59 protein-coding genes (2 of these 59 running past the window's edge) are annotated in these 55,593 nt (G+C 64.2%); 35 read left to right on the top strand and 24 right to left on the bottom strand.

Annotated features, from left to right (window positions below; genetic code table 11):
• The 8 genes from A3AS_RS0117060 to A3AS_RS0117025 all read right to left on the bottom strand — a co-directional run.
• Positions 1-552: the 5' portion of a CpaF family protein gene (locus tag A3AS_RS0117060; protein WP_018318788.1), read on the bottom strand. 918 nt of this gene lie to the left of the window's left edge; only the first 552 of its 1,470 coding nucleotides appear in the window; its start codon is at positions 550-552; its stop codon lies off the left edge, out of view.
• 21 nt (positions 553-573) lie between these two features.
• Entirely contained in the window at positions 574-1,842 is a 1,269-nt protein-coding gene (locus tag A3AS_RS0117055) for an AAA family ATPase (protein ID WP_018318787.1), read from the bottom strand.
• The gene (locus tag A3AS_RS0117050; RefSeq protein WP_018318786.1) at positions 1,839-2,573 is read right to left on the bottom strand and encodes a CpaD family pilus assembly protein; all 735 of its coding nucleotides are present in this window, start codon (positions 2,571-2,573) and stop codon (positions 1,839-1,841) included. The genes A3AS_RS0117055 and A3AS_RS0117050 overlap by 4 nt, the downstream gene beginning before the upstream one ends.
• 20 nt (positions 2,574-2,593) lie before the next feature.
• Positions 2,594-4,069 carry a type II and III secretion system protein family protein gene (locus A3AS_RS0117045; protein WP_026202071.1) on the bottom strand — a complete coding sequence of 492 codons (1,476 nt, stop codon included), beginning with the start codon at positions 4,067-4,069 and terminating at the stop codon, positions 2,594-2,596.
• An 11-nt stretch (positions 4,070-4,080) separates the two neighbouring features.
• On the bottom strand, positions 4,081-4,878 hold the full coding sequence (cpaB, locus tag A3AS_RS0117040; RefSeq protein WP_026202070.1) for a Flp pilus assembly protein CpaB: 798 nt from the start codon (positions 4,876-4,878) through the stop codon (positions 4,081-4,083).
• Between the two features lie 128 nt (positions 4,879-5,006).
• Positions 5,007-5,531: a prepilin peptidase gene (locus tag A3AS_RS0117035; protein WP_018318783.1), complete on the bottom strand. Its 525-nt coding sequence runs from the start codon at positions 5,529-5,531 to the stop codon at positions 5,007-5,009.
• 123 nt (positions 5,532-5,654) lie between these two features.
• Complete coding sequence (locus tag A3AS_RS48335; protein WP_179737890.1) at positions 5,655-5,795, bottom strand: hypothetical protein; 141 nt, start codon at positions 5,793-5,795, stop codon at positions 5,655-5,657.
• A 76-nt stretch (positions 5,796-5,871) separates the two neighbouring features.
• Positions 5,872-6,036 (bottom strand): Flp family type IVb pilin, encoded by a 165-nt coding sequence (locus tag A3AS_RS0117025; RefSeq protein ID WP_007599783.1) that lies wholly within the window; start codon positions 6,034-6,036, stop codon positions 5,872-5,874.
• 269 nt (positions 6,037-6,305) lie between these two features.
• Here A3AS_RS0117025 and A3AS_RS0117020 point away from each other — a divergent pair, with 269 nt between their 5' ends.
• The 4 genes from A3AS_RS0117020 to A3AS_RS0117005 all read left to right on the top strand — a co-directional run bounded on the left by A3AS_RS0117020 (position 6,306) and on the right by A3AS_RS0117005 (position 9,232).
• On the top strand, positions 6,306-7,133 hold the full coding sequence (locus A3AS_RS0117020) for a sterol desaturase family protein (RefSeq protein WP_018318780.1): 828 nt from the start codon (positions 6,306-6,308) through the stop codon (positions 7,131-7,133).
• Positions 7,134-7,283: 150 nt separating this feature from the next.
• Positions 7,284-7,784 (top strand): pilus assembly protein N-terminal domain-containing protein, encoded by a 501-nt coding sequence (locus tag A3AS_RS0117015; protein ID WP_018318779.1) that lies wholly within the window; start codon positions 7,284-7,286, stop codon positions 7,782-7,784.
• 228 nt (positions 7,785-8,012) lie between these two features.
• Positions 8,013-8,594: a TadE/TadG family type IV pilus assembly protein gene (locus A3AS_RS0117010; RefSeq protein WP_018318778.1), complete on the top strand. Its 582-nt coding sequence runs from the start codon at positions 8,013-8,015 to the stop codon at positions 8,592-8,594.
• Positions 8,595-8,617: 23 nt separating this feature from the next.
• Positions 8,618-9,232 (top strand): TadE/TadG family type IV pilus assembly protein, encoded by a 615-nt coding sequence (locus tag A3AS_RS0117005; protein ID WP_026202069.1) that lies wholly within the window; start codon positions 8,618-8,620, stop codon positions 9,230-9,232.
• 100 nt (positions 9,233-9,332) lie between these two features.
• On the opposite strand, the gene A3AS_RS0117000 is transcribed toward A3AS_RS0117005, so the two are convergent.
• From A3AS_RS0117000 to A3AS_RS0116990, 3 genes are all read right to left on the bottom strand, one after another.
• Complete coding sequence (locus A3AS_RS0117000) at positions 9,333-9,545, bottom strand: cold-shock protein (protein ID WP_018318776.1); 213 nt, start codon at positions 9,543-9,545, stop codon at positions 9,333-9,335.
• 259 nt (positions 9,546-9,804) lie between these two features.
• On the bottom strand, positions 9,805-10,092 hold the full coding sequence (gene infA, locus A3AS_RS0116995) for a translation initiation factor IF-1 (RefSeq protein WP_008131890.1): 288 nt from the start codon (positions 10,090-10,092) through the stop codon (positions 9,805-9,807).
• A 23-nt stretch (positions 10,093-10,115) separates the two neighbouring features.
• Positions 10,116-11,690, bottom strand: coding sequence for a DEAD/DEAH box helicase (locus A3AS_RS0116990; RefSeq protein WP_049814904.1), 1,575 nt, complete (start codon positions 11,688-11,690; stop codon positions 10,116-10,118).
• Between the two features lie 505 nt (positions 11,691-12,195).
• Here A3AS_RS0116990 and urtA point away from each other — a divergent pair.
• The 16 genes from urtA (at position 12,196) to A3AS_RS0116910 (ending at position 26,746) form a co-directional block, all read left to right on the top strand.
• Positions 12,196-13,518, top strand: a complete 1,323-nt coding sequence (gene urtA / locus A3AS_RS0116985; protein ID WP_026202068.1) for an urea ABC transporter substrate-binding protein — start codon at positions 12,196-12,198, stop codon at positions 13,516-13,518.
• An 83-nt stretch (positions 13,519-13,601) separates the two neighbouring features.
• The gene (gene urtB, locus A3AS_RS0116980) at positions 13,602-15,209 is read left to right on the top strand and encodes an urea ABC transporter permease subunit UrtB (protein ID WP_018318773.1); all 1,608 of its coding nucleotides are present in this window, start codon (positions 13,602-13,604) and stop codon (positions 15,207-15,209) included.
• Positions 15,206-16,366, top strand: coding sequence for an urea ABC transporter permease subunit UrtC (urtC, locus tag A3AS_RS0116975; protein ID WP_018318772.1), 1,161 nt, complete (start codon positions 15,206-15,208; stop codon positions 16,364-16,366). Before urtB ends, urtC begins: the two co-directional genes overlap by 4 nt.
• 6 nt (positions 16,367-16,372) lie before the next feature.
• Positions 16,373-17,134, top strand: coding sequence for an urea ABC transporter ATP-binding protein UrtD (urtD, locus tag A3AS_RS0116970; protein ID WP_018318771.1), 762 nt, complete (start codon positions 16,373-16,375; stop codon positions 17,132-17,134).
• A 3-nt stretch (positions 17,135-17,137) separates the two neighbouring features.
• Positions 17,138-17,833 (top strand): urea ABC transporter ATP-binding subunit UrtE, encoded by a 696-nt coding sequence (gene urtE / locus A3AS_RS0116965; RefSeq protein WP_018318770.1) that lies wholly within the window; start codon positions 17,138-17,140, stop codon positions 17,831-17,833.
• Between the two features lie 32 nt (positions 17,834-17,865).
• A complete protein-coding gene (locus A3AS_RS0116960; RefSeq protein ID WP_018318769.1) occupies positions 17,866-18,696 on the top strand; it encodes an urease accessory protein UreD in 831 nt (276 codons plus the stop codon).
• Positions 18,697-18,733: 37 nt separating this feature from the next.
• Positions 18,734-19,036, top strand: a complete 303-nt coding sequence (locus A3AS_RS0116955; RefSeq protein WP_007605424.1) for an urease subunit gamma — start codon at positions 18,734-18,736, stop codon at positions 19,034-19,036.
• A 111-nt stretch (positions 19,037-19,147) separates the two neighbouring features.
• Entirely contained in the window at positions 19,148-19,453 is a 306-nt protein-coding gene (locus A3AS_RS0116950) for an urease subunit beta (protein ID WP_026202067.1), read from the top strand.
• Positions 19,454-19,510: 57 nt separating this feature from the next.
• Positions 19,511-20,050 (top strand): HD domain-containing protein, encoded by a 540-nt coding sequence (locus A3AS_RS0116945; RefSeq protein WP_018318767.1) that lies wholly within the window; start codon positions 19,511-19,513, stop codon positions 20,048-20,050.
• Complete coding sequence (locus tag A3AS_RS0116940) at positions 20,047-20,568, top strand: hypothetical protein (RefSeq protein WP_157644282.1); 522 nt, start codon at positions 20,047-20,049, stop codon at positions 20,566-20,568. Before A3AS_RS0116945 ends, A3AS_RS0116940 begins: the two co-directional genes overlap by 4 nt.
• A gap of 45 nt (positions 20,569-20,613) precedes the next feature.
• Positions 20,614-22,329 carry an urease subunit alpha gene (ureC, locus tag A3AS_RS0116935; RefSeq protein ID WP_018318765.1) on the top strand — a complete coding sequence of 572 codons (1,716 nt, stop codon included), beginning with the start codon at positions 20,614-20,616 and terminating at the stop codon, positions 22,327-22,329.
• Between the two features lie 127 nt (positions 22,330-22,456).
• Positions 22,457-22,756, top strand: coding sequence for a putative quinol monooxygenase (locus A3AS_RS0116930; protein ID WP_018318764.1), 300 nt, complete (start codon positions 22,457-22,459; stop codon positions 22,754-22,756).
• A gap of 14 nt (positions 22,757-22,770) precedes the next feature.
• Entirely contained in the window at positions 22,771-23,421 is a 651-nt protein-coding gene (locus tag A3AS_RS0116925; protein ID WP_018318763.1) for an urease accessory protein UreE, read from the top strand.
• Complete coding sequence (locus tag A3AS_RS0116920; protein WP_018318762.1) at positions 23,402-24,130, top strand: urease accessory protein UreF; 729 nt, start codon at positions 23,402-23,404, stop codon at positions 24,128-24,130. The genes A3AS_RS0116925 and A3AS_RS0116920 overlap by 20 nt, the downstream gene beginning before the upstream one ends.
• 39 nt (positions 24,131-24,169) lie before the next feature.
• Complete coding sequence (ureG, locus tag A3AS_RS0116915; RefSeq protein WP_018318761.1) at positions 24,170-24,793, top strand: urease accessory protein UreG; 624 nt, start codon at positions 24,170-24,172, stop codon at positions 24,791-24,793.
• Positions 24,794-25,087: 294 nt separating this feature from the next.
• Entirely contained in the window at positions 25,088-26,746 is a 1,659-nt protein-coding gene (locus A3AS_RS0116910; protein WP_018318760.1) for an HWE histidine kinase domain-containing protein, read from the top strand.
• Positions 26,747-26,757: 11 nt separating this feature from the next.
• On the opposite strand, the gene A3AS_RS0116905 is transcribed toward A3AS_RS0116910, so the two are convergent.
• The 5 genes from A3AS_RS0116905 to A3AS_RS0116885 all read right to left on the bottom strand — a co-directional run bounded on the left by A3AS_RS0116905 (position 26,758) and on the right by A3AS_RS0116885 (position 30,973).
• Positions 26,758-27,366 (bottom strand): TetR/AcrR family transcriptional regulator, encoded by a 609-nt coding sequence (locus A3AS_RS0116905; protein WP_049814903.1) that lies wholly within the window; start codon positions 27,364-27,366, stop codon positions 26,758-26,760.
• 166 nt (positions 27,367-27,532) lie between these two features.
• Positions 27,533-28,675, bottom strand: coding sequence for an OpgC domain-containing protein (locus A3AS_RS0116900; protein ID WP_018318758.1), 1,143 nt, complete (start codon positions 28,673-28,675; stop codon positions 27,533-27,535).
• 185 nt (positions 28,676-28,860) lie between these two features.
• Positions 28,861-29,316 carry a hypothetical protein gene (locus tag A3AS_RS0116895; protein WP_018318757.1) on the bottom strand — a complete coding sequence of 152 codons (456 nt, stop codon included), beginning with the start codon at positions 29,314-29,316 and terminating at the stop codon, positions 28,861-28,863.
• A gap of 94 nt (positions 29,317-29,410) precedes the next feature.
• Entirely contained in the window at positions 29,411-29,782 is a 372-nt protein-coding gene (locus tag A3AS_RS0116890; RefSeq protein ID WP_026202065.1) for a YqjD family protein, read from the bottom strand.
• Positions 29,783-29,860: 78 nt separating this feature from the next.
• Positions 29,861-30,973: an AI-2E family transporter gene (locus tag A3AS_RS0116885; protein WP_018318756.1), complete on the bottom strand. Its 1,113-nt coding sequence runs from the start codon at positions 30,971-30,973 to the stop codon at positions 29,861-29,863.
• 209 nt (positions 30,974-31,182) lie between these two features.
• Here A3AS_RS0116885 and A3AS_RS0116880 point away from each other — a divergent pair, with 209 nt between their 5' ends.
• Together A3AS_RS0116880 and A3AS_RS0116875 are read left to right on the top strand one after the other, a co-directional pair.
• Positions 31,183-31,962 carry a L,D-transpeptidase gene (locus A3AS_RS0116880; RefSeq protein ID WP_018318755.1) on the top strand — a complete coding sequence of 260 codons (780 nt, stop codon included), beginning with the start codon at positions 31,183-31,185 and terminating at the stop codon, positions 31,960-31,962.
• Between the two features lie 17 nt (positions 31,963-31,979).
• A complete protein-coding gene (locus A3AS_RS0116875) occupies positions 31,980-32,627 on the top strand; it encodes a DUF2865 domain-containing protein (RefSeq protein ID WP_020508692.1) in 648 nt (215 codons plus the stop codon).
• A gap of 167 nt (positions 32,628-32,794) precedes the next feature.
• On the opposite strand, the gene A3AS_RS0116870 is transcribed toward A3AS_RS0116875, so the two are convergent.
• Positions 32,795-34,888, bottom strand: coding sequence for a methyl-accepting chemotaxis protein (locus A3AS_RS0116870; RefSeq protein ID WP_018318753.1), 2,094 nt, complete (start codon positions 34,886-34,888; stop codon positions 32,795-32,797).
• A gap of 270 nt (positions 34,889-35,158) precedes the next feature.
• Here A3AS_RS0116870 and A3AS_RS46620 point away from each other — a divergent pair, with 270 nt between their 5' ends.
• Positions 35,159-35,314, top strand: a complete 156-nt coding sequence (locus A3AS_RS46620; RefSeq protein WP_007599832.1) for a Thivi_2564 family membrane protein — start codon at positions 35,159-35,161, stop codon at positions 35,312-35,314.
• 94 nt (positions 35,315-35,408) lie between these two features.
• Here the strand turns inward: A3AS_RS46620 and A3AS_RS0116860 are convergent, their stop codons facing one another.
• From A3AS_RS0116860 to cysD, 4 genes are all read right to left on the bottom strand, one after another.
• Complete coding sequence (locus A3AS_RS0116860; protein WP_008546815.1) at positions 35,409-35,609, bottom strand: CsbD family protein; 201 nt, start codon at positions 35,607-35,609, stop codon at positions 35,409-35,411.
• A gap of 132 nt (positions 35,610-35,741) precedes the next feature.
• Complete coding sequence (locus A3AS_RS0116855) at positions 35,742-37,907, bottom strand: malate synthase G (RefSeq protein ID WP_018318751.1); 2,166 nt, start codon at positions 37,905-37,907, stop codon at positions 35,742-35,744.
• A gap of 293 nt (positions 37,908-38,200) precedes the next feature.
• Entirely contained in the window at positions 38,201-40,117 is a 1,917-nt protein-coding gene (gene cysC / locus A3AS_RS0116850; RefSeq protein WP_018318750.1) for an adenylyl-sulfate kinase, read from the bottom strand.
• Positions 40,118-40,137: 20 nt separating this feature from the next.
• Positions 40,138-40,932: a sulfate adenylyltransferase subunit CysD gene (cysD, locus tag A3AS_RS0116845; protein WP_026202064.1), complete on the bottom strand. Its 795-nt coding sequence runs from the start codon at positions 40,930-40,932 to the stop codon at positions 40,138-40,140.
• Between the two features lie 245 nt (positions 40,933-41,177).
• Here cysD and cysG point away from each other — a divergent pair, with 245 nt between their 5' ends.
• The 12 genes from cysG (at position 41,178) to A3AS_RS0116785 (ending at position 52,488) form a co-directional block, all read left to right on the top strand.
• Positions 41,178-42,602: a siroheme synthase CysG gene (cysG, locus tag A3AS_RS0116840; RefSeq protein ID WP_018318748.1), complete on the top strand. Its 1,425-nt coding sequence runs from the start codon at positions 41,178-41,180 to the stop codon at positions 42,600-42,602.
• Positions 42,599-42,916: a DUF2849 domain-containing protein gene (locus A3AS_RS0116835; RefSeq protein ID WP_018318747.1), complete on the top strand. Its 318-nt coding sequence runs from the start codon at positions 42,599-42,601 to the stop codon at positions 42,914-42,916. The genes cysG and A3AS_RS0116835 overlap by 4 nt, the downstream gene beginning before the upstream one ends.
• 11 nt (positions 42,917-42,927) lie before the next feature.
• Positions 42,928-44,583: a nitrite/sulfite reductase gene (locus A3AS_RS0116830; protein WP_018318746.1), complete on the top strand. Its 1,656-nt coding sequence runs from the start codon at positions 42,928-42,930 to the stop codon at positions 44,581-44,583.
• Positions 44,570-45,085 carry a DUF934 domain-containing protein gene (locus tag A3AS_RS0116825; RefSeq protein ID WP_018318745.1) on the top strand — a complete coding sequence of 172 codons (516 nt, stop codon included), beginning with the start codon at positions 44,570-44,572 and terminating at the stop codon, positions 45,083-45,085. The genes A3AS_RS0116830 and A3AS_RS0116825 overlap by 14 nt, the downstream gene beginning before the upstream one ends.
• Positions 45,082-45,813 carry a phosphoadenylyl-sulfate reductase gene (locus A3AS_RS0116820; RefSeq protein ID WP_018318744.1) on the top strand — a complete coding sequence of 244 codons (732 nt, stop codon included), beginning with the start codon at positions 45,082-45,084 and terminating at the stop codon, positions 45,811-45,813. The genes A3AS_RS0116825 and A3AS_RS0116820 overlap by 4 nt, the downstream gene beginning before the upstream one ends.
• A 120-nt stretch (positions 45,814-45,933) precedes the next feature.
• The gene (locus A3AS_RS0116815; RefSeq protein ID WP_049814905.1) at positions 45,934-46,935 is read left to right on the top strand and encodes a sulfate ABC transporter substrate-binding protein; all 1,002 of its coding nucleotides are present in this window, start codon (positions 45,934-45,936) and stop codon (positions 46,933-46,935) included.
• Between the two features lie 88 nt (positions 46,936-47,023).
• Positions 47,024-47,809, top strand: a complete 786-nt coding sequence (cysT, locus tag A3AS_RS0116810; RefSeq protein ID WP_049814902.1) for a sulfate ABC transporter permease subunit CysT — start codon at positions 47,024-47,026, stop codon at positions 47,807-47,809.
• A gap of 10 nt (positions 47,810-47,819) precedes the next feature.
• Positions 47,820-48,743, top strand: a complete 924-nt coding sequence (cysW, locus tag A3AS_RS0116805) for a sulfate ABC transporter permease subunit CysW (RefSeq protein WP_018318741.1) — start codon at positions 47,820-47,822, stop codon at positions 48,741-48,743.
• Entirely contained in the window at positions 48,733-49,767 is a 1,035-nt protein-coding gene (locus A3AS_RS0116800; protein ID WP_018318740.1) for a sulfate/molybdate ABC transporter ATP-binding protein, read from the top strand. Before cysW ends, A3AS_RS0116800 begins: the two co-directional genes overlap by 11 nt.
• 172 nt (positions 49,768-49,939) lie before the next feature.
• Positions 49,940-50,443: a CAP domain-containing protein gene (locus A3AS_RS0116795; RefSeq protein ID WP_018318739.1), complete on the top strand. Its 504-nt coding sequence runs from the start codon at positions 49,940-49,942 to the stop codon at positions 50,441-50,443.
• A 78-nt stretch (positions 50,444-50,521) separates the two neighbouring features.
• Entirely contained in the window at positions 50,522-51,697 is a 1,176-nt protein-coding gene (locus tag A3AS_RS0116790; protein ID WP_018318738.1) for a patatin-like phospholipase family protein, read from the top strand.
• A gap of 2 nt (positions 51,698-51,699) precedes the next feature.
• Entirely contained in the window at positions 51,700-52,488 is a 789-nt protein-coding gene (locus A3AS_RS0116785; RefSeq protein ID WP_018318737.1) for a 3-hydroxybutyrate dehydrogenase, read from the top strand.
• Positions 52,489-52,626: 138 nt separating this feature from the next.
• Here A3AS_RS0116785 and A3AS_RS0116780 read toward each other — a convergent pair whose 3' ends face one another.
• The 3 genes from A3AS_RS0116780 to A3AS_RS0116770 form a co-directional block, all read right to left on the bottom strand.
• Entirely contained in the window at positions 52,627-53,451 is an 825-nt protein-coding gene (locus A3AS_RS0116780) for a sulfite exporter TauE/SafE family protein (RefSeq protein ID WP_018318736.1), read from the bottom strand.
• A gap of 199 nt (positions 53,452-53,650) precedes the next feature.
• Positions 53,651-55,018, bottom strand: coding sequence for a flippase (locus tag A3AS_RS0116775; RefSeq protein ID WP_018318735.1), 1,368 nt, complete (start codon positions 55,016-55,018; stop codon positions 53,651-53,653).
• 127 nt (positions 55,019-55,145) lie between these two features.
• Positions 55,146-55,593, bottom strand: partial view of a protein-disulfide reductase DsbD domain-containing protein gene (locus tag A3AS_RS0116770; protein ID WP_018318734.1) — the 3' portion only. Its footprint extends 392 nt past the window's final position; the window shows 448 of its 840 coding nt (coding positions 393-840); its start codon lies off the right edge, out of view; the stop codon is at positions 55,146-55,148.

Raw genomic sequence — 55,593 nt, 5'->3', positions numbered from 1 at the left:
GCTGACGATGCGCTGGCAGATATTGAGGAGCTGCTGGTTGTCGCGGAAGCGAATTCCCGTGCGCTGGATCTTGCCGGCGACTTCGATGTAGACGGTGTTGGCGCCGTTGACCATGATGTCGGCGATGTCGTCGCGCGACAGCAGCGGCTCGAGCGGACCGTATCCGAGAACGTCGTTGCAGATGTCGTCGAGCAGTTCCTCCTGCTCGGCGATCGACATCACGATGTTCTTGATCGCGATGATCTCGTTGACGATGTCGCGGATTTCCTCGCGCGCGGACTCCGAATCGAGCTTGGCGAGCTGAGCGAGGTCGATCGCCTCGATCAGCGCACCGAAGATGGTTGCCTTGACCTCGTAATAATTGTCCGACCGCCGGCTCTCCATGGCCGGAGGCGGCGGCGCCTTGGCAGGCGCAAGCGGCGGCGAGGCGACAGCCGGCGGAGGCGGGGCGCGCGACACCGTTGGCGCCGGAGCCTGGGCAGGCTCGGGCGACACGGCGCCGGGCTTAGGCGCCCGAAGGTCGGTGTCTGTTCCGCTACGCTTACCGAACACTTAACAACTCCATGCGGCGGCTTATTTTCCCCGCAACTTGTCAATCAGGGGTGAAAGCAGGGACGACTTTTGTTTCTTGGTTTCGCTGCGGCCGGTCAGGCGCTGGGCGATCTGAAGAAACATCTCGATCGACTTGTGGTTGGCGGAGATCTCCGCGATCATCTGGCCGTTGTTGGCGGCCGAGCCGAAGATCTGCGGCTCGAACGGGATCGAGACGATCGGCTGACTCTCGATCGCCTTGGCGAACTCCGCGGCGGCGATTTCGGGGCGTTTCGGCACGCCGACCTGGTTCAGGCAGTAGAGCGGTGGCCGGTCGTTGGGGCGCGCGGCCTTCAACAGATCGAACAGGTTCTTGGTATTGCGCAAATTGGCGAGGTCGGGCGCGGCCACGATCAGGATGTCGTCCGCCCCGATCAGGGCGCGCTTGGTCCAGCCCGACCATTGGTGCGGAATGTCGAGCACGATGCAGGGCATGGTGGAGCGCAGGGTGTCGAACACGGCGTCGAAGGCGTCGGTGCCGAAATCATAGACCCGGTCGAGCGTCGCCGGCGCCGCCAGCAGGCTGAGATGGTCGGTGCATTTCGACAGCAGGCGGTCGATGAAGGCGGTGTCGACGCGATCGGGCGAGAACACGGCGTCGGCTATGCCCTGCGGCGGGTCCTGGTTGTAGTCCAGCCCGGCGGTGCCGAAGGCGAGGTCGAGATCGGCGACGACGGCGTCCATGGCGAGGTCGCGCGCGATCGCCCAGGCGACATTATGGGAGATGGTGGAAGCCCCGACGCCGCCCTTGGCGCCGACCACGGCGATGATGCGGCCGACCGCCTTGGCTTCCGGGGCGGAGAACAGGTTGCAGATCGAGCGCACGACGTCGATCGCGCCGACCGGCGCGAGCACGTAGTCGCTGACACCGCGGCGCACCAGCTCACGGTAGAGTGTGACGTCGTTGATCCGGCCGATCACGACCACGCGGGTGCCGGCGTCGCAGACGGTGGCGAGCTGGTCGAGCCCGCCCAGCAGGTCGTTGCGTCCGTCGCTTTCGAGCACGATGACGTTCGGCGTCGGGGCCGAGCGGTAGGCCTCGGTTGCAGCGGCCATGCCGCCCATCTGGATTTTCAGATGGGCCTTGCCGAGACGGCGGTCTTCGCCGGCCGACTGGACCGCGGCGGCGGTTTCCACGGTCTCGCAGAAGGCCTGGACCGAGACGCGCGGCGCGGGCGCAATATGCTCCTCGACCGGCGGAGGAGCTGCGTCCGGCTGCTCTTCGTGTGTCTGGCGAGCGTAGCTGATCATTTGCCGGTGTCGCTGAGTTTGGCCTTGTCGGCCTCGGGATAGGTGGTCGCCGTCGTGAGACCCTTGCGATATTTCTCGAGAGCGGTGATACGCCGCGCCGTGTAGGACGGAGTTTCAGGCCGCGGCTGCTCGAGGTCCGACGGATTGTCGACCATCGCTGCGAGGTTGCGCTGATAGGCGCAGCCGTAATTGTAATAGTCCTTATTCTCGAACCATCTCTTGTTCTTGATCGAAGGGCCGACGTCCTCCGGCCACAGGCCGCAGGGACCCGCGACCGCGGCGATCTTGGAATAAGTGAGCCGGATCGGCGGCAGGAAGCGCCTGTCTTCCGGCTGGTAGGGGCGAACGTTGACGCCGCGCGGCGGAATGCCTGCTCCCGCCAGCATCGCCTGGATTTCACGCATCGTGTCCGCGACCGGACGCGCATTGGGCGTGCCGGACGGCACGTCGATACGAATGGCGCCCGTGCCTTCGTGCAACCATGCCGATGCGACACCCATCACATCCGCGCGCTGGGCGGCGGTCAATCCGCCGCGGGCATGGCCGACGAAGACGACGATCGAACGATTTTGCTCTTCGATCGCGATCGGATGGCGCTGCTTGTAGTCGTCGGGAATGGAGGCCGTGACGACTTCGTCATGCTGGCACCCGCCGAGCGCGAGCGCCATGCCAATGAGCGCGCCACCGAGACGGATGGCGCGTTTGCGAAGCTGGGGTGGTCTTGTGATCATCGTGAAGTCCCCGTTCCGCCTCAGTCGGTGATGAAGCCGTAGGTGCCGCGGTAGTTCTTGGCCGGTTCGGTCCGGCCGGGCACGCCGTAAAGGCGGTTGATGTTGCCGAGCAGCTGGGCCTGTGGATCCGCAGGCGGGGCGAAGCCGTCATCCGGCCGCGACAGGTCCTTCGGCGCCACCGCGCGAACGACATAAGGCGTCACGATCACGACCAGCTCGGTCGCGTTGTTGACGAAGTCGCGGCTGCGGAACAGCGTGCCGAGGACCGGGAGCTGCATCAGTCCCGGCAATCCGCTGATGGCCTGCTTGGTCTGCTGCTGGATCAGGCCGGCCATCGCCATCGCGCCGCCGGAGGGAATTTCCAGCGAGGTCTCGGCACGGCGGGTCCTGATCGAGGGCACCGTCACCGAGTTCACCGACGTCGAGGTCACGGCCTGCGACAGCGTGATCGCATTCTCGTTCGACAGCTCCGAGACCTCGGTCATCACCCGCAGGCTGATCTTGCCTTCGCTCAGCACCACGGGGGTGAAGTTGAGCGAGATGCCGAACTTCTTGAAGCTGATCTGGGTGGTACAGACATGCGTGGTGGGATCGCAAGCATAGCCCGCTGGCACGGGGAATTCGCCGCCGGCGATGAACGTTGCCGATTCACCGGAGATCGCGGTCAGGTTCGGTTCGGCCAGCGTGCGGATCACGCCAGCGGTTTCCATCGCGCGCAGGGTGGCCTGCACCGACGGCGCCGCGCCGAACTTCGTGGTCAGATTGTTGCCGTCCACGAGGTTGTGGCCGAGAGCGGTGAACGGATTCGAGTTGGAGAAGCTCACCACCGACGTGCCGTAGTTGAGGTTCGCGGTCAGGTCGATGCCGAGCTGCTTGACGATGTTGCGCTGGACTTCCGCCACCGTCACCTTGAGCATGACCTGGTCACGGCCGCGGACCACGATCGAGTTCACGACCTTGTCGGCGCCGCCGGCCAGGCGCGCGGCGAGGTCATTGGCCTGCTGCGCTTCCATCGGGTTCGCCGCCGTGCCGGTCAGGACGATGCCGTCGCCGAGCCCGTCGATCTGGATGTCTGAATTCGGCAGGACCTGCTTCAGCGCCGCTCGCACACCGTTGAGGTCGCGCTTGACCGCGATGTCATAGGCCGCGATCTGCTGGCCTGCAGAATCGAAGAACACGATGTTGGTCTGGCCGAGCGCGGCGCCGATGATGTAGGCGCGCTGCGCCGAGCGGACCACCGCATTGGCGATCTTGGGGTCAGCGACCAGCACGTCCTTGATGTCGCGCGGAAGGTCGATCACCACGGACTTGCCGATGCCGAGCGAAAGGAAGCGGGCGTTCATCTGACCGTCGGCGGCGACCGCCGCGCCGGGGCGATAGTCGGCGGCGACCACGGGGGTCAGCACCGGGTTGAACGCCAGCGCGAAGGCAGCCGAAAACGACAGGGCGCGGACCATGGAGGTTCGCATCGTCGCTGAATCTGCCCTGCATTTCATGTCGCCTGTCCTCATCGTGCTTTCGCCGTCGAGCTCGGGATGCCGTAGCGAATGATCGAGACGCCGTCGCGCTTCTGGGCGGATTCGTCGAGCGTGATCTCGCTCATCTTGACGTCGGCAATGCTGCGCAGCGCCAGCGAGAGCGTTCCGGCCTGACGGGCCGAGGAAAGCGCCTGAGTCTGTGCGGAAGTGAGTTCCAGGGTCACGGTCTTGCCGACCACGGTGTTCTGGCCGTCCTTTTCCTTCGGAGCCTGGTCGATGGCGAGGACGCGCACGTTGACCAGGATGATCTCGGACGTGACGACGTCCTGGCCCCCGGCGGTCTGGTCCGGGTTCTTGAGGCGGCGTGTCAGCAGGACATCGACGCGGTCATTGGGCAGGATGAAGCCGCCTGCGCCGGTCTCCGGCGAGATTTCGGTCGAGATGGCCCGCATGCCGCTGGGCAGGATGGCCGCCATGAATCCGGAGCCCTCGGCCTTGACCAGCTTCTGGTCGCGGATCGGCTCACCCTGAATGAAGGGAGCGCGCGCGATCGAACCGGTCACCTGGGTCACGCCCTCGGGACGCTCGTTGCGGCGAATGAAGGTGGCGCTGGCGGTCGCGGCCGGCCAGGTCTGCCATTGCAGATCTTCCGGCTTTACGGTCTGGCCGAGGCCGATGTCGTTCTTGGCCACGAGGACGTCGACGGTCGGAAGCTGCGCGACCGGGGCCGGAGGCGGCGCAGAATTGTCCGAGCCGCTCGCCAGGTACGCGGCGACACCGCCGGCGCAGATGGCGACCGTCAGGACGACAATGCGTGCCCTATTCATACGCTTCACTTTCCAACAAAACGCCGCGACGCTGCCGCCGCCGTAATCGGCAGTTGACCAGCTATTCGTCAAAGCATGGTTAATGAGGCGTATCTAAATCGCCTTAACGCCGGGTTTACCCGGTGCGTTCAGCGCAGCGCGAGGTGAGCGAGATCAATCGCCTTCACCCATTCGGTCTCCGGATAGACCATCAGCGCACTCAGTGCGAGCGCGATGCCGTAGGGGATGCCGCTCTCCTTGGCATGCAGCCGGGCGAGCCAGGCCTGACCCGCCAGCCCGTAGGGCAGCGGCCATTGCCGGAACTGGAGCAGGAGCAGCGTCAGCGCTCCGCCGAACAGCGAGGCGTAGAGCAGGAAGTTCATCAGCGGTGCGAAGCCGAACCAGAGCGCGACGGAGGCCGCGACCTTGGCGTCGCCGCCGCCGACCCAGCCCATCGCAAAGCAGGTGAAGGCGATGACCAAAAGAAGCGCGCCGGCGCCGACATGACTGAGCATCTCGTAAGGTGCCATGCCACCGGCGAGGGCAAGCGCGAAGAAACCGGCGACCAGCGCCAGCGACACGCGGTTCGAGATCGTCATCGTGAAGAGATCGCTCGCGGCAGCGAACGCCATCAGGGCCGGGAAGAGCAGAAGGCGCGCAAGGTCGAGGATCATGGGCTGCGTCTTGAGGCCTGGGTTTGCCGCGGGAACTGGCGTCGGGCGATGCTAGCCGGCAGTGCTAAACAAACCGACAACGGCAGCAAGCAGCCCACGCGGCTGAAGTCGCGGAACGCGTCGTCACCAGAGGCTGGCAATGCGCGCGGCGAGCACGGCCGTGGCAAGCAGCAGCGCAAGGCAGACCCAATAGACCGGCGAGCCGGCCTGTGCCGCCGCTGTCTCATCCGCCGCGATCGCGGCATCGGTTCTGTACTTACGCAACGCCACTGGAACTCGCCGTCTTCGGAAAAACAAAGGCCCCGGAGATCCGGGGCTTTTGCCGTCGTTCGTCGGTTGCTTACTTCAGCGAGCTGCTGATCGAAGTGAACTTGGCGTTCAACGTGGTGCCGAGGTTGTTGACGACGGTGATGATGGCCAGCGCGATGCCGGCGGCGATCAGACCGTATTCGATGGCGGTGGCGCCGGATTCATCCTTCGCGAAACGTGCAATCAAGTTCTTCATGAACATAACTCCATCTGGGGTGGGGATCGCCTCGTTCGGCGCCGTTATTGACCCGATGACCATGAGAGCCGAGCTCTTTCGGTAGAGTTAATTCGATCAGGCAAACCCGCCTGCGGCGCGATGCTTTGGCCCAGAGTGAATTTCGTCTTAAGGCGGCGCCTGTAATTCGTTCCGGTTCCGGATGTACCGTCGGCGCGGCGCCGGCTTCACTCTCCCTTAAATTTAGCGGCGTAGGCGTAACAGAGCTGGAATTCGCAAGAGAGGCGACGATGTCGAGCCTGCCCATGCAAGTCGCCCTGATGCTCGGCGAGACCATCGTCAAGGTGATCCCCATCACCTTCGCGCTCGCGGCGGTCTTCACCGTGCTCGAACATTTCTGGGCCTGCAATGCCGGCGCGCCGTGGTGGCGCAAGCGCGAGATCGTCACCGACATCTGCTACTGGTTCTTCGTTCCGGTGTTCGCCCGCACCATGCGGATCGGACTTCTGATCGTCGGCGCGAGCCTCGTCTTCAACATCCACGACGCCGACGAGCTCATCGCCTTCTATGACAATGGCCACGGCCCGCTGTCGTTAATGCCGCTCTGGGTCCAGGCCGGGTTGTTCCTGGTCCTGTCCGACTTCATGCTGTATTGGCTGCACCGGTTGTTCCACGGCGGCGGGTTCTGGAAGTACCACGCCATCCATCACTCCTCGGAGGAGATCAGCTGGATTTCGGCGGCCCGCTTCCATCCCGTCAATCTCGTGCTCGGTTCGATCGGCGTCGACGTCGTGCTGTTGATGGCGGGCATCTCCCCGAACGCGATGGTCTGGCTCTCCCCGTTCACGACCTTCCATTCGGCCTTCGTGCACGCCAACCTGAATTGGAGCTTCGGGCCGTTCAAATATTTGCTGGCGACGCCGGTGTTCCACCGCTGGCACCACACCTCGCTCGAGGAGGGCGGCGACACCAATTTTGCCGGCACGTTCCCGATCTGGGATGTTCTGTTCGGCACCTTCCGTATGCCCGAGGGTGAACTGCCGCAGGATTACGGCAAGGACGAAGCGACGATGCCGAAGGAGATCGCGGGCCAGTTCGCCTATCCGTTCCGCCGCTAGCCTCCAAGGCGGTAAAACGCCAGTCTGTTCAAACAATAGTCGGCGAGTTTGCGGAACGTTCACGAATTAAGGGCAGGTTAGCCGGGTCGGGCACTGGCTTCGTTGTATCGAGTCGCTTCCGCTGGTTTGTGACGTCCCGGGGGTAAGAGTATGCGTAAAGAATTGCTGCGCCGTCGGGCGCGCGTCTGTCTTCTGGTTGCGGCCGCGGTGCTGGCATCGCCGGCCGCCGGCCTTGCCGACCCCACCGCCGACACCATCGCGGTCAATGTCGACCAGGCCAAGCTGGTGCGGCTGCCCGGCAAGGTGGCGACCATCGTGGTCGGCAATCCCCTGATCGCCGACGTCACGCTCCAGCCCGGCGGCATGATCGTCGTGACCGGCAAGGGCTATGGTGCCACCAATTTCATCGCACTAGACCGGGCCGGCGAGATTCTGGTCGATCGCCAGATCCAGGTCGAAGGTCCGAGCGACCGGCTCGTCACCGTCTATCGCGGGATCGAGCGCGAGTCCTACAGCTGCGTGCCGCTTTGCCAGCGTCGCGTGACGCTCGGCGACAGCGACACCTACTTCAACAACACGATGAGCCAGGCCGGCTCGCTGAGCGCCAGCGCCAGCGGTGGTGGTGGCGGCGGTCCGCCCAAGTCCAACTAGCAGGACCGATCGGCGGGTTTGCCCGGGCAGGAGCCCGCCAGACCGCTTTGCAGATGCGAAGCAGAGGTCTCGGCGCGCGCCGTGCTTTCCGCGAGCTTGGGATCGCGGCTGGTTAACACCTTCTTAATGGCGCGGTCCGCGGGCTGCGGATCGCCTGAAACACTTAAACAATCAGTTTCCGCTATTGAACGGGACAGTTGATCGCCCGTTGCTGGGGAATTTGACGCGATGCCATCGCCTGCACCTTCGAGATTCACACTCCGGAAAGCGCTGGGCCGGTTTTGCGGCAACCGCCGCGGTTCCGCGGCCGTCGAGTTCGCCCTGGTCGCACCGATGTTCTTCGCGCTGCTGTTCGCCATCATCGAAACGGCGCTCATGTTCCTCGCGAGCCAGGTGCTCGAGACCATCACGCAAAATTCCGCGCGCGCGATTCTGACCGGCCAGGCGCAAGCGCAGGGCGGTTCGGTGGCGGCCTGTCAGACCACGCCCGGCGTGGTCATGGCGTGCGACCAGACGACGTTCAAGGCCTATGTGTGCACGCAGATCCCGGCGCTGTTTGATTGCAGCAAGCTCTACGTCGACGTCGTGAGCACCAGCTCCTTCGGGTCGCTAAGCCTGACGAACTACGGCGATTCCTGCAATTTCAACCCGACCGGCATGCAGTACAGTGCCGGGACCTCCGGCCAGGTGGTCGTGGTGCGGCTGTTCTATCAATGGCCGCTCATCGTCACCGGCCTCGGTTACAATATCGGGTGCAGCAACAAACGGCTGATGGTGGCGACCACGGCCTTCAAGAACGAACCCTTCTGAGACAGATGGATCCGAGCGGACCGATGCAGGCGATTGCGAATATCTGGCGGAATGCATGTAGTTCCGTGCGCGACTTCGTCGCCGACAAGCGCGCGCTCGCGGCGACCGAATTCGCGGTCATCGTCCCGCTGATGCTGGTGATGTTCTTCGGCACCGTCGAATTCTCGTCGGCCGTGGCGATCGATCGCAAGGTTACATTGATCGCGCGGGCGCTGTCCGATTTGACGTCGCAGTCGACGACGCTCGCCGATGCCGACATGAAGGATACGTTCACTGCGAGCATCTCGGTCATCATGCCCTACGACGCCAGTCTGGTGAAGGGCACGGTCTCCCAGATCTATATCGATGCCAACAGCATTGCTACGGTCCAGTGGAGCAAGGCCGGCACCATTGCGAGCGGCGCGACGCAAGCGACGCTGGCGACCTCGGCTCGCAAGGCCGGCGACAAGGTCACCACCATGATTCCCTCGACGCTGTTGATTCCGTCGACCTACCTCATCCTCAGCGAGGCGAGCTACACTTACACGCCGTCCGTAGGCTACGTGTTGAAGTCGAGCCTACCCTTGAGCGATCTGTCCTACACGCGGCCGCGCCAGGTCACCTGCGTTCCCTACAACGGCGTGCCGTCGACGTGCTGATATCCGCGAGCAGGCGCTAAAATGAAAAAGGCCGTGCGTTGCGCACGGCCTTCTTGCTTTCTTTGGCTTGCGCGAGCCGATCGGCCCAACGCCCGGAGGCTCAGCCTTCGGAGCGGAGGTTGTCCGCTGCCGACTTGCCGGAACGACGGTCGGCCACGATCTCGTAGGAGATCTTCTGACCTTCACGCAGCGTGCCGAGGCCCGCACGCTCCACAGCGCTGATGTGGACGAACACGTCCTGGCCGCCATCGTCGGGCTGAATGAAGCCGAAGCCTTTGGTCGCGTTAAACCACTTCACGGTTCCCATGCTCACGGGGGTAGTCCCTTCTCAGATAACACAATGTGAGAGCCCGCTTGCGCAGGCCGGTTAGATCGAATTTTTGGAAGGGTCGTCAGCGTGTCTGAACCGGCTGTACCGGTGGATGCTAATGTCGTCCGGCCGAAAATCGATAAATTCATTTTATCGGAATTGGGGTCTCAAAACAATCCGGACATGCACGATTTTTTGATCCGCCGCGATGGCCGCGGCGGATCCACATAAAGGTCGGAATCTTACTTCCGCGCTCAGGCGCCTAGCGACGGCGGAACTGGCCGCCGCGCTGGCCCGGGCGAGGCGGTCCGCCCACGCCGCTGGGACGCTCGTCCTTGTGGCGGAAAATCAGCCGGCCCTTCTCGAGGTCATAGGGCGACATCTCCACCGTCACGCGGTCGCCTGCCAGCGTCTTGATGCGGTTCTTCTTCATCTTGCCGGCGGTATAGGCGACGATCTCGTGTCCGGCGTCGAGCTGCACGCGGTAGCGTGCGTCGGGGAGGATTTCGGTGACCAGTCCTTCGAACTGGATCAGCTCTTCCTTAGCCATGAATTTCTCCAGGTCGTGGACGGCTAGTGCGAATAGGGTTTGCGGTTCGGTTGGCCGTTCGGCCGACTCTCACGGCGCAAAAAGGCAACGCCTTGTATCCCATCAGGTGCCCCGGCGCTATGCGCGGAACGCTGTTCTGGACGACTGCCTGCAGAAGAATGCGTCTTCCCGCCAGAGTGTGGACGACGAGACCCCTTTGAGGCCTTCGGGCCATTGCCGGGCCGCCCGTCAGCATGTCGCGCTTCGCCGCCATGTCGGCCTTCACCGGGGCGTCCCTCGCCGTGCTTGCCGGCGCTATGGTGGCGTCCGTCGGTATGTCGTTCGTCGCTGCGACGCCCGTCACCATGGCGTGCCTCGCCATGCCTTGCGCCTTGCGGACGCTGGCCCGGGCGGCCTCCGCGGCCCTGTCGTTGCTGCGGCGCGGGAGGACCCGCATCGCGGCGGCCGGCGTCGGTGCGGAGATCTTCGCGCGGCAGTGCCACCTTGATCAGCCGTTCGATGTCGCGGAGATAGCTGAGTTCCTCGCCGCCTGCGACGAGCGAGATCGCGGTGCCGTCGGCGCCGGCGCGCGCGGTGCGGCCGATGCGGTGGACGTAGGTTTCAGGCACGTTGGGCAGGTCGAAATTGATGACGTGGCTGATGCCGTCGACGTCGATGCCGCGGGCGGCGATGTCGGTGGCGACCAGGGTGCGGATCTCGCCCGAGCGGAACTGGGCCAGCGTCCGTTCGCGATGGTTCTGCGACTTGTTGCCGTGGATGGCGCTGGCGGGGATGCCGGCCTTCTCGAGCGACTTCACCACCTTGTCCGCGCCGTGCTTGGTGCGGGTGAAGACCAGGGCGCGGTTGACCGGCTCGTCCTTCAGAAGCTTGGTCAGGAAGGCGGGCTTGGCGGAGAAATCGACCTGGACGATGCGTTGATTGATGCGCTCGGCGGTCGAGGAGACCGGGGTCACCGCGACGCGGGCGGGGTCCCGCAGCATCGCGTTCGCCAGCTCGGCGATGTCCTTGGGCATGGTGGCCGAGAAGAACAGCGTCTGCCGCTTGATCGGCAGCTTGGCGACGATTTTGCGGATGTCGTTGATGAAGCCCATGTCGAGCATGCGGTCGGCTTCATCGAGCACGAGGAATTCGACGCTCGAGAGCTTCAGCCCGTTGCTCTGCACGAGGTCGAGCAGGCGGCCGGGGGTGGCGACCAGCACTTCGACGCCCTGCATCAGCGAGCGGACCTGGCGGCCCATCGGAACGCCGCCGATGGCGAGCGTCGAGGACAGGCGGATGTGGCGGCCATAGGCGTTGAAGCTGTCGAGGATCTGGCCGGACAGCTCGCGGGTCGGCGACAACACCAGGACGCGGGTCGTCTTGGGCTGCGGCTTGATACGGTGCTCGAGCAGGCGGTGCAGGATCGGCAGCGCGAAGGACGCGGTCTTACCGGTACCGGTCTGGGCGATACCGACGACGTCGCGGCCGGTCAGCGCCGTGGGGATGGTCTGGGCCTGGATGGGGGTGGGGGTGACGTAGTTCTCTTCTTGAAGAGCGCGCGCGATGGGTTCGGCGAGGCCGAAGTCCTGAAACGAAGTCAAAGGAGGGGTTCTTTCCATGTCAAAAGCGCAACGCCCGGCGCATTCAGCGCGGCGCACGCAAAAGGGTGTCGAGAAGACACCTGCGTGTTTGGGGTGTCGGATGGCTTGGGAGATATGGGGCAAGCCAGAGGCCCGTAAGGGCTTAAGAACACGCGGCTCGCGACGACCGCTTGATTCGCAAGAGGTCTCGGCCGCTCATATGGAACATCGAGGGGGCGCTTTCAAGGCAGCTCGTCCAAAAAGGCCGGTTGCGGTGCAGAAATAGTTATGCCGGAAATTTAGCCAGAAAGAGCATTTTGCTCAGAAAATGACCAGCCTGCCGCTTTGGCATACATTTGGATTGCTCAAGTTTTGGGCTGGTTCGAGGTCGGGACACTTTGATTTCGGCAAATTGTGTCAGCAAAACCAACTGGTTGGTGGGTGCTCAGTCCATGGCATGGTTCTTGCGAATCCGTTAATCGCAGGCGGCCGTGGGGCCGTTTCGCAGCGTTTTTCACGTCTGCGTCAGGGAGATGAGACACTCATGTTTAGCAAATCCACTCACGATATAGCGGCGTCATTTAGCCGCCGCGGTGTGCTCGCCGCGACCGCCGGACTGGTGCTCGGTCTGGCTTCATTGACTGGCGCCAAGGCCGCGGATGACACCATCAAGGTCGGCGTGCTGCACTCCCTTTCCGGCACCATGGCCATCAGCGAAACCACGCTGAAGGACACCATCCTTTTCCTGATCGACGAGCAGAACAAGAAGGGCGGCGTTCTCGGCAAGAAGCTCGAGGCCGTCGTCGTCGACCCCGCGTCGAACTGGCCGCTGTTCGCCGAAAAGGCGCGCGAGCTGATCACCAAAGACAAGGTCTCGGTCGTGTTCGGCTGCTGGACCTCGGTGTCGCGCAAGTCGGTGCTGCCCGTCTTCAAGGAGCTGAACAACATCCTGTTCTACCCCGTGCAGTACGAGGGTGAGGAGAGCGAGCGCAACGTGTTCTACACGGGTGCGGCGCCGAACCAGCAGGCAATCCCCGCCGTCGACTACCTGATGAAGGACGAGAAGGTGAAGCGCTGGGTGCTCGCGGGCACCGACTACGTTTATCCGCGTACCACCAACAAGATCCTGGAAGCCTATCTGAAGTCGAAGGGTGTCGCCCAGGAAGACATCATGATCAACTACACGCCGTTCGGTCACTCCGACTGGCAGACGATCGTGGCCGACATCAAGAAGTTCGGCTCGGCCGGCAAGAAGACCGCCGTGGTCTCGACCATCAACGGCGACGCCAACGTTCCCTTCTACAAGGAGCTCGGCAACCAGGGCATCAAGGCGAAGGACATCCCGGTCGTCGCGTTCTCGGTGGGCGAAGAAGAGCTCGCCGGCATCGACACCAAGCCGCTGGTCGGCCATCTCGCGGCCTGGAACTACTTCCAGTCGATCAAGTCGCCGGAGAACGAGAAGTTCATCAAGGCGTGGCAGGCCTACACCAAGAATCCGAAGCGCGTGACCAACGATCCGATGGAAGCGCACGTGATCGGCTTCGACATGTGGGTCAAGGCGGTCGAGAAGGTGAAGTCGACCGATCCGGACAAGGTGATCGACGCTCTCCCGGGCATCGAAGCCAAGAACCTGACCGGCGGCGTGTCGAAGATGCTGCCGAACCACCACATCACCAAGCCGGTGTTCATCGGCGAGATCAAGGGCAACGGCCAGTTCGACGTGGTCTGGAAGACCCCGGGTCTCGTCGCTGGCGATGCCTGGTCGAAGGAGCTCGACGGCTCCAAGGACCTGGTCGGCGACTGGGTCGGCAAGAAGTGCGGCAACTTCAACACCAAGACCAACAAGTGTCTCGGTTCGGGCTCCTGATCCGGATCTGACACGCCATACACGCCCGGAGAAGGCGGCGATCCCGCCGCCTTCTCCACTCATTTCTGCCGGGGTCATTCACAGTGCCAGCCCATTTGTCCGCGCGCCTCTGCTCGCTTGCGCTCTCGTTGTTCCTGATCGCGTTCGCGTTGCCGGCCTTCGCCGGTCCGTTCGAGGATGCGGTCGCCAAGTTCGCCAACGATGATTATTCCGATACGGACGAGGCGATCGGCGTGGTCGCAAGTAGCGGCAATCCGCTGGCTTTCCCCATCATCAGTGCGCTTCAGGACGGCCGCCTGATGGCCGACCCTGACAGCAAGAAGGTTTACGTCACCGGTACCGACGGTAAGTCGATCGACGCCGCGACCGGCCAGGCGGTGGCGAGCGTTCCCGACAGCGCGAGCGCAGTCCGCCTCAACAACCGCCTGCGCCGCAGCGTCGACGCAGCTCTCGGCAGCCTGACGCTCCAGTCGCCGGACGTCGGAACACGGCTGCAGGCCGCGCAATCCGTCTTCAAGTCGCATGAGGAGACCGCGCTCGAGCCGGTCGATGCCGCGCTCGCCAAGGAAACCAACAGGTCCGTCAAGGCTGCGCTCGGCGACGCCCGCGCGGCCATCCTGCTGTTCAAGTCGGACGCCAGCGAGGTCGAGAAGCTGGAGGCGGTGGCCACCCTCAAGGGGCGCGGCGACCAGGAGGCGCTGGCCCTGCTCACAGGCATGGGCGACCAGCCGGCGTCGGTGACCAAGGCCGCTACGAGCGCGATCGGCTCGATCCAGAATTCGCTCGCGATCTGGTCCATGGTGCAGAATGCCTGGTATGGCCTCTCGCTCGGCTCGGTGCTGCTGCTCGCCGCGATCGGGCTCGCCATCACCTTCGGCGTGATGGGCGTGATCAACATGGCGCATGGCGAGATGGTGATGATCGGGGCCTACACCACCTTCGTGGTGCAGGAGGTGATCCGCACCCGCTATCCCGGCCTGTTCGATTATTCGCTGCTGATCGCGGTGCCGCTGGCCTTTGTCGTCGCCGGCGCGATCGGCGTGCTGATCGAGCGCAGCATCATCCGTTTCCTCTACGGGCGACCGCTGGAGACGCTGCTCGCGACCTGGGGCCTGTCGCTGGTGCTGCAGCAGGCGGTGCGCACCATGTTCGGTCCGACCAACCGCGAGGTCGGCAATCCCTCCTGGATGAGCGGCGCTTTCGAGCTCGGCCAGATCACCATCACCTATAACCGGCTCTGGATCCTCGTGTTCACGCTGGCCGTGTTCGCGATCCTGCTCGCGATGCTGCGCTACACCGCGCTCGGCCTCGAGATGCGCGCGGTGACGCAGAACCGCCGCATGGCGGCCTCGATGGGCATCGCCACCTCGCGCGTCGACGCGCTGACCTTCGGGCTCGGCTCGGGCATTGCCGGCATCGCCGGCGTGGCGCTGTCGCAGATCGACAATGTCAGCCCCAATCTCGGCCAGAGCTACATCATCGACAGCTTCATGGTCGTGGTGTTCGGCGGCGTCGGCAATCTCTGGGGCACGCTGGTCGGCGCCTTCACGCTCGGCATCGCCAACAAGTTCCTGGAGCCGGTCGCCGGCGCCGTGCTCGGCAAGATCGCCATCCTGGTTCTCATCATCCTGTTCATTCAAAAGCGCCCGCGCGGACTGTTCGCGCTCAAGGGCCGTGCGGTGGAAGCATGACCCCTCACATGCTGACGCGCTCGCTGGACCGCGGCGCGACGATCTTCCTTGCCGTCGTCGCAGCCTGCGGCATCCTGATCCCGCTCTCCAACCTGCTGCTGCCCGCGGGCTCATTCCTGCAGGTGCCGACCTATCTCGTCGCGCTCTGGGGCAAATATGTCTGCTACGCGATCCTGGCGCTCGCGATTGATCTGATCTGGGGCTATTGCGGTATCCTCTCGCTCGGCCACGGCGCGTTCTTTGCGCTCGGTGGCTACGCGATGGGGATGTACCTGATGCGGCAGATCGGCGCCCGCGGCGTCTACGGCAATCCGATCCTGCCCGACTTCATGGTGTTCCTGAACTGGCAGAAGCTGCCCTGGTACTGGTACGGCTTCGACATGTTCTGGTTCGCAGCGCTGATGGTGCTGGTCGTGCCCGGCCTGCTCGCCTTCTGCTTCGGCTGGCTTGCCTTCCGCTCCCGCGTCACCGGCGTGTATCTGTCGATCATCACGCAGGCGATGACCTATGCGCTGCTGCTCGCCTTCTTCCGCAACGACTTCGGCTTCGGCGGCAATAACGGCCTGACCGACTTCAAGGACATCCTGGGCTTCAACGTCCAGGCGGAAGGCACCCGCGCGGCGTTGTTCGCGCTGAGCTGTCTGGCGCTGATCGCAGGCTTCCTGATCTGCCGCGCCATCGTCTCCTCCAAGCTCGGCAAGGTGTTGATCGCGGTGCGTGATGCGGAATCGCGCACGCGCTTCCTCGGCTACCGCGTCGAATCCTACAAGCTGTTCGTGTTTACGGTCTCGGCCTGCATGGCCGGGGTCGCCGGCGCGCTCTACGTGCCGCAGGTCGGCATCATCAACCCAAGCGAATTCGCGCCCGGCAATTCGATCGAGGCGGTGATCTGGGTCGCGGTCGGCGGCCGCGGCACGCTGGTCGGTGCCGCACTTGGCGCCGTCGTCGTCAACTACGCCAAGACGTTTTTCACCTCGGGCATGCTCGCGCCGTACTGGCTGTTCATGCTGGGTGCGCTGTTCATCCTGGTGACGTTGCTGCTGCCGAAGGGCATCGTCGGCACCTTCAACGCGTGGTGGGACTCGTCGAAAGATAAACGCAACGCCGCGAGCGCCGCGGCCGAGGACGGCGTCACCGAACCCAAGATGGCGGAGTAGGCGCAAATGAACGTCATGGACAACCGCGCAACCTCCGCAATGCTCTATCTCGACGGCGTGCACGTCTCGTTCGACGGCTTCCACGCCATCAACAATCTGTCGCTGACGCTCGAGCCCGGCGAGATGCGCGCCATCATCGGTCCGAACGGCGCCGGCAAGACCACGATGATGGACATCATCACCGGCAAGACCAAGCCCGACGAGGGTACGGTTCTGTTCGACGGCGTCACGGATCTGACGCGGCTCGACGAGACCCGCATCGCCGAGCTCGGCATCGGTCGCAAATTCCAGAAACCGACCGTGTTCGAGAGCCAGACGGTGCAGGACAACCTCCTGCTCGCGCTCAATGTCGACCACAGCGTCAAGGGCACGCTGTTCTGGCGCGGCAGCAAGGCCGAGTCCGAGCGCATCGACAAGGTGCTGGAGACGATCCGTCTCACCGAGGCCCGTAACCGCCTGGCCGGCAGCCTCAGCCACGGTCAGAAGCAGTGGCTGGAGATCGGCATGCTGCTGGCGCAGGATCCAAAACTGCTCCTCGTCGACGAGCCCGTTGCAGGGATGACCGACGTCGAGACGCATCTGACAGCCGAGCTGCTGAAGGAGATCAACAAGACCCACACCGTGATGGTGGTCGAGCACGACATGACCTTCGTGCGCGAGCTCGGCGTCAAGGTCACCTGTCTGCACGAAGGCACCGTGCTCGCCGAAGGAACCATCGACCAGGTTTCATCCAACGAGCGGGTCATCGAAGTTTATCTGGGACGCTGAGCGATGCTTGAGGTCAAGGATATCAATCTGTTCTACGGCGCGGCGCAGGCGCTGCGCGGCGTCTCGATCTCGGCCGAGCCGGGCAAGGTGACCTGCGTGCTCGGGCGCAACGGCGTCGGCAAGACCTCGCTCTTGCGCGCGATGGTCGGGCAGTACCCGATCTCGTCGGGCGCGATCGTGCTCGACGGCAGCGACATCACCGGCCTCAAGCCCTATGAGCGGGCGCGCAAGGGCATCGGCTTCGTGCCGCAGGGCCGCGAGATCTTCCCGCTGCTGACGGTCGAGGAAAACCTCAAGACCGGCTTCGGTCCGCTCAAGCGCGAGGACAAGCACATTCCCGACGACGTGTTCTCGCTCTTCCCCGTGCTGCAATCCATGCTCGGCCGGCGCGGCGGCGATCTCTCTGGTGGCCAGCAGCAACAGCTCGCGATCGGTCGCGCGCTGGTGATGCGGCCGAAATTGCTGCTGCTCGACGAGCCGACCGAGGGCATCCAGCCCTCGATCATCAAGGACATCGGCCGCGCCATCTCCTATTTGCGCAACCTCGGCAACATCGCCATCGTGCTGGTCGAACAATACCTCGACTTTGCCTGCGAACTCGGCGACAGTTTTGCCGTGATGGATCGCGGCGCGGTGAAATTCACCTGCGATCGCGCCAATTTGGACGCGAGCGAGATCAGCCGCCAGATGGCGCTGTAAGCCGTTCTGCCGCGACCGGCTGGGGGAGGCGGATGCGCAGCGACGTTTCGGTCACGTCAGGAGTTTTCGAGGCAAACCGTGCCCGCGGCGCGGTGCGCTTCGACGTGCACGCACGTGACGGCGTGACGCGGCGCGGCGTCTTGCATGAATCCGGCTCGCTGCGCGTGCGCTTTCCCTCACCTGAAGGCGAGGGGCTCTCCGGCGTGTTCGTCAACACGGCCGGCGGCGTCGCCGGCGGGGACAGTTTTGAGATCGACATCGCGGCGGGCCAGGGCTCGCGGCTGACGCTAACGACCGCGGCCGCCGAAAAGGTCTATCGCGCGCCGGGAGCGGCAGCGCGGCTCAATATTTCCTTGAAGGCCGACGCGGGCGCGCATCTGTCCTGGCTGCCCCAGGAGACCATTCTGTTCGACCGCGCCCGGGTCCACCGCCGCTTCGACATCGAGCTTGATGAGGCGGCCTCGCTGCTGCTCTGCGAGATCGTCGTGTTCGGCCGCATTGCCATGGGCGAGCGGATGGAGCAGGGCGAGTTTGTCGACCGCTGGCGGCTGCGGCGTGGTGGCAGGCTGGTGTTCGCCGAGACCATCAGGCTCGACGGCAATATCGGCGCAAAACTTGGGCGATCAGCCGTCGCCAAAGGCGGTGCCGCGATCGGCACGGCGCTGATCGTGCCCGGTGACGAGGCTTTGGTCGAGCGCATTCGCGAGGCCTCGGACTCATTCTCCGGCGAGGTCGGAATCTCCGCGTGGAATGGCTTTGCAATGGCCCGGTTCTGTGCCCAAGATGCGGCGCGCTTGCGAGCCGACATGATGGCCGTGCTGGCGCGCACTGGAACGGCCCTGCCGCGACTCTGGCTGAACTGACCGGCTGAATTGACGTGTTGAACGGAAGAGATTCTTCATGAACCTGTCTCCCCGCGAAAAGGACAAGCTTCTGATCTCGATGGCGGCGATCGTGGCCCGCCGTCGGCTGGACCGCGGCGTCAAGCTCAACCATCCCGAGGCGATCGCCATCATCTCCGATTTCATCCTCGAAGGCGCACGCGACGGCCGCACCGTCGCCGAGCTGATGCAATCCGGCGCGCAGGTCCTCACCCGCGACCAGGTGATGCCGGGCATTCCCGAGATGATCCACGACATCCAGGTCGAGGCGACGTTTCCGGACGGCACCAAGCTCGTCACCGTGCACGAGCCGATCAGGTAATTCGAATTCGTCATTCCGGGGCGCCCGCAGGGCGAACCCGGAATCCAGAGATTGTTGATCAAGATCCCGGCCTTCTCGCTGCGCGAGCCCCGGAACGACGAGGAGGATAGAATGATCCCCGGCGAACTCTTCATCCAGGACGGCGAGATCGAGCTCAATGCCGGCCGCAAGACCGTGACGCTGACGGTCGCCAACACCGGCGACCGTCCGATCCAGGTCGGCTCGCACTACCATTTCTTCGAGACCAACCCCGCGCTGAAATTCGACCGCAAGAAGGCCCGCGGCATGCGCCTCGACATCGCCGCCGGCACTGCCGTCCGCTTCGAACCCGGCCAGACCCGTGACGTGCAGCTCGTCGCGATGGCGGGGAAGAAGACGATCTACGGCTTCCGCGGCGACGTCATGGGGAAGCTGTGATCTTAGCAGGAACGAGCGCGGCGCGGCACGGTTGAGGCGGAAACGGAGGTATTTCCCATGCTCTCACCCATCCGCCTCATCTCTGAAGCCGCCGAACTCGCCGCGCGCCGCCATAACGGCATGGCGCGCAAGGGGCGCGGCAATGAGCCCTACATCAATCATCTCGCCGAGGTCGCCAACCTGCTGGCGACCGCGACCGATGGCGCCGATGCCGAGCTGGTCGCGGCCGGCTGGCTGCATGATTCGATCGAGGATACCGACACCACGCGCGAGGAGCTGGCGCAGCGACTTTCCGAGGGCGTTGCCTCGCTGGTCGCGGAGTGTACAGATGACATGAGCCTGCCGAAGGCCGAGCGGCGGCAGAAGCAAATCGAGGACGCTCCGCACAAATCGCCGGGCGCCAAGCTGATCAAGATCGCCGACAAGATCAGCAACATCGGCGCGCGCATTCATACGGATCCGACCACCGAAGAGCGTGACGACCTCGCCGACTACAGCGATTGGGCCGAGCAGGTGGTGGCCGGCTGCCGCGGCGGCAATGCGTGGCTCGATACGAAATTCGATGATGCCGTGAAAGCAGCGAAGGCTTTGCTGTGAGCCAGCTTGCAACGGCAATGAAACGTTGTGCCCTCTCAGCCTGCATAGGCCTCGCGTTCGGTTCGCCGCAAGCAAACGCGGACGAAGCTCGCTGGCGTCTGTTCGACCAGGGAACGGATGCGCTTCTTGCGATCGCGAATACGGACGAACCCGGTGATGCCTTCGGTATGCCGCTGTTGTCTTGCCCACGGAAGAGCGGTTTCGTCAGTATCGAAGGTGAAGCCAAAGAAGAGATGCGCGCGGTCATGTCGGAGATGATCAAGACCGACCAGGCGCCGTGGATCAAGGTGGCGCCTGATGTCAATCCGGAGTCCGCGACGATCGATCTGTTCTATTCGTTCATCGACGGTTGGCGTTACAAGTTTGGCATCCAGGTCGACCACAAGATGTTCGAACGCTTCAAGCGCGAAGGAGTGATCGACTTCAAGCTGGGCAGGGCTGAAGTCCACGAGGAGTTCAAGGTTGGTCTCGACAATATCGGTAAGTTTCTCGATCTTTGCGCGGGAGCCAGCAAGTGACCGCGAGGTCGTGGCTGCACGCATGGGAATGATGGGGGTTCAAGCATGTCCGTCAAAATAAAGCGTTCCGTCTATGCCGACATGTTCGGCCCGACCACCGGCGACAGGGTGCGGCTGGCCGACACCGACCTCATCATCGAGGTCGAGAAGGATTTCACCATTTATGGCGAGGAGGTGAAGTTTGGCGGCGGCAAGGTGATCCGCGACGGCATGGGGCAGTCGCAGGTCACCAACAAGCAGGGCGCGGCCGACACCGTCATCACCAATGCGCTGATCGTCGATCACTGGGGCATCGTCAAGGCCGACGTCGCGATCAAGGACGGCATGATTTCGGCGATCGGCAAGGCCGGCAATCCCGACATCCAGCCGGGCGTCACCATCATCATCGGTCCCGGCACCGACGTGATCGCGGGTGAGGGCAAGATCCTCACCGCCGGCGGCTTCGACAGTCACATCCATTTCATCTGCCCGCAGCAGATCGAGCACGCGCTGATGTCAGGCGTCACCTCGATGCTGGGCGGTGGCACCGGCCCGTCGCACGGCACCTTCGCCACCACCTGCACGCCGGGTCCCTGGCACATGGGGCGGATGATCCAGTCGTTCGATGCCTTCCCGGTTAATCTCGGCATCTCCGGCAAGGGCAACGCCTCGCGGCCCGCCGCCCTGGTCGAGATGATCAAGGCCGGCGCCTGCGCGCTGAAGCTGCACGAGGACTGGGGCACGACGCCGGCCGCGATCGACAACTGCCTCTCGGTCGCCGATGCTCACGACATCCAGGTGATGATCCACACCGACACGCTGAACGAATCCGGCTTCGTCGAGGATACGATCAAGGCCTTCAAGGGCCGCACCATCCACGCCTTCCACACCGAGGGCGCGGGCGGTGGTCACGCCCCAGATATCATCAAGGTCGCAGGGCTCAAGAACGTGCTGCCGTCCTCGACCAACCCGACGCGGCCCTTCACGCGCAACACCATCGACGAGCATCTGGACATGCTGATGGTGTGCCACCACCTCGATCCCTCGATCGCGGAGGATCTGGCGTTCGCGGAAAGCCGTATCCGCAAGGAGACCATCGCGGCCGAAGACATTCTGCACGATCTCGGCGCGCTCTCGATGATGTCGTCGGACTCACAGGCGATGGGCCGGCTCGGCGAGGTCATCATCCGGACCTGGCAGACCGCGGACAAGATGAAGAAGCAGCGCGGGTCACTGCCGCAGGACAAGGGCAAGGACAACGACAATTTCCGCGTCAAACGCTACATCGCCAAATACACCATCAACCCCGCGATCGCGCATGGCGTGTCGAAACTGATCGGGTCGGTCGAGAAGGGCAAGCTTGCCGATCTCGTGCTGTGGTCGCCGGCCTTCTTCGGCGTCAAGCCGGATTGCATCGTCAAGGGCGGCACCATCGTCGCAGCTCCGATGGGCGATCCCAACGCCTCGATCCCGACGCCACAGCCGGTGCATTACCAGCCGATGTTCGGCGCCTTCGGCAAGGCGCGCACGGCATCGTCCGTGGTGTTCACCTCGAAGGCCGCGATCACCGGCGGTCTCGCGCGAAAGCTCGGCATCGAGAAGAAGCTCTATGCGGTCCAGAATACGCGCGGCAAGATCTCGAAGAAGAGCATGATCCACAACGACGCCACGCCCAATATCGAGGTCGATCCGGAGACCTATGAGGTCCGCGCCGACGGCGAATTGCTCACTTGCGCACCCGCCGAGGTGCTGCCGATGGCGCAGCGATATTTCATGTACTGAAATAGCGCCTCAACGCATGTCCCCGGCAAGCGTCCGGGGGCGGCTTTTACGGTTTTGCGTTCGATCCCGCCTGGTCTAATGTCCCGCCCGGTATCGTAACCCAGAAGAAAAGCCGGGAGGATTTCTCGTGATCTATGTCGTTGCCACCCTGACCATCAAGCCCGAGACGCGCGCCGAATTCATTGCAGCCGCCACCGCCTGCATCAAGGAGACGCGGAAGGAGCCCGGCAATATCGCCTATGATCTGCATGAAAGCGTCACCGATCCTGCCAAGATGGTATTCGTCGAGCAGTGGGAGAACGCCGAAGCGCTGGTGCCGCATCGTGGCATGGAGCACATGAAGACGTTCGGTCGCGTGGCGGTCAAGTGCTTCACGGCACCGCCGAAGATCGAGGTGATCACGCCCGAGAAGGTCGAGACAAGGTAACGGGGTAAAAGCGCATGATCCGGGCGACGCAGGTCAGGGGACAGCACCGCTTCACGGAAGCGCCGGCGGATACGGTGGTGCTCGATTTCGACGACCGTCACCGCCGCCGCATGGCGATGACGGGAACGCGGGGTCTCGAATTCCTGCTCGACCTGGAGCAGGCCGTCGCACTGCGCGGCGGCGATGCGCTGGTGCTGGAGGACGGCCGGCTGGTCGAAGTGGTCGCGGCGCCCGAGCCGCTGCTGGAAATCCGCGGCCGCGATCCGCATCACCTCATCCGCGTCGGCTGGCACCTCGGCAACCGTCATCTGCCGACGCAGATCATGGCCAAGGCCCTGCGCATTCGCCGCGATCACGTCATCGAGGCGATGGTGAAGGGCCTCGGCGCGCGCGTGATCGAGATCGAGGCGCCGTTTGATCCCGAAGGCGGCGCCTATGCGGATGCCGGCCACGCGCATGGCCATGACGATCATGCGCATCATGATCACGGGCATCATCATGACCATGGTCACGATCACCACGGCCATGATCATCACGCTCATGACCACCAACACCATGATCATGCCGCGCATGATCATGGGCACGATCATCACCATCACCACGACGAGCATTGCGACCATCCCGACCATCACCACGGCCACAAGCATGCTCATGACCACAAATGAGCGGGTCAGCGCCGGCGGCCTCGCCGAGGGCGAGGCGGCGGCGCTGTACCGGCTGATGACCTGGCTGTCGCCGGCGTTCCCGGTCGGCGGCTTCTCCTATTCCAGCGGCATCGAATGGGCGGTCGAGGCGGGCGACATCGTCGATACGGCCACGCTGGCCGACTGGCTCGACGCAATGCTCGGCGACGGCTCCGGCTTTTGCGACGCGACGTTTCTGGTGCATGCCTATCGTGCTGCTGAGAAGGGCGAAGATGCGACCTTGCGCGATATCGCCGAGCTCGCCGCAGCAATGGTGCCGTCGCGCGAGCGGCAATTGGAGACGAGCTCGCAGGGCCGCGCCTTCATCGACATTGCCCGCGCCGCGTGGGATGCCGATGGGCTGGATGCCATGGTTGCGGCATGCCGCGCGCCACCGGTTTATCCGGTCGCGGTCGGTGTGGTTGCCGCAATGCACGGCGTGCCGCTGGCGCCGACGCTGCACGCCTTCCTGCATGCTGTCGTCTCGAACTGGATTTCCGCGGCCAGCCGCCTCATTCCGCTCGGCCAGACCGACAGCCAGCGCGTGCTGGTGAGGCTGGAAGCCGCGGTGGCCTCGACTGCGAATCGTGCGCTGAGTGCGACATTGGACGATCTCGGCAGCGCGACCTTCCGCGCCGACCTCGCCAGCCTGCGGCACGAGACACAATATACACGGCTGTTCCGCTCGTGAGAGCGGCGCAGCCCTCACCATCGAGAGCGAGCGAATCACATGTCTAAATCTCACGGCCCCTTGCGTGTCGGCGTCGGCGGTCCGGTCGGATCGGGCAAGACCGCGCTGATGGACCTGCTCTGCAAGACCATGCGCGAGCGCTATGACATCGCCGCGATCACCAACGACATCTACACCAAATGGGATGCCGAGTTCCTGGTGCGTTCGGGCTCGCTGACGCCGGACCGCATTGCCGGCGTCGAGACCGGCGGCTGCCCGCACACCGCGATCCGCGAGGATGCCTCGATGAATCTCGCCGCGGTGGCGGACATGCGCGCCAAGTTTCCGGGGCTCGATCTCGTGCTGATCGAGTCCGGCGGCGACAATCTCGCTGCCACTTTTTCCCCGGAGCTGGCCGACCTGACCATCTACGTCATCGACGTGGCCGCCGGCGACAAGATCCCGTCCAAGGGCGGCCCCGGCATCACCCGGTCCGACCTGCTGGTCATCAACAAGATCGACCTCGCCCCCCATGTCGGCGCCTCCCTGGAGAAGATGGACACCGACGCCAGGCGCATGCGCGGCGAGCGTCCCTTCGTCATGACCAATCTGAAGAAGAGCGAGGGCCTTGACCGCATTGTCGGCTTCATCGAGGCCAAAGGCGGCCTGAAACGGACGGGCTGACAGCGCGACGACTTGGCGCATGCTTTTTTCGCCGTTAACCTTGGGGCCGGGCCGCAGCCACGGAACAAATTTCGGACACGGCGATTAATTACCTCCGGTGCCCGGTCAATTCATCCCGGCCAGACCATCGGCCGGGCGGATTAAGCTTTCCAGGCGACCCAAGTTGCGTACCGATGCCTCCTCCTTCATTATCTCTGCCACCGGGGTTCACCCTGTTTCGGCACATGGCCGTTCGAGCGGCGTTCATATGCTCCTTGTTTATTGCCGACCTCCTGCTTTCGCCTGAGTAGTCGCGTGGTCCGGCTGGGTTTCATCATCGGTTTCATCGCTCTGCTCGGAGCCTTGCTCTCCGGGCTTGCGGCTTATCGCGTCCACGACCAGGAGCTGGCGCTGGACCGGATCGCGCTTGCGCGCGCGATCGACGTTCATGCCAGTCTGGTCCAGGACCGGCTTACCGAGCGCGAGCTGCTCGCACGCGTCGCCTCGGGCCTGTTCCGCACACCATCCGTGATCAAGCCGAACATGCTGGAGCCGCTGCGCTCGGCCATCTACGCCTTCAAGACCGATTTCGTGGTGGCCGGCTGGATCGCCCGGCTGAAGCCGAACGAGCTTACGGCGGCGCAGGCCGCCATTGGAGGCGCCGGCTTCCCCAATCCGAAGATCCGCACCTTTGACGACAAGCCGATCAATCCGGCCGAGATCACCCAGCCGATCGATGTGCTGTTGGATCTCGAGCCGCGCAGCGACGAGACCAAGGCTCTGCCTGGCCGTAGTTACGACCAGGATCAGGTTCGCAGCGCTATGTTGACACGGGCCCGGCTCGAGAAGCGGTCGGTGGCTTCGGACCCAATTCCGCTGTTGCGCGGCAACGGGCCGGTCGGGATCATTGTGGCAGCTCCCGTCATTCCCGAGGGTGCGACCGAGCCAGCCGGGTTCGTCACGTTTTCCTACGAACTCGCCTCGCTGATGCTGACCAATGACGACATGTCGTTGTTCTCGGTCGCGCTCAGGGACCCGCGCAAGGAAGGCGGCGAGCTCGTTGCCAACGACCAGGGCATCGTCTCCACGCGCATGACGACGACGGACGGGCCGACGCCATCGGCGACGCGCACGGTGAGCTTCGGCGGCCGTGACTGGCAGCTGGGTTATTACGCCAAGACCAACTCGGCTCGTCGCGCCGAGCAGACCGCGATCATCGTGGCGGCGATCGGCTTTGCGATCACTGCGATGGTGTGCGGCCTGTTCGGCTATGTCGCCTACAACAATCTGCGGCTCAGCCGGGAAATCCAGGTCAGAATCGGCTTCGAGCGCCGGCTGACCGCGGTGATCGACGAGCTCAACCACCGGGTCAAGAATATCCTTGCAGTGATCCAGTCGATCGTGACGCGCACCTTGCGTCACGGCTCGGACATCGACGTCGCCCGCGAGCTTCTGATCGGGCGCATCCATGCCATGTCCAACGTGGTCTCGCTGCTCAGCGAGAGCCAGTGGCAGGGCGTCAAGCTGAAGGGCCTGTTCGAGGCGCGCGCCATCCCCCATGCCGACCGCATCGCCGTCACGGGGCCTGATATCGCGGTCAGCGCGCGCGCGGCGCAGAGCCTCTCGCTGCTGTTCTTCGAACTCGCCTCACATTCCGACGAGGGCCTGTCGCTGGTTGGAAAACATCCGCACATCACCGCCAGCTGGACGGTGACGGGCGAGGGGTCCGACGAGGTCTTCCATTTCCGCTGGGAGGAGCTCAACACCAGCGAGGCGACCCGCCGCCCCGATTCCGATTTTGGGCTGATCCTGCTCGACCGTGTCGCCCCCGAGGCGCTCGGCGGCACCGCCAAGCGCTATTTTACCGATGCCTCCTATGTCTACGAGCTGACCGCGCCGATGGAGACGGTGATCGACATGACCGAGCGCGACCGCACGGACAAGATCTCCGCGCCGGTGAGGCCTGCGCGATAGAAGCCGCTGGCTTAACCCTTGGGCCGCAACACCAGGTCGACCAGATTGCGGGCGTAGGCCGGCGTGATCGGCGCGATGCCGAAGACGTAGCGATAGAACAGGCTGCCATAGATCGCGTCGTAAAGATCCTCAGCCGGCCCTTCGGCCAGGATGCTGCCGTCGTTCTGGCCTGCCGCGATCATCTCGACCAGCGCGTCACGACGGAATTGCAGATAGCGGGCATAGAACAGCTCGGCCGAGCCGGTTTTGGAAATGCATTCGGAGATCACCGCGAGCTGGACCTTGCCGAACTCACCCTGGAGCGCCTCGGCGTAGGCTGCGGCATGGCGGCGGGCGCGTGCCGCGGGGTTGCCGGAGCCCTCCGGGGGCAGCGGCAGCATCTGCGCGGCATGTTGAAGAAAGGCGTCGATCAGGAGCGCCTCGCGGGACGGCCACCATTTGTAGATCGTCATCTTGGAGACGCTGGAGTGGCGGGCGACCGCGTCGATGGTGGTAGCGGCAAGGCCGGTCGAAGCCATCAGCGCATAGGCGCTTTCGAGAATCGCGTTGCTGGTCTCGATCGACCGAGGCCGGCCGCGCCGGGGCGTGCTCTCGGTCTCCCCACCCCCGCTTTTCACCATCGCCACGCCCGGTCTCCTCACGCAGAGCTTCTCCGCATAGCGCAGCCGCTGCTTTCGGCCTAGCAGAATCGCACGATTCTCTGGCCAGAGTGTTTTCGAGCGAAGTGGATCCCGGCTCGCGTGGAACCTAAAGCGCGATGACGATTCCTCCTCATCGCATCGCGCATTAGGTCTGCTGCCGCAAGACCTTCGGCAGATCCTGCCACTTCGACCAGGCGACGTAGTAGGCCACCGCGGTCATCGCGGCGAAGCCGGCGAGGCTCACCACGATCTGCATCACCACCAGATTGGCGCTGGTGATCAGGATGAGATGGCCGGCAAACGAAAGGAATACCCCGACGCAGAACACGGCGAGCCATTCCTCGCCGCATCTGATGACCGCCTGCAGCGGCTTCAATTGCAGGCCGGGATGATCGGCCGGAATGAGATGGGTCGCCAGAAAGGCGAGTGCGAGGAAGTGAAGCACGCGATAGGGCGCAAGGTTTTCCTTGTCGGTCGGCGCGATGCTGTCGAGGAGGATGTCCGGCAGGTAAGCCGACATTGCCGGCGAATGGCGCAGCAAGGTGATGGCCATCGCGAATACGAGATAGGTGCCGGCGAGAATCCGCAGCCAGGGCATGTCGCGTAGCGCGCGTCCGGGCGCGCCTGTCACGGCGAACCAGCCCCCGAGCACCATCAGCATCTGCCAGCAGAGCGGATTGAAGGTCCATTCCTGGTCCGGATAGACCCGGAAATTCCAGTCGAACCAGCGTGCGGCAAGGTACAGCGCGACCGATGCCGCCAGGGTCAGGTTCGGCCACCGCAACAGGCCCCACAGCGCGAACGGAAAGAAGGCCATCAGCGGGATCATCAGCTGCAGGAGGTCGAGGTTCAGCGGCTCCTCCTGGAGCACGAGGCCGCGGACCAGGATCCTCAGCGGGTGCTCGAGGATGCCCGAGATGTTGTATTCGTGGATGATCTCCGGCGCCATCGATTGCGAGGCGACGTAGGCGATGGTGTCGATATAGATCACGAACAGCACGACATAGGCGGCGTAGAGTCGCCAGACGCGGCGGAAGATGCGCGTCGCCGCCACGAGGTAACCCCGTTCAAGCTCCATCCGGCCGTGGATGATGGCGACGCCATAGCCCACGACGAACACGAACAGGTCGGCGGCGCCGCTGAAGCCGAAATTGCGCAGCGTCAGCAGGTTGACGACGTTGTTCGGGATATGGTCGACGAAAACCGACCAGTTGGCGATACCGAGCGTCAGATACAGCCTGGCGTCGTGATGGAATGCGGCGAGGTTCGCCTTAACGGACGGTTTCATTGATTAAAATAGCTTTGGGAATCAGGGTGATACTTTTAACGGCAACTGCCTGCCCATCCGAGTAGCGTTTGCGTGATGGCTGGGGGCATCCGCCGTTATGGCGCGAAATTGCGCGGTGTCTTATGGACGTTCTGATTGATGCGCTCGGAGGACTTACAACGAAATTTTCTAACCTGTTCTTACCGCTATTCGGCGGGCTCGGCCGACGCCTCGTCAGGAACGCCGGCGCGACTCGCCATGATGCCGAGGGCGACGCCTCCGATCGCCAGGATCGGCAGCAGTCGCTTGACCCCGATGGCACGAACGATCTGCAGCCCGGTGGCGAGCAGCATGGGGTCCGCGAGCATGCTCTGCGCTGCCGACTTGGCGGCGCGCTCGGCCGCGATCCGGGCACGCTTCTGCACCTCGCGCTTGTAGCCCCAATAAGAACCTGCCGCTGCCAGCGTCAGCAGGAAGAAGATGCCGGCGCCGGCCAGACAGGCCTGCACCGGGCCATATTTCTCGAGCACCGAGATGAAGGCGGCGGCGCAAAGGAAGCACGTCGTCACGAACAGCGCGAAGGCCGCGCCCGCGGCAAGCGAGGTCAGCCGCACCGTCGTGCCGGTGGATGCACTGATCCCATCGATGATGCGCTGAAACATGGCCCTCGCTCCTCAGTTCCCCGCAAGCCAAACCGTCACGGGCCGACACCGGCAATGCGCCGGTGCCGACGCCTCAACACGCGTCCCGCAAATCTTACCGGCGCCAGGCGGCACCGATCAGAAAGCCGATGCCGAGCGCGAGTCCGACGGTCGCAAGCGGCCGCTGTGTGATCGCGTCTTCGAGCGTCTCCTCGATCGAGCCGTAGGCTTCCTGGGCCGCGCCCATCATTGCACTGCCGCGCTCTGACACGTCGTCGAGCGCGGTATCCATGTTCTCGCGCGCCTGACGATAGCCGCGGCGGGCCTGCTTGCTGGTGGAATTGGCAAATGTGTTGAGCGCGTCGGTGATCTGGTCGGTGAGGGCGGCGATATCGCTTTTCACGGCTGCTACATCCTTCTCGAGGCGTTCTCTGGTGGCTTTGTCGGTCCAGTCTTTCATCCCGGCTTCGGCATCGGTCGTGGACATCGGGAGCTCCAAACTGTTGACGGCTGAGATAGCCGGAAAACGTTTCGTCGTCGGGGAAGTTCCGTTCGCGGAAACCGGTCAGTCCTGCGGAAGCTGCGGCCCATCCGCCGGTAACAGATGCTCCTTCAGGATCAGCGCGACGATCAGGAGCGGCGACGACAGGAATGCGCCCATTGGGCCCCACATCCAGGTCCAGAAGGCCAACGCGAGCAGGACTGCTAGTGCATTCAGCGCTAGCCGCCTGCCAATGATCGTGGGGGTGATGAAGTGTCCTTCCAGAAAGGTAAGACCGCCGAAAGCGAGTGCCGCCATCAGACCGCCGCTGATGGTCGGAAAGGCGACCAACCCGACCACAACCAGCACCGCGAACATCGCGACCGGCCCGATGATGGGGATGAAGTTGAGCGTTGCCGCGAGCGCGCCGAGCCCGGCCGGATTGGGCATTTTAGTGAGCGCGCAGATGAGACCGGTGCCGACACCGACGCCGACATTGATGAGGGTCACCGTCAGGAGATAGTTGCCGAGATGTACCTCGATCTCGTTGAGAATCCGGAGCGTGCGGAGCCGCGCGTCACGATCGCTGAAGGTCATGATCATGGCCCGCCGCAGGTCGCGCCAGCTGGCGATGAACAGGATGAGGGTGACGAAGAATAGCAGGAATTCGGTAAAGGTCGGTGACAGGAATTCGAGGGTCGGCTGCACCCACTCGACTTTCGGCATCTGGAAGTTCGGCAGCCCTTCCGATCCGCCGACCATGGTCTGCAGCTCGCGCCACAGCGCCAGCGGCCGGTCGAACACGTGCAACTTGTCCTTCAGTTGCGCGCCGAGCTCCGGCAGGCGCGTGCTCCACTCCATCACCGGAGAGGCGATCAGCGCCACCACGAAGGCGACCACGGCGGTCCCCGCGACCACAATCAGAACGGCACCTACGCTGCGCGGCACCTTGTACCGCTCCAGAAAGCCCGCCGCCGGCGACAGCATGGTGCCGGTGACGAAGGCCATCACGACCGGCAGGAAGAAAGCTCTTCCAACGTAGAGCACGGTAACGACCGCAATCAGTAACAAGCCGGCAAGCGCGAAGGCGACGAATTCTGTGCGGCGGATGACTGGCGGCAGCTCGATATGGCTGTCGGGAAGCGGGCTGCCTTCGCTGTTGCCGGAAATCAGACTTTCACTGGGAAGGACGCGCACAATCTCTCTCCCGCACGGAAGCCTCGCACCGCGCGCCCATTGATTTGCCGATAATGCGCGAGCCGAGCGGCGGTTCCATCGCGGCTTCGTGAACGCGCGCTCGCTTGACTGTGACAAGGATGCCGCGCGAAGGGCCGGAACCTGTATCGCTCCCGCGGCGTTTGTTCGCAAGCGCATCACCCTGATGCACGCATCCAACGGGGCAGCACATGACAAAGTTCTCTGCAGTCCGTCGCAGCTTCTCGCCGCGCGCCGTCACCGCCTTCGCCTTCGCAACCGCTCTGCTGACGGTGCCTTTCGATGGCGCGAGCGCGCAGACATTCGGCTATGCTCCGATGCAGCCGCAGGCATATCCGCAGGACCAGGGTTATGCGCAGGGCTACGTGAATGAAGCGCCGCAGCCGCAGGCGGCGGACGAGGATGCCCAGCTGCCCGATCGTCTGCGCAAGCAGATCGTCGGCTTCGACCGCAGCGAGCCGGCCGGCACCATCGTCATCGATACCAACAACACCTATCTCTACTACGTGCTCGGCAATGGTCGTGCGATCCGTTACGGCGTCGGCGTCGGCCGCGAAGGCTTCACCTGGTCCGGCGTGCAGAGTGTCAGCCGCAAGGCGGAATGGCCGGACTGGCATCCGCCGGCCGAGATGATTGCGCGCCAGCCCTATCTGCCGCGCTTCGTCGCCGGCGGTCCCGGCAACCCGCTCGGCGCGCGTGCGATGTATCTCGGCTCCAGCGAATACCGCATCCACGGCACCAACGATCCCTCTACGATCGGCAAGTTCGTCTCCTCCGGCTGCATCCGCATGACCAACGAGGACGTCACCGACCTGTTCAGCCGCGTCAATGTCGGCGCCAAGGTCGTGGTGCTGCCGAAGAACGCGCCGCTGATGGCCAAAGGCAGCGACCCCGCGCGTAAGCGTCCAGCCGTGACGGCGATGCCGTCGGGCCGGCAGGCGCTGAACATCGCGACGTCGGCCGTGAACTAGGAGTAAGAGTGAGCCAAATGAGCAGACGCCTGATTGGCAAAGTGGCTGGCGGTACGGCGATCATGGTCGTCGTCTCCGCCGGTCTGGCATTCGCACCGTCGGCGCACGCGGAGGATTTCTTCTCGGCGCTGTTCGGTGCGTTCGGAGGGCGGCCTCCACAGATCCGGACGCCGTTCCCGAACGATGACATGCCGCGCTACGATGTCCCCCGGCAACGCGCCGCCTATGGCGGCGGCACGGCCTATTGCGTGCGCGGCTGCGACGGCCGCTACTTCCCGGCGCAGGGCAATGATGCCGAGAGCAAGGCGCAATCCTGCAAGAGCTTCTGCCCGGCGTCGGAGACCTCGCTGGTCTATGGCGGCAACATCGACGACGCCATGACCGACAAGGGAAAATCTTATTCCGAATTGCCCAATGCGTACCGCTATCGCAATGAGATTGTCGCGGGCTGCACCTGCAACGGTAAGGATCCGGTCGGGCTTGCGCAGGTCAAGGTCGAGGACGATCCCACCCTGCGCAAGGGCGATATCGTCGCCGGCGCCGATGGCCTGGTGGTCGCCAGCCGCAATGCCAACGACCGCCGCGGCGTCGCGATGAATTTTTCGCCGCTGCCGGAATCGGTGCGCGCCAAATTCCGCCAGGTGCCGGTGGTGGCGAAGGAGTAGGGCGGCGGCTTCACGTGGGGCCCAGCGCTCCCGCCTCAATCTCCGCTGTCATCCCCGACAAGCGAAGGCAACCACGAGTCTTCGCCAAACTACTCCCTGTGGTTATGGATCCCCGCGTTCGCGGGGATGACACCGGAGGTGTAGGGGCAGCTTCTATCTAACCAATGTTACGCCGCGCGGATCTTGCCGAGGAAGTCGCTGACCTCATGGCCGAGCTGGCGGCTCTGGCTCTCCAGCATCTCGGAGGCCTGCTTCACATTGTCGGCGGCTGCGGCGGCAGCGTCCGCATCGGCTTTGACGCCGGTGATGTTGTCCGAGACGTTCTTGGTGCCCTGCGCCGCGAATTGCGTGCTGCGTGTGATCTCCTGCGTCGCCGCGCCCTGCTCCTGCACGGCGGCGGCAATGGCGGTCGCCACTTCGTTCACTTCGCCGATGATGCCGCCGATGGTCTGGATCGCGTTGATGGCGTCGCCGGCGACTTTCTGGATGTCGGCGATCTGCTCGGAGATCTCTTCGGTCGCCTTCGCGGTCTGGCTTGCCAGCGACTTCACTTCGGAGGCGACCACGGCAAATCCGCGGCCGGCTTCGCCGGCGCGCGCCGCTTCGATGGTAGCGTTGAGCGCGAGCAAATTGGTCTGCGCCGCGATGGTGTTGATGAGGCCGACCACCTCGCCGATGCGCCCCGCCGATTGCGCCAGCCCCTGAACGGTGCTGTCGGTCTCGCGCGCCTGCGTGACGGCGCGGCTGGCGATGCCTGCGGCATGGGCGGCCTGCTGGCTGATGTCGTTGATTGAGGCCGAGAGCTCCTCGGCGGCGGCGGCGACGCTGTCGACGCTCATGGAGGCGTCGTTGGAGGCCTTGCCGGCGACCTGCACGCGGTCGTTGGTCTGGCGCGACACGGCAGAGAGGTCGCCCGAGGTCTTGCGCATCTCGCCGGAGGCTTCGCTCAATTCGCCCAGCGTCTTGCGCACCGCGCCCTCGAACTCGCCGACATAGGCCTCGACGGCGCGCTGGCGTGCGGCAGCGCCCGTATTGCGCTCGCGTTCCTGCTCTTCGATCTTGAGCTTGTCGGTGGCCTGCTGCTTGAAGGTCTCCAGCGCGCCGGCCAGTGCGCCGATCTCGTCCTGGCGATCGAGATAGCCGCTGTCGACGGCAAGGTCGCCGCCGGCGACCTTCAACATGGCGTCGCGGATGGTGTTCAGGGGATGGATCACGCGGCGGCTCACGAGCATGACAGCGCCGACGGCAAGGCCGATGGCGAGCGCCAGCAATCCGAGCTGCACGATCAGCGCGCGCTGCGCAGCGCCGCGCTGCTCCAGCGTATGGACCTTGGCGGCGTCGAGGGCGGCTTCCGCCACGGTGACAGCGCTGGAAAGGCGGCCGACCGTGAGCGGGCTCCATTGGTTGGCGGTCATCTCGGCCTTCTCGCCCTTGACCAGCGTGTCAGCGAGGCGGTCCCGCAGGGTCAGGTATTGCGGCTCGAAATAGGCGGTCTTGGCCGCGGCCATGGCGGAGACGAGCGCGGGCGGCAACTGCATGCCCGAGGTCGACAATTCCAGCGCCTTCCACGTCGCCGACGTGCCGCCGACATGCTGGGTGTAGCTGTTGCGGGCTTCCGGTGTGATCTTGCCGGCGGCAAGACCGGTCGAGACGACCAGCGACGCTTCGCCCGCGGTGTTGCGGAGCAGCCAGGCGTTCTGCTTGATCGACAGCAATTGGTCGATCACGGGGTCCTGGTGATTGACGGTGGCGGCCAGGACGTTCGACAGCTTGTCGAGCGTTTCGAGCAGGCCGCCCGTCGTCTCCATATATTCCTTCGGCAGACCGGCACGACGCTGATCCCTGGGCTTGGCCATATCCGCCCAAAACTGTTTCTGCTCTTCGGTCAGCCGCTTGTGGAGGCGCGCGAGCTCCGGCACCAGCGTGGCCGATTGCGGGAAGTCCATGACCGGCAGCAGTTCCAGCGCGCGTGCCATTGCGGGCATCTCGGTGTCCCGGATCGCGCGCAGATATTTCTCGATCTCGGCATCCATCGGTTCGGCCGAGCTGAGGAGCCGTGTCGTGGTCGAGCGGTCGGTGCGCAGGCTGTGCATCGCCTTGAACAGATCGGCGGATGCGTCGGCGGTCTTCGAGATGCGGTTGGCGGTCTTGAGGCGATCCCAGGATTCATAGGCAGTGAGCGAGAGCGCGAGCACCACGCAGGCCGACGTGATCGCGATCACCGCCTTCAGCAGCGCGGATACGGTCAGACGATTCAGCATCGAAGTCCCCCAATTCCCATTGCAAAACTCAAAAAGACGCCCGGCAGCATCGAGAAACGGGGGCGCGCCAGATCGGCAATCGCATGCCGTTTGCGGCTCGGAGCGCAAACGGTCCTCGGATCTGAAAGCAAAAGGGTAAAATTTTAGGCAGGCCGTCCGATCGTAGAAGTACGTATTTACTAGAAGTTGCAGTGGGTTGCCGCGATGGAACCGGTGCGGGAGACAGGCGTTAGGATGGTGGTCGCAATTTGCCTGAAGGGGGTTCTCGCGATGCTGGTGGGCGTGCTCGTCACTTTTCTCGTCGTTATTCTCGTCCTTTATCTCATCAACATGCTGCCGATGGACGGCCGCGCCAAGCAGATCGCGCGCGTGGTCGTCATCATCATCGGCATCGTCTCGCTGCTGAAATATCTCGCGGTGTTCTAGCAAGGGATCATAGCCCGGATGAGCGAAGCGACATCCGGGCTGCCGCTCCTAGACAAAAAGCCCCGGCTTTCGCCGGGGCTTCGTTCGTGCCGCTTTAGTGCAGCGACTTTAGCCAGTCGTCGACATCCTGACGAACCTGGTCCTTGGCCTTGCCGTAACGTTCCTGAAGCCGGCCTTCGAGTTGCTCGCGGCGTCCCTCGATCAATTGGAGGTCGTCGTCGGTGAGCTTGCCCCATTTCTCCTTGGCCGATCCCTTGAACTGCTTCCAGTTTCCTTCGATCCGATTCCAGTCCATGACCATCTCCCAATGGTTGATGGCACGACAACGCGAGCGCCGCGCAGCCTGTTCCGCGCCGCGCCGCGACGTTTCGCCCAACAAAAAAGCCCCGGTTCGCGCCGGGGCTTTTGACGTTTCTGTGACTTTCGCTCAGCCGTTCGCCTTGGCCTCGCGGCGGCGCGCGGTAAGAATGTATTCGGTGTAGCCGTTCGGCTGCTCGCGGCCTTTGAAGATGAGGTCGCAGGCGGCCTTGAAGGCGACGCCGTCGAAGGCGGGCGCCATCGGCTTGTAGATGGCGTCGCCAGCGTTCTGCTTGTCGACCACGACCGCCATCCGCTTGAGCGATTCCATCACCTGCGCCTCGGTGATCACGCCCTGGTGCAGCCAGTTGGCGAGATGCTGGCTGGAGATGCGCAAGGTGGCGCGGTCTTCCATCAGGCCGACGTCGTGGATGTCGGGCACCTTGGAACAGCCGACGCCCTGGTCGATCCAGCGCACGACATAGCCGAGGATGCCCTGGCAGTTGTTGTCGATCTCCTGCTTGACGTCATCGGGCGCCCAGTTCGACTTCGACACCGGAATGGTGAGGATGTCCGAAAGCTTTGCGCGCGGTCCGCCTTTGGTGAGCTCTTCCTGGCGAGCGATCACGTTGACCTGGTGGTAGTGCAGCGCGTGCAGCGTCGCCGCAGTCGGCGAGGGCACCCAGGCGGTCGTGGCGCCGGCCTGCGGATGGCCAAGCTTCTGCGCCAGCATGTCCGCCATCTTGTCGGGGGCGGCCCACATGCCCTTGCCGATCTGAGCATGGCCGGGCAGGCCACAGGTCAGGCCCATGTCGACGTTCCAGTCCTCATAGGCCTTGATCCAGGCCTGCGCCTTCATCTCGTTCTTGCGGATCATCGGGCCCGCTTCCATCGAGGTGTGGATCTCGTCGCCGGTGCGGTCGAGGAAGCCGGTGTTGATGAACATGATGCGCTTGGAGGCGCGCTGGATGCAGGCCTTGAGATTGACGGTGGTGCGGCGCTCCTCGTCCATGATGCCGACCTTGAGCGTGTTCTCAGGCAGCGACAGCATCTTCTCGACGCGATCGAAGATCTCGCAGGTGAGCGACACCTCGTCCGGGCCGTGCATCTTCGGCTTGACGATATAGGCCGATCCGGTGCGGCTGTTCTTGACCTTCGAATTGCCCTTGAGGTCGTGGATGGCGAGCAGGCCGGAGACGGCGGCGTCCAGAAGGCCTTCCGGAATCTCCTCGCCCTTCTCGTCCAGCACCGCGTCGGTGAACATGTGGTGACCGCAATTGCGCATCAACAGCAGGCTGCGGCCGTGCAGCTTCACTTCGCCCTTGCCGTCCGGCGTCTTGTAGACGCGGTCTGCGTTGAGCGAACGCGTCAGCGTCTTGCCGCCCTTTTCGAAGTCAGCCGACAGCGTGCCGTTCATCAGGCCGAGCGTGTTGCGGTAGACCAGCACCTTGTCCTCGGCATCGACCGCGGCGACCGAGTCTTCCATGTCCAGAATGGTGGAGACCGCGGCCTCCATGATCATGTCGGCGACGCCGGCGGGATCGTCCTTGCCGATCGCGCTGCTGCGGTCGATCTTGACCTCGACATGCAGGCCGTTGTTGGCGAGCAGCACGGCCGAGGGCGCAGCCGCATCGCCCTGGAAGCCCGCGAATTGCGCCGCGTTCTTCAGTGCGGTGGCATTGCCGCTCTTCAGCTTCACCGCGAGCTGGCCCGCGACGACGCTGTAGGCGGTGACGTCGGTATGGCTGCCGGTTGCGAGCGGCACGGCGGCGTCGAGGAACGCCTTGGCCTTGGCGATCACCTTGTCGCCGCGCGCTTTGTTGTAGCCTTTGCCGCTCTCGGCAGCGTCATGCGGGATCGCGTCGGTGCCGTAGAAGGCGTCATAAAGCGAGCCCCAGCGTGCGTTCGCCGCGTTGAGTGCATAGCGCGCATTGGTGAGGGGCACGACGAGCTGCGGGCCGCAGATCTTGCCGATTTCCTCGTCGACATTGGCGGTCTCGACTTTCTGCGTCGCCGGCTCCGGAACGAGGTAGCCGATCTCCTTCAGGAAGGCGGTATAGGCGTTGATGTCGAACGCCTTGCCCTTGTTGGCACGGTGCCAGTCGTCGATCTTGGCCTGCAACGTGTCACGCACCGCCAGCAGCGCACGGTTCTTCGGCCCCAGATCCCTGATGATGGCGGCAAGCCCGGCCCAGAACGCATCCGGCGCGATCCCCGTTTTCGGGGCCGCTTCCTTGGCGATGAAATCAAACAGGACGGGAGCGATCTTCAATCCGTGGGCGTCGACGCGTTTCATGATGGGCTTTCTTGTTGGAAATGGCTGTTTTTGGCTGCTTTTGACCCGACAGCAGCAAAATGCGCCCGCGAGGGAGCGGCTTTCGGGGCCCTATTAGCCCCAAAACCAGGGCGGTGAGAAGACCCCCAAGGGTTTGTCAAAATGTCAAGAGGAGGTGGGGAGGCGCTCACCACTGTCATTCCCCGCGAAAGCGGGGAATCCAGTACGCCGCGGCTTCTTCGCATCCATCGCTGTCTCTGGAATACTGGGTCGCCCGGTCAAGCCGGGCGACGACAGCGGGGGCTAGGATAGCCTCAAATATTCGCGGCGAGGTCCACGGCCTCGTCGAACAGCACGCCCGTTGTCTTCAGCATCTGCTCGATCTCGTCTGCCGCCTCGGCGACTGTTCGGGTCGAGGTGTCGATGACGAGCTCGGCCGCTTGCGGCGTTTCGTAGTCGTTGCCGATGCCGGTGAACGACGCCAGCGCGCCGGCGCGGGCCTTCTTGTAGTGCCCCTTGGGATCGCGATCCTCGCAGACCTCCGCCGGCGTCGCGACATGGATCTCGCGGAACGCGGTGTCGGCGATGCGGCGCGCCGCGGCGCGGTCCTCGCGCGCGGGCGAGACCGCGGCGACGATGGCGATATGGCCGTTACGGGCGAGATGCGTTGCGACTTCGGCAAGGCGGCGGATGTTCTCGCTGCGATCAGCAGTGGAGAAGCCGAGATCGCTGTTGAGCCCGGCGCGCAGCGTGTCGCCGTCGAGCAGGATCGGCGAGCCGCCATTGGTGAACAGCCTCCGCTCCAGCGCCTTGGCGAGCGTCGACTTGCCCGACGCCGGCAAGCCGGTGAGCCAGACCACGGCGCCATTGTGCTGATAGCGCGCGGAGCGCTCGTCGGGACGAAGTGCGGATTCCACCGGCACGATGTCGACGGGCACGGCGCGCTGGCCGGCATCGACCGACAGCACCAGACCGCCACCGGCGATGCGCCCGGAGACCTCGATCACGAGACGGCCGGTGCGCGGATTCTCGGTGTAGGGATCGGTGGCGATCGGATTCGACAGCGAGATGTCGATCTCGCCGACATGGTTGCGTCCGATCGCCTTGTTCTCGCTGCTCGAGAGCTCGCCGGGATCGACCGCCTTCTCGATCGCCACGACGGTGGCGCGGCTTTCCTTCGGCCCGCAGCGAACCAGCAGCTGGTCGCCCTTGGCGAGTGGCTTGTCGTGCAGCCAGAAGATACGCGCACGCAGCCGGCGCGTCTCGCGCGGGGCGCTGCCGGCATGCGCGACGATGTCGCCGCGCTCGATGAACAGTTCGCGGTCGAGCGTGATGCCGACCGAGCGGCCCGCGCCCTGTCGTCCCGCAACCGGCGTCGCCGGCCAGCTCTCGACCGTCTTGATCTTCGCGATCTTGCCGGCCGGCATGATCACGATCTCGTCGCCGGCAATGAGGCTGCCGGACTCGATACGGCCCGCCACGATGCGGCGGTCGTCGAACTTGTAGATCGCCTGCACCGGCAGCCGCAGCGCCAGCGCTTCCAGCGGCCGCGCCGGTTCGAGGGCGTCGAGCGCCTCGACAACCGTCGGGCCCCTGTACCAGGAGATACGGTCGGTGCGCATCGCAACGCCGTCGCCGTCGCGCGCGGAGATCGGGATCACGGCCGTGGGCTTTACGCCGAGGCCGTTCAGATGCGCGGAGATCTCGTCGCTGATCTCCTTGAAACGCTCTGCGGAGAAGTCGACGCGGTCCATCTTGTTGACGACGATCGCGACCTGCTTCACGCCGAGCAGATGCAGGAGATAGCCGTGCCGCCGTGTCTGGTCGCGCACGCCTTCGAGCGCGTCGATGATCAGCACCGCGCCGTCCGCCTGGGAGGCGCCGGTGATCATGTTGCGCAGGAATTCGGCGTGGCCGGGCGCGTCGATCAGAACGATGTCGCGCGAATTGGTGCGGAAGCGGATCTGCGTGGTGTCGATGGTGATGCCCTGGTCGCGCTCGGTCTGCAGCGCATCGAGCAGAAACGACCATTCGAACGGCATGCCGCGCCGCGCACTGACGGCCTTCAGCATCTCAAGCTTGCCGTCGGGCAGGCTGCCGGTCTCGTGCAAGAGGCGGCCGACCAGCGTCGATTTGCCGTGGTCGACGTGGCCGACGATGACGATGCGGACCTGCGGACGGGTGGTGCCGTTCGGGGTGGCTGGCGAAGTGGGAGTGACGATCATGTTCATATCGCGCTCGCGTCCTGAGATCAGAGATAGCCGGCGACGCGCAGGCGCTCGAAGGCGTCCTCGGTCTCGTGGTCGAGTGCGCGGCCGGCGCGCTCCGGCACCTTGGTCTGCTCGAGCTCGATCAGGATCTCGTCGATGTTGGACGCGGTCGATGCGACCGGATTGGTGATGTCCTGATCCCCCAGCGAGCGATAGCGCTTGCCGTCCTTGGCGAGATACAGCGGGATGATCGGGATGTTCTCGCGCTTGGTGTAGGCCCAGATGTCGGCCTCGGTCCAATGCAGGATCGGGTGGATGCGCAGATGCGCGCCCTGCGGCGGCGAGGCGTTGAAATGGTCCCAAAACTCCGGCGGCTGGTCGCGCACGTCCCAATTGCCTTCCAGGCCGCGCGGCGAGAACACACGCTCCTTGGCGCGCGTCGCCTCCTCGTCGCGGCGGATGCCGGCGATCAGGCCGTCAAAGCCGAATTTGCCGAGCGCCATCTTGAGGCCTTCGGTCTTGCGCGCAGCGGAGCGGGCGGCCGGCGGCAGCGTCGGATCGACTGCATCGATGGGCGGGCAGGGCTCGACGCGCAAATCGAGATCCCACTCTTTGCCGTAGTGATCTCGAAAGCGGTACATCTCCGGAAACTTCTTGCCGGTGTCGACATGCAGCGCCGGGAAGGGCACGCGGCCGAAGAACGCCTTCCGCGCCAGCCAGATCATGACGTTGGAGTCCTTCCCGAGCGACCACAGCAGCGCGATCTTCTTCAGCCGGGCGAACGCCTCGCGGAAGATGTAGATGCTCTGCGCCTCGAGCTGGTCGAGATGGTCCATGCTGGGGGCAAGGTCAGCAGAAAATTCTTGCGTGCGTGCGCGCTCGGCCGGGGCCGCGCTGCTCAGTCCGCTCGCTGCGGAATCGTCCTTGAGAAGATGCATCTCTGCCACTTTGCGTTTGGAGGCGAAAATTCTATAGTTGCGGCGCGGAAGAGAAGAAAAAATTTTCTCTTTGCGCGCTCGAAACGACACATATATAGAAAATAATTCCAGTCAACCCCGGATGTGGGGGAAGCGAGTATCGCATGCGGTTCTTGCCGGTGTTTCTCGATCTCAAGGCCGGTCCGGTGATCCTCATCGGCGCGGGTGAGCTTTTGCGTGCCAAGCTGCGCGTGCTCTCTGCCGCCGGTGCGCGCATCCGCGTGCATGCGATCGACGGCAATCATGAGCTGGGCCTGAACTCCGGGGATGCAGCGCGTATCGAGATCGCGTCGGGCGATCCGCTCACTGCCGATCTCGCGGGAGTCATCGCCGTCGTCTGCGCAGGCGCGGGTGATGTCGGCGTGGCGATGTCGGTTCGCGCCAAGGCGCTCGGCCTGCCCGTCAACGTCATGGACGATCTCGAACATTCCAGCTTCATCTTTCCCGCGATCGTCGATCGCGGCGATGTCGTGGTCGCGGTCGGCACCGGCGGCACTTCGCCCGTCGTGGCACGGCGCGTGCGGGAGAAGATCGAGGCGCTGCTGCCGGCGCGCATCGGCGAGCTCGCCGAGTTCATCGGCGGCTTCCGCAAGTCCATCAACGAGCGCATCACCGAGTTTTCGCTGCGCCGCCGGTTCTGGGAGCGCGTCATCGACGGCCCGATCGGCGCCGCCGTGCTCGGCGGCCGTAGGAGCGAGGCGGATGCCGCGCTCAAGGCAATTGCCGATCCCTCCGAATTCGCGCGTGCCGAAAAGCCGGAAGGCTCGGTCGCGCTGGTCGGCGCCGGTCCCGGCGATCCCGATCTTCTCACCATCAAGGCGCTGCGCGCATTGCAGGACGCGGACATCGTCTTCCATGACGAGCTGGTCTCGGGCGAAATTCTCGACCGCATCCGCCGCGACACCACGCGCGTTCCGGTCGGCCGCCGCGTCGGCAAGCCCGGCATCGGCCAGGACGCCATCAACAAGCGCATGATCGAAGCGGCGCAAGCCGGCCAGCGGGTGGTGCGGCTGAAGGGCGGCGATCCCTTCGTGTTCGGCCGTGGCGGCGAAGAGGTTGAAGCGCTGCGCGCGGCAGGTGTCGCCTATTCGATCATTCCGGGCATCACCGCGGGGCTCGGCGGCGCCGCCGATTTCGAGGTGCCGCTCACTTATCGTCATGAAGCGACCCGCATCACCTTCCTCACCGCGCACAAGGCGCGCGATGCGGAAGTCGTGGACTGGTCGACGCTGACCGACACCAAAATGACCGTCGTGGTCTACATGGGCATGACCGCCGCGCCCGCAGTGCGCGCCGGCCTGTTCGCCGCCGGCCGTTCGCCGGAGACGCCGGTCGGCGTGTTCGCGCGCGTGAGCCGTCCCGATGCGCAAGGCGCGATCGGCACGCTGCGCGATCTCCCCGAACTGGTGCGGCGGGTCAGCGGCGGTCCCGCCATTCTCATCATCGGCGAGGTGGTCCGGCATGCCGGTTTCCTTCGCCGCGAAACCCCAAAGCAAATCATCTCTGACCTATTGGATGCAGCCGAATGACCTCGCCGCTTGAACAGAAGAAGATCAAGATCGCCGGCCCCTCGATCGTGACCGCCAACCGGACCTGGGACGGCATCGTGGTTTATCGCACCGCCGCCAAGAGCTGGTCTGCGGACCTGTCGGAAGCTGCGATCGTGCGCAACTCCGACGAGGCCAAGGCGTTGCTTGCGGAGTCCGTCGCCGATGACGTCGGCGCGATCGGTCCCTATATCGCCCCGGTGCAGGTCGGCGCGGATGGCAAGATCGAACCCGGCAATCTGCGCGAACAGATCCGCCGCACCGGTGTGACCATCGGACAGTCGGCCCAGGTTTAAGGCGCTTTCTTATGTATGCTTACGACGAAATCGATCGCACGCTCGTCAACGAGCGCGTCTCGGAGTTCCGCGACCAGGTGAAGCGGCGCCTCTCCGGCGAGCTCACCGAGGACGAGTTCAAGATTCTGCGCCTGCAGAACGGCGTCTATCTGCAACTGCACGCCTATATGTTCCGCGTCGCGATCCCCTATGGCACGCTGGCGACGAACCAGCTGCGGGCGCTCGCCCATGTCGCGCGCAAATATGACCGCGGCTATGGCCATTTCACCACGCGGCAGAACATCCAGTTCAACTGGATCAAGCTCGCCGAATTGCCGGACGCGCTGGAAGATCTCGCCAAGGTCGGCATCCACGCGATGCAGACCTCCGGCAATAACATGCGCAACGTCACCTCTGACCAGTGGGCCGGCGTCGCACCGGGTGAGATCGAGGATCCCCGCATCTGGTCGGAGCTGATCCGCCAGCATACCACGCTGCATCCGGAATTCTCGTTCCTGCCGCGCAAGTTCAAGATCGCGATCACCGCGTCGGACCACGACCGCGCCGCAATCAAGATCCACGACATCGGCCTCCGCCTGATCAAGAACGAGAAGGGCGAGACCGGCTTCGAGGTGCTGGTCGGCGGCGGTCTCGGCCGCACGCCGTTCATCGCCAAGACCATCAAGCACTTCGTGCACGGCCGCGATATCCTGAGCTATATCGAGGCCATCCTGCGCGTCTACAATCAGTATGGCCGCCGCGACAACATCTACAAGGCGCGCATCAAGATCCTGGTCCATGAGCTCGGCATCGAGAAGTTCTCCCGCGAGGTCGAGGAGGAATGGCAGCACATCCGCAACTCCTCGCTCCAGATCGACGACGAGGTGATCGAGGACATCCGTTCGCGCTTCTCCTATCCTCCTTACGAAAAGCTGCCGCACATGCCGGACGAGCTTCGGCAGGCCGCGGCCGATCCCGACTTCGAAGCGTGGCGCAAGAACTCGGTCTCTCCGCACAAGAACCAGGGCTATGCCATCGTCACGATTTCGCTGAAGCCGATCGGCGCGCCTCCGGGCGATGCCACGGCGGAGCAGATGGATGCGCTGGCCGATCTCGCCGACAAATATTCCTTCGGCGAAATCCGCGTCGGCCACGAGCAGAACCTGGCGCTGCCGCACGTCGCCAAGCGTGACCTGCCGGCGCTATGGAAGGCGCTCGACAAGCTTGGCCTCGCGACGCCGAACGTCAACCTGATCACCGACATCATCGCCTGCCCGGGTCTCGACTATTGCTCGCTGGCGAATGCGCGCTCGATCCCGATCGCGCAGGAGCTGACGCGGCGCTTCGCCAACCACGAGCTCGCCAACCTGATCGGCCGGCTCCACATCAACATCTCCGGCTGCATCAACGCCTGCGGCCATCACCATGTCGGCCATATCGGCATTCTCGGCGTCGAGAAGAACGGCGAGGAGGTCTACCAGATCACCATTGGCGGCCGTGCCGACGAAAATGCTGCGCTCGGGAACCTGATCGGACCGGGCGTCAAGTTCGACGAGGTCGCCGACGTCGTCGAGGACATCGTGGAAGCCTATCTGGCGCTGCGCGAGCGGCCCGAAGAGCTGTTCATGGACACCGTGAAACGCCTCGGCGTCGAACCCTTCAAGGAGCGCGTTTATGCCACTCGTTAACGGCGGAAAGATCACGGGCGACAGTTTCGTCAAGCTGGCCGTCGACACGCCGCTGCCCGAGGGCGGCGACATCCTGGTGCCGGCCGAGCGCTTCATCGGCGAGGCCGACGCGCTGCTCAAGCGCGCCGGCAAGGTCGGCGTGATTTGGCCGAACAACCGCGACATCGCCGAACTGGTCCCCTATCTCGGCAAGACCGCCGTCGTCGCGCTGGTGTTCCCGACCTTCCGCGACGGCCGCGCCTACAGCCAGGCCCGCCTGCTGCGCGAGCGCTACAATTACCGCGGCGAATTGCGCGCCACCGGCCAGGTGCTGCGCGACCAGTTCGTGTTCATGCTGCGGGCCGGCTTCGATTCCTTCGACGTCAAGAAGCAGGCCGACGCGGAAGCCTTCATGCAGACCGCCAAGCGCTATTCGGTGTTCTACCAGCCGACCGGCGATGGCCGCATCACGGCCTTGCACCGGCGCATGCAGCTGCGCCATTCCGAGGGCGTCGGCACGTGAACGCGATCGCGCCTCAGGTTTCGCCAACGTCCGCCTCTGCGCTGCCGTCTGCGGACGAACTCGATCGCGCGTTGCGCGATGCCTCGCCCGCGGAGATCGTCGCCGCGGCGCTGAAGACGGTCGGGCGCGAAAAGCTTGCGCTGGTGTCGTCGTTCGGCACGGAATCGGCGACGCTGCTGAAGGTCATGGCGGATGTCGACCCCGCGATTCCCGTGGTCTTCCTCGATACCGGCTGGCTGTTCGAGGAGACGCTGGCCTATCGCGATACGCTGATCGCGACGCTTGGCCTGAAGGACGTCCGCTCGATCAAGCCGGCCGAAGAAACATTGTCGCGTGACGATCCCGATCGCGATCTCTGGTTCTCCGATCCCGACGCCTGCTGCCGCATTCGTAAAGTCGAGCCGCTGGCGCGGGCATTGAAGCCGTTTTCGGCCTGGCTCAACGGCCGCAAGCGCTTCCAGGGCAATGCGCGCGCCGACATTCCGGTGGTTGAAGACGATGGCGAGCGGTTGAAGTTCAACCCCTTCGCCAACGTCTCGCGCGAGGAACTGGAGGCCATCTTCGTCCGCGCCAAATTGCCGCGTCATCCACTCGCCGCCTCCGGTTTCCTGTCGGTTGGGTGTATGCCTTGCACGAGCAGAACGGCCGAGGGTGAGGATGAACGTGCCGGTCGCTGGCGCGGCCGGGCCAAGACAGAATGCGGCATCCACACGATGAAGACTTCGTAGCACAGCCACGCTGCCACGCTGCGAACAAGAAAATCCGGTTTCGTTGACTTAAGCGCGTTTCGCCGCGAGTTTCGCCTGCCTTCGCTGACACCGATGTCGTCGAAGTGAATGGAGATGGACATGATGCGCCGTATCGTTCCGCTCGCTGCAGGACTTCTCGCGACGGTTTTTGTGGCAAGCGCGGCTCTCGCTGCCGACATCAATCTGCTCAACGTGTCGTATGATCCGACGCGCGAGCTTTATGCCGAATTCAACAAGGCGTTCGCGAACGCCTATCAGAAGGAAACCGGCAAGAGCGTCGAGGTCAAGCAGTCGCATGGCGGCAGCGGTTCGCAGGCGCGCGCGGTGATCGACGGATTGCAGGCCGATGTGGTGACGCTCGCGCTCGCCTACGACATCGACGCGATCGCCGGCAAGGGCCTCACGGCGACGGACTGGCAGAAGCGGTTGCCGCAGAATGCGTCACCCTACACCTCCACCATCGTGTTCCTGGTGCGCAAGGGTAATCCCAAGGCGATCAAGGATTGGGACGATCTGATCAAGCCGGGCGTTGCCGTGATCACGCCGAACCCGAAGACGTCGGGCGGCGCGCGCTGGAATTATCTGGCGGCCTGGGGCTTTGCGCAGAAGAAATACGGCTCCGCCGACAAGGCCAAGGACTTCATCGGAAAGCTCTACCAGCAGGTGCCGGTGCTCGATACCGGCGCGCGCGGCGCCACCGTGACCTTCGTCGAGCGCGGCGTCGGCGACGTGCTGCTGGCCTGGGAGAATGAGGCGTTTCTCGCCCTGAAGGAATTCGGCCGGGAGAAATTCGAGATCGTGGCGCCGCCGCAATCCATGCTCGCCGAGCCGCCGGTCGCGATCGTCGACAAGGTTGCCGATAAAAAAGGCACCCGCAATGCCGCCGATGCCTACCTCCAGTACTGGTACACCAGGGAGGGGCAGGAGATCGCCGCGCGCAACTTCTACCGCCCGCGCGATGCCGACATTGCCAAAAAATACGAAAATGCCTTCGCAAAGGTCGAACTATTCACGATCGACGACGTTTTCGGTGGTTGGACCAAGGCGCAGAAGGAACATTTTGCCGACGGCGGCATCTTTGACCAGATCTATAAGAACTGATCTGGCGCTGTCTTAATGGGCTTTAGCAGGGGGCCTGGTGAGCGCACTCGCAGCACGACGCCGGACATTGCCGGGCTTCGGTCTCACCATGGGACTGACGCTTTCCTGGCTGTCGATCATCATCCTGATTCCGCTCGCCGGGCTGTTCCTGAAATCGCTCGAGCTCAGCCCCGAGCAATTCTGGAGCATCCTCTCCAGCCGCCGCACCCTGAATGCCCTCAGGGTTTCCTTCGGCCTTGCGTTCGCGGCGGCCTGCGTCAACCTCGTCATGGGCAGCATCATCGTCTGGGCGCTGGTGCGCTACCGCTTCCCCGGCCGGCGGCTGTTCGACGCCATCGTCGACGTGCCCTTCGCGCTGCCGACGGCGGTCGCCGGCGTCGCGCTGACTGCGCTGTTCGCCGAGAAGGGCTGGCTCGGGGCACCGCTCGCGGCGCTCGGCATCAAGGTGGCCTTCACGCCGGTCGGCATCTTCGTCGCCATGATCTTCATCGGCATTCCCTTCGTGGTGCGCACGGTGCAGCCGGTGCTGCAGGATCTCGACCCCGAGATCGAGGAAGCCGCGGGAAGCCTGGGCGCCAGCCGCTGGCAGACCATCATCCGCGTGATCCTGCCTTCGCTGGCGCCGGCGCTGCTCACCGGACTCGCGCTCGCCTTTGCCCGCGCGGTCGGTGAATACGGCTCGGTGATCTTCATCGCCGGCAATCTGCCGAATGTCTCCGAGATCGCGCCGCTCTTGATCGTGATCCGGCTGTCCGAGTTCCGCTACGCCGACGCGACCGCCATCGCGGTGGTCATGCTCGTCGTCTCCTTCGTCATCATTTTCGCCGTCAACCGGCTCCAGCGCTGGGCGCGGAGCCGGATTCCGGCGCGCTGAGGAGGATGCGATGACGATGCAGATCGCAGACTCCGTGTCGCTCTCGGCTCCCGACGCCAAGGCACGTGCGAGGGCCCGGGCACATGCGGCGGCGGCGCAAGACAATCTCCGCACCGAGCCGCGCGCGGTGCGCATCACCATCATCGCGCTCGCGATCATCTTTCTTTCCGTCTTCGTCGTGCTGCCGCTGGTGGTGGTGTTCGCGCAGGCGTTCTCGAAGGGAATCCTCGCCTATCTCTCCGCGCTCGCCGAGCCGGAGGCGCTGGCTGCGATCAAGCTGACGTTGATCGTCGCGGCGATCTCGGTCGGCCTCAACCTTGTCTTCGGTCTCGTCGCCGCCTGGGCGATTGCAAAATTCGATTTCCCGGGCAAGACCTTCCTGGTCACGTTGATCGATCTGCCGTTCTCGGTGAGCCCGGTGATCTCCGGCCTTGTCTTCGTGCTGCTGTTCGGCGCACAGGGCTATTTCGGCAGCTGGCTTAGGGACCACGACATCCAGATCCTGTTCGCCGTGCCCGGCATCGCGCTCGCCACCACCTTCGTGACCTTCCCGTTCGTCGCGCGCGCGCTGATCCCCCTGATGCAGGAGCAGGGCACGCAGGAGGAGGAGGCTGCGGTTTCGCTCGGCGCCTCCGGCTTGCAGACCTTCTTCCGCGTCACGTTGCCCAACATCAAATGGGGCGTGCTCTACGGCGTCCTGCTCTGCAATGCGCGCGCGATGGGTGAGTTTGGCGCGGTCTCCGTCGTCTCCGGCCATATCCGCGGCGAGACCAACACGATGCCGCTGCTGGTCGAGATCCTCTACAACGAATACCAGTTCGTCGCCGCCTTCGCGATTGCCTCGCTGCTGGCGATGCTGGCGCTGATCACGCTGATCGCAAAGACGGTTCTCGAACGTCACCTCGACGAAGGACACGACGCCAGTGACCATTGAAGTCAAAAATCTCGTCAAGAAGTTCGGCAGTTTTGCCGCCCTCGACGGCGTCGACCTCAAGGTCGACAATGGAGAATTGCTGGCGTTGCTCGGTCCGTCAGGCTCCGGCAAGACCACCTTGCTCCGGATCATCGCAGGCCTCGACTGGCCTGATTCCGGCGAGGTCACCTTCAATGGCGAGGACGCGCTGGCGCAGGGCGCGCGCGAGCGGCACGTCGGTTTCGTATTCCAGCACTACGCGCTGTTCCGCCACATGACCGTGTTCGAGAACGTCGCCTTCGGCCTGCGCGTGCAGCCGCGTGCGGTCCGCAAGGACGAGGCCGCGATCCGTGCCCGGGTGAAAGAGCTGCTCGATCTCGTGCAGCTCGACTGGCTCGCCGATCGTTATCCGAGCCAGCTTTCCGGCGGCCAGCGCCAGCGCATTGCGCTCGCCCGCGCGCTCGCGATCGAGCCGCGAATCCTGCTGCTCGACGAGCCCTTCGGCGCGCTCGATGCCAAGGTGCGGAAAGAGCTGCGCCGATGGTTGCGCTCGCTGCATCATGAGATCAACGTCACCTCGATCTTCGTCACCCACGACCAGGAGGAAGCGCTCGAAGTCGCCAACCGCGTCGTCGTCATGGACAAGGGCAGGATCGAGCAGATCGGTTCGCCCGATGACGTCTATGAAAGCCCGGCAAGCGCGTTTGTCCACGGCTTCATCGGTGAATCCATCGAGCTGCCGGTCCAGGTCGAAGCTGGGGTGATCCGGCTCGGCGACCGGCCGCTTCGGCTCGCGGCGGACGGGCTTGCGCCTGGCGCGTCAAAACTGTTCGTGCGGCGACATGACATGCTGGTCGGGCCCCCCGGCAGCAGCGCCTTCGAGGGCGCGGTTCAGCACGTCCGCAATTTCGGTCCGGTGCAGCGCGCCGAGGTCGCATTGTCCGGCGGCGAAACAATCGAGATCGACGCCCCCCGCGACAAGGAACTGCGCGCCGGGGACACCATCGGCCTCGAGCCGCGCCGTTACCGGATATTTTCGGGGTAGAAATTCCCGTCATTCCGGGATGGTCCGAAGGACCAGACCTCAGGTGCGCAATTGCGCACCATAGTTTAGTGCCGCGCACTGCCCCGGAATGACACCGAGCAGATTTTCATCAAAATTCACCTTTCAGCCACGGTTGGTATGCAACAACGGCCCCTCATTCGGGGGCTCCTACATGCGCGCTGCGGCCGCAATTCTCATCACTTTGCTGCTTGCCGGCTGTGCCGGCAACGAGGCACCGGTCCAGCAGCCGTCCATGTACGCCGACATGGCGGTCCCGGGCTCCAAGCTCGATGCGCAGGCGGCCGCGATCATGATCTCGCAATATCGCCAGAACAACGCGCTCGGCACCGTTGTCATCGATCCCGATCTGATGCGGCTCGCCGAATCCCAGTCCCAGGCCATGGCCGCCGCCAACAAGATGGATCACGACGTCCGCGCGCCGCTGGCCAAGCGCCTGGCCACCGGCGGCTATCCCGCCACCGTTGCCGTCGAGAACGTCTCGGCCGGCTATCATACGCTGGCGGAAGCGTTTTCCGGCTGGCGCGACTCGCCACCCCACCGCGCCAACATGCTCAAGGGCGGTGTCACAAAACTGGGCATCGCGGCAAGCTATGCTCCCGGCACCAAATACAAGGTGTTCTGGACCATGATCCTGGCCTCGACCGAGCCCCGATAAGCCAGACTTGATCCCGGGATGCATTGACGCCGCGGCAGAGGGTCGCCACGGTGGCTCGCCTTTTGCTATTGTTCCTGCATGACAGATCGTAGCCCGGAATCCGCCAGCATCCCCGCGAATGCGCAGCGCGTCCTTGTCCTTCAGGGCGGCGGCGCGCTTGGCTCCTATCAGGCCGGCGCCTATCAGGCGCTGTGCGGCCACGGTTTCGAGCCGGAATGGGTCGCCGGCATCTCGATCGGTGCGGTCAACGCCGCCATCATCGCCGGCAATGAGGGCCCGACGCGCGTCAAGCGCCTCAAGGAATTCTGGGAGATGGTCTCCGCGCCGGTGCCGTGGAAACCGATCGGCAAGAGCGACCACAGCCGCGAGCTGTTCAATTCGACCAGTGCCGCGCTGATCGCGACCTTCGGCGTGCCCGGCTTCTTCACGCCGCGGATTCCACCGGCGCCGCTCTGGCCGCCCGGCAGCCCGCAGGCCGAGAGCTATTACGACACCGCGCCGCTGAAGAAGACGCTGGAGCGTCTGGTCGATTTCGACCGCATCAACGATTTGAAGACGCGCCTGTCGGTCGGCGCGGTCGGCGTCACCTCGGGCAACTTCAAATATTTCGACAATTACCAGTTCAGGAAGCTCGGCAAGACCATCGGCCCCGAGCACATCATGGCCTCCGGTGCGCTGCCGCCCGGCTTTCCCTCCGTGATGATCGAGGGCGAGCATTATTGGGACGGCGGCATCGCCTCCAACACGCCGCTCGACTACGTGCTCGATGCCGAGGTCGATCGCGACATGCTGATCTTCCAGGTCGACCTGTTTTCCGCGCGCGGCGATCTGCCGACCTCGCTGCTGGAGGCCGCCGAGCGCGAGAAGGACATCCGCTATTCCAGCCGCACGCGGATGAACACCGACAAGAACAAGCAGATCCACAACGCCCGCAGGGCCGTGCGCGACCTGATCGGCAAATTGCCGGATTATCTCAAGAACGATCCTTCCGTCGAATTTCTGGCGAAGGTGTCGCGCGAAAGTACCGTCACCGTCGTGCATCTGATCTACCGCAGCAAGAACTACGAATCCTCATCCAAGGATTACGACTTCTCGCACGTCGCCATGGTCGAGCATTGGGAAGGCGGCGTGCGCGACGTGCATCTGTCGATGCGCCACAAGGACTGGCTCGAGCGGCCGCAGTCCGGCGAGACCATGGTGACCTACGATCTCACGGGGGACGTTACCGCACCCCCGCCAAAAAGGAGCGAATGATTATGGGTAGTCTGTCAGGCAAGAATGCCGTCGTGACCGGATCCACCAGCGGCATCGGGCTCGCCTACGCACGTGCCTTCGCCGCCGCCGGCGCCAATGTCGTCATCAACGGCTTCGGCTCGCCGGAGGATATCGAGAAGGAGCGCGCCAAGATCGAACAGGACTTCAAGGTGAAGGCAATCTATTCGCCCGCCGACATGACCAAGCCGGCCGAGATCGCCGGCATGATCGCGCTCGGCGAGAAGACTTTTGGTTCGGTCGACATCCTCGTCAACAATGCCGGCATTCAGTTCGTCTCGCCGATCGAGGAGTTCCCGCTCGAGAAGTGGGACCAGATCATCGCCATCAACCTGTCCTCGGCCTTTCATGCCATCCGCGCTGCGGTGCCAGGCATGAAGAAGAAGGGCTGGGGCCGCATCATCAACACGGCCTCCGCGCATTCCCTGGTCGCCTCGCCCTTCAAGTCGGCCTACGTCTCGGCCAAGCACGGCATCGCCGGTCTCACCAAGACCGTGGCGCTGGAGGTCGCGACCCACAAGATCACCTGCAACTGCATCAGCCCCGGCTACGTCTGGACCCCGCTGGTGGAGCGGCAGATCCCCGACACGATGAAGGCACGCAATCTCACGCGTGAGCAGGTCATCAACGACGTCCTGCTCGATGCGCAGCCGACCAAGGAGTTCGTGACGTCCGAGCAGGTCGCGGCATTGGCGCTGTTCCTGTGCGGCGATGATGCCGCCCAGATCACCGGCACCAATCTCTCGATCGACGGCGGCTGGACGGCGGAGTAGGGGTCTTCGGAACGAGGAGCCGTAGAAGCCGCAGGGTGGGCAAAGCGAAAGCGTGCCCACCACCTCTGAATGGTGGGCACGGCGCAACTGCGCCTTTGCCCACCCTACGAGACTGAGAACCAGGCGGCCGCGTCCCGCTCAATGGGTCCAGGCCAGCGCCGTCACGAACGCCGACGACAGGTTCAATTCCGCAAACATGATCTTGCCGGCGACCACGAACAGCACGCTGGCAAGCGTCAGCCGCAGCACCGTCTCGGGCACCCGGGTCGCGCTGTAACTGCCGACGATGATGCCGGGCAGCGAGCCCATCAGCAGCACGCCCATCAACGCCCAATCCACGTCGCCGAGCGCCCAGTGCCCGATGCCGGCGACCAGCGTCAGCGGCACCGCATGGGCGATGTCGGAGCCGACGATGGTTGCCATGGGCAGGCGAGGGTAGAGCAGCAGCAGCACGGTCACGCCGACCGCACCGGCGCCCACCGACGAAATCGACACCAGCACGCCGAGCACGATGCCGGTGACAACGGTGGCAATCGCGGTGGTGCGCTCGTCGACCTGCTCGAGCCGGCCGCGATAACGCTCCATGATGGATTTGCGGAAGATCAGCGAGGTCGCGGTGAGCAGCAGCGCGAAGCACAGCACCAGATTGACCAAGCTGCGCTCGGAATCGCTTCTGAGGTCGAGCTTCCAGAGCACCAGCAGCGTCACTGCGCTCGCCGGAATGCTGCCGCAGGCGAGCCGCAGCACCGCGGGCCAGTGCACGCTGCGCGACCAGCCATGCACCACGCTGCCGCCGGCCTTGGTGGCGGCGGCATAGAGCAGATCGGTGCCGACCGCGGTGGAGGGATGAACACCGAACAGCAGGATCAGCAGCGGCGTCATCAAGGAACCGCCGCCCACGCCGGTCATCCCGACGAGCAGGCCGACGCCGAAACCGGAGGCGACGTAGAGTGGATCGATCATGTCTGGAGAATCTTAGGTTGATCTCGTCGGTTGGGCAATACGACGTAGAATAAACTTTCCCTGGGGCGCAACCGCTTGGGCAAAATAAGAAAAATTGTACTGCGCGTCGAAAATGGAGAGGTGTTTCCGGTTGTTCCCAGGCGCGCCGCGAAACACTCGTTCCCCAAGGGGAGCGAGCAATGGCGGCGCTCTGTAGTACCTATTTACCAAACGCCAGCACGTGCAGCCCCAGCCGCTGCCGCACGATCCAGAACAGCAGCACCGTCTCGAAGGTAAGCGAGATCGAGGTCGCGGCCGCGGCGCCGTGGCCGCCGTAGCGCGGCACCAGTGCGATGCAGAGCATGAGGTTCATCACGAAGGCCAATGCATAAGCGAGCGCGCAGATCTTCTGCTGGCCGAGCATGTTGAGCAGCCGCTCGACCGGTCCGATCGCAGAGCGCACCACGAGCCCGATCGCCGCGACGAACATGATGTCGTAGCCGACCACGAATTGCGGCCCGAACAGCCAGAGTAGCGGGTTGCCGAGCGCGAGCAGCACGATGGTCGCCGCCAGCGACGGCCAGAACGTCCAGTTGATCGCATGTGTCACATAGGCCGACAGGCGTGCCTTGTCGCCGCTTGCGTTGTATTCGGCGAAGCGGTGCGCCGTCGTCGCCGACATCGCGTAGTGGATGAACGAGACCAGCGCCAGCGTCTTCACCACCGCGAAGTAGACGCCGACCTCGTCGGAGGGGCGAAATTGCTGCAGCACCAGCACGTCGGTATAGGACAAGAGCAGGTAGAAGCTTTCGACCAGCAGGATCGGCAGCGAGACGGCGAGCCAGCCGCCGATGTCATAGGTCTTGGGGCCGGGCGCGACATGGCCGGCGAGCTTGCGGTTCAGCACCACCATCTGCCCGGTCATCGCGATCCACACTGCACCGGCGCTCGCAACCATCGCGGCGACGGCGCCGAGATGATAGCCGAGCAGAAAGGCGATAGCCGTAATTCCGATGATCAGCCCCTGGCGGATGATGAATTGCGGCATCAGGCCGAGCTGCATCCAGTCATGCGAGCGCGCGATGCCGTCCTGGGTGTTGGCGACGACGAAGGCGGGTAGCGTCATGCAGCCGATATAGAGCGGCAGCTCCTCGGCCGGGTCGATCCAGGGCGACAGCAGCCTGACGACGCCGGCGAGGGCGAGCGAGACCAGCGTGGACACCGCAAAGGTCAGCCAGCGGCTGCCGGAGAGAAAGCCGCGCAGCAACGCCTGCTCGCCGCTGGCGCGATACTCTGGAATGATCTTCTGCGCCGAGGCCGAGATGCCGAAATCCATCATGCTGCCGAGCAGCAGCACCCAGGTCCAGACATAGACGTAGATGCCGTAGTCGGACGTTCCCATCCAGCGTGCGAGCAGCACCTGTGAGACATAGGCAAGGCCTGCGCTGATGACGCGGATGATGAAGATGGTGCCGGCCAGCCGCCGCGTCAGCGATGCCTCGCTCGGGCCGCCCGTCAGCCTGGCCCGCAGCCGCGCGATCAGCCCGGCCGGTCCGGTCGTTGCAGGTTCTGCATCCATCACGGCCACGAAAAGTCCCCGGTCTTCCGCATGCCGCAGGCTTGCTGCGGTGGCCCTGGGGCTTAGCAACCATTCGTTAAGATTCGGTTGGGTGGCGTTCCATACTCGGTGTCGTCCCGGACGAGCTAGCCGGCACTCACTCCAAATTCGTATTGAACTCGTACGCCTTCTCGGGCCCGACCAGCGTGAATTTCAACGCTGCGCCATCGGGCTTGGCGCCCGGCGGCAAGCCGTCGAGCTCGAACGAAAAACGCTTCACGCCAGCCGGGCTGTCTTTGACCGGAGCTGGAATCGGCAGCGCCCAGTCGGGCGTCGGACCCTCCACGAACAGGTTGACGTTGCCCGGGTCCGGCGTCACCACGTCGACCACCACATTCTTGGGTCCGTCGCGCTTGACGTCGCGGATGGTGAGGGGATTGGGATCGCCGATATTGGCGGGCTTGGGCACGGTATCGAGTGCCGCACGCAGATTGGCATCCTCGGTCGAGGCCACGCTGTTGAAGCCGAGCTCGGCACTGGCCTCGACCGGAATGCAGAGCTTTTCGCAGACCGCGTAATTGATCTCTGCTCGCAGGGTCACGGGT

The sequence above is a fragment of the Bradyrhizobium sp. WSM2793 genome (genome assembly GCF_000379585.1).
Classification (GTDB): Bacteria; Pseudomonadota; Alphaproteobacteria; order Rhizobiales; family Xanthobacteraceae; genus Bradyrhizobium.
This window is presented reverse-complemented; position numbering and strand designations above follow the sequence as displayed.

What these genes read in the sequence shown, in the direction of transcription:
- A3AS_RS0117055 (WP_018318787.1), bottom strand. Translation starts at nt 1,842, where the DNA reads ATGATCAGCTACGCTCGCCAGACACACGAAGAGCAGCCGGACGCAGCT.
- A3AS_RS0117050 (WP_018318786.1), bottom strand. Translation starts at nt 2,573, where the DNA reads ATGATCACAAGACCACCCCAGCTTCGCAAACGCGCCATCCGTCTCGGT.
- A3AS_RS0117045 (WP_026202071.1), bottom strand. Translation starts at nt 4,069, where the DNA reads ATGAAATGCAGGGCAGATTCAGCGACGATGCGAACCTCCATGGTCCGC.
- cpaB (WP_026202070.1), bottom strand. Translation starts at nt 4,878, where the DNA reads ATGAATAGGGCACGCATTGTCGTCCTGACGGTCGCCATCTGCGCCGGC.
- A3AS_RS0117035 (WP_018318783.1), bottom strand. Translation starts at nt 5,531, where the DNA reads ATGATCCTCGACCTTGCGCGCCTTCTGCTCTTCCCGGCCCTGATGGCG.
- A3AS_RS0117025 (WP_007599783.1), bottom strand. Translation starts at nt 6,036, where the DNA reads ATGAAGAACTTGATTGCACGTTTCGCGAAGGATGAATCCGGCGCCACC.
- A3AS_RS0117020 (WP_018318780.1), top strand. Translation starts at nt 6,306, where the DNA reads ATGTCGAGCCTGCCCATGCAAGTCGCCCTGATGCTCGGCGAGACCATC.
- A3AS_RS0117015 (WP_018318779.1), top strand. Translation starts at nt 7,284, where the DNA reads ATGCGTAAAGAATTGCTGCGCCGTCGGGCGCGCGTCTGTCTTCTGGTT.
- A3AS_RS0117010 (WP_018318778.1), top strand. Translation starts at nt 8,013, where the DNA reads ATGCCATCGCCTGCACCTTCGAGATTCACACTCCGGAAAGCGCTGGGC.
- A3AS_RS0117005 (WP_026202069.1), top strand. Translation starts at nt 8,618, where the DNA reads ATGCAGGCGATTGCGAATATCTGGCGGAATGCATGTAGTTCCGTGCGC.
- infA (WP_008131890.1), bottom strand. Translation starts at nt 10,092, where the DNA reads ATGGCTAAGGAAGAGCTGATCCAGTTCGAAGGACTGGTCACCGAAATC.
- A3AS_RS0116990 (WP_049814904.1), bottom strand. Translation starts at nt 11,690, where the DNA reads ATGGAAAGAACCCCTCCTTTGACTTCGTTTCAGGACTTCGGCCTCGCC.
- urtA (WP_026202068.1), top strand. Translation starts at nt 12,196, where the DNA reads ATGTTTAGCAAATCCACTCACGATATAGCGGCGTCATTTAGCCGCCGC.
- urtC (WP_018318772.1), top strand. Translation starts at nt 15,206, where the DNA reads ATGACCCCTCACATGCTGACGCGCTCGCTGGACCGCGGCGCGACGATC.
- urtD (WP_018318771.1), top strand. Translation starts at nt 16,373, where the DNA reads ATGAACGTCATGGACAACCGCGCAACCTCCGCAATGCTCTATCTCGAC.
- urtE (WP_018318770.1), top strand. Translation starts at nt 17,138, where the DNA reads ATGCTTGAGGTCAAGGATATCAATCTGTTCTACGGCGCGGCGCAGGCG.
- A3AS_RS0116960 (WP_018318769.1), top strand. Translation starts at nt 17,866, where the DNA reads ATGCGCAGCGACGTTTCGGTCACGTCAGGAGTTTTCGAGGCAAACCGT.
- A3AS_RS0116955 (WP_007605424.1), top strand. Translation starts at nt 18,734, where the DNA reads ATGAACCTGTCTCCCCGCGAAAAGGACAAGCTTCTGATCTCGATGGCG.
- A3AS_RS0116950 (WP_026202067.1), top strand. Translation starts at nt 19,148, where the DNA reads ATGATCCCCGGCGAACTCTTCATCCAGGACGGCGAGATCGAGCTCAAT.
- A3AS_RS0116945 (WP_018318767.1), top strand. Translation starts at nt 19,511, where the DNA reads ATGCTCTCACCCATCCGCCTCATCTCTGAAGCCGCCGAACTCGCCGCG.
- ureC (WP_018318765.1), top strand. Translation starts at nt 20,614, where the DNA reads ATGTCCGTCAAAATAAAGCGTTCCGTCTATGCCGACATGTTCGGCCCG.
- A3AS_RS0116925 (WP_018318763.1), top strand. Translation starts at nt 22,771, where the DNA reads ATGATCCGGGCGACGCAGGTCAGGGGACAGCACCGCTTCACGGAAGCG.
- A3AS_RS0116920 (WP_018318762.1), top strand. Translation starts at nt 23,402, where the DNA reads ATGCTCATGACCACAAATGAGCGGGTCAGCGCCGGCGGCCTCGCCGAG.
- ureG (WP_018318761.1), top strand. Translation starts at nt 24,170, where the DNA reads ATGTCTAAATCTCACGGCCCCTTGCGTGTCGGCGTCGGCGGTCCGGTC.
- A3AS_RS0116905 (WP_049814903.1), bottom strand. Translation starts at nt 27,366, where the DNA reads ATGGTGAAAAGCGGGGGTGGGGAGACCGAGAGCACGCCCCGGCGCGGC.
- A3AS_RS0116900 (WP_018318758.1), bottom strand. Translation starts at nt 28,675, where the DNA reads ATGAAACCGTCCGTTAAGGCGAACCTCGCCGCATTCCATCACGACGCC.
- A3AS_RS0116895 (WP_018318757.1), bottom strand. Translation starts at nt 29,316, where the DNA reads ATGTTTCAGCGCATCATCGATGGGATCAGTGCATCCACCGGCACGACG.
- A3AS_RS0116890 (WP_026202065.1), bottom strand. Translation starts at nt 29,782, where the DNA reads ATGTCCACGACCGATGCCGAAGCCGGGATGAAAGACTGGACCGACAAA.
- A3AS_RS0116880 (WP_018318755.1), top strand. Translation starts at nt 31,183, where the DNA reads ATGACAAAGTTCTCTGCAGTCCGTCGCAGCTTCTCGCCGCGCGCCGTC.
- A3AS_RS0116875 (WP_020508692.1), top strand. Translation starts at nt 31,980, where the DNA reads ATGAGCAGACGCCTGATTGGCAAAGTGGCTGGCGGTACGGCGATCATG.
- A3AS_RS0116870 (WP_018318753.1), bottom strand. Translation starts at nt 34,888, where the DNA reads ATGCTGAATCGTCTGACCGTATCCGCGCTGCTGAAGGCGGTGATCGCG.
- A3AS_RS46620 (WP_007599832.1), top strand. Translation starts at nt 35,159, where the DNA reads ATGCTGGTGGGCGTGCTCGTCACTTTTCTCGTCGTTATTCTCGTCCTT.
- A3AS_RS0116860 (WP_008546815.1), bottom strand. Translation starts at nt 35,609, where the DNA reads ATGGACTGGAATCGGATCGAAGGAAACTGGAAGCAGTTCAAGGGATCG.
- A3AS_RS0116855 (WP_018318751.1), bottom strand. Translation starts at nt 37,907, where the DNA reads ATGAAACGCGTCGACGCCCACGGATTGAAGATCGCTCCCGTCCTGTTT.
- cysC (WP_018318750.1), bottom strand. Translation starts at nt 40,117, where the DNA reads ATGAACATGATCGTCACTCCCACTTCGCCAGCCACCCCGAACGGCACC.
- cysD (WP_026202064.1), bottom strand. Translation starts at nt 40,932, where the DNA reads ATGGACCATCTCGACCAGCTCGAGGCGCAGAGCATCTACATCTTCCGC.
- cysG (WP_018318748.1), top strand. Translation starts at nt 41,178, where the DNA reads ATGCGGTTCTTGCCGGTGTTTCTCGATCTCAAGGCCGGTCCGGTGATC.
- A3AS_RS0116835 (WP_018318747.1), top strand. Translation starts at nt 42,599, where the DNA reads ATGACCTCGCCGCTTGAACAGAAGAAGATCAAGATCGCCGGCCCCTCG.
- A3AS_RS0116830 (WP_018318746.1), top strand. Translation starts at nt 42,928, where the DNA reads ATGTATGCTTACGACGAAATCGATCGCACGCTCGTCAACGAGCGCGTC.
- A3AS_RS0116825 (WP_018318745.1), top strand. Translation starts at nt 44,570, where the DNA reads ATGCCACTCGTTAACGGCGGAAAGATCACGGGCGACAGTTTCGTCAAG.
- A3AS_RS0116815 (WP_049814905.1), top strand. Translation starts at nt 45,934, where the DNA reads ATGATGCGCCGTATCGTTCCGCTCGCTGCAGGACTTCTCGCGACGGTT.
- cysT (WP_049814902.1), top strand. Translation starts at nt 47,024, where the DNA reads ATGGGACTGACGCTTTCCTGGCTGTCGATCATCATCCTGATTCCGCTC.
- cysW (WP_018318741.1), top strand. Translation starts at nt 47,820, where the DNA reads ATGACGATGCAGATCGCAGACTCCGTGTCGCTCTCGGCTCCCGACGCC.
- A3AS_RS0116795 (WP_018318739.1), top strand. Translation starts at nt 49,940, where the DNA reads ATGCGCGCTGCGGCCGCAATTCTCATCACTTTGCTGCTTGCCGGCTGT.
- A3AS_RS0116790 (WP_018318738.1), top strand. Translation starts at nt 50,522, where the DNA reads ATGACAGATCGTAGCCCGGAATCCGCCAGCATCCCCGCGAATGCGCAG.
- A3AS_RS0116785 (WP_018318737.1), top strand. Translation starts at nt 51,700, where the DNA reads ATGGGTAGTCTGTCAGGCAAGAATGCCGTCGTGACCGGATCCACCAGC.
- A3AS_RS0116780 (WP_018318736.1), bottom strand. Translation starts at nt 53,451, where the DNA reads ATGATCGATCCACTCTACGTCGCCTCCGGTTTCGGCGTCGGCCTGCTC.